Source organism: Heyndrickxia shackletonii, assembly GCF_001420715.1.
Lineage (GTDB): Bacteria > Bacillota > Bacilli > Bacillales > Bacillaceae_C > Margalitia > Margalitia shackletonii.
In genome coordinates this window covers 380,928-438,598 of the sequence record NZ_LJJC01000015.1, presented here as the reverse complement: position 1 = coordinate 438,598, position 57,671 = coordinate 380,928, and the positions used below count along the sequence as shown (strand labels likewise).

Below are 57,671 nucleotides of genomic sequence, written 5' to 3'. Positions count from 1 at the left end.
GTCCGGGAGTGTTTGATGTCGGAGGCTCCAGTTCCGGTTCTGGTGCTGCGATTGCAGCTAATTTTGCAGCAGCAGCGATCGGCACAGAGACTTCAGGGTCCATTTTAAATCCTGCAACCCAAAATTCATTAGTTGGGATAAAACCAACATTAGGGCTAATAAGCAGAAGCGGCATTATTCCAATCGCGCATAGTCAAGATACTGCTGGGCCAATGGCAAGAACCGTAATGGATGCAGCTATTCTGTTATCTGCTTTAACGAAGCATGATACAGAAGATCCGGCTACTTTAACCAATACAGAATTAAATATGGTAGATTTTACTGAATTTCTGCAAAAGGATGGTCTAAAAGGAGCCCGACTCGGTGTTGCGAGGGATGATTATTTTAACCATTTAAGTGAAGAACAATTAGCGATTGTCGAGAATGCGCTTAAACGAATAGAAGAGTGCGGAGCGATTTTATCTGATATTTCCATCCCATCTGCAAAAACTAATTGGAGCTATGCTGTATTAACCTATGAATTTAAAACAGATATAAATGCTTATTTGCGTCAAGTGGACTCAAGTCTTCCGGTTCATTCCTTAAAGGATCTAATTGAGTTTAATAAGAATAACCCAGAAAAAATGTTGAAATATGGACAGGCCGTATTAGAAAAATCAGAGGCAACTAGCGGGACATTGACAGAAATGGAATATATACAAGCCCTTGAACAGGATATCTATTTATCCACGGAACAAGGAATTGATTACGTGTTAAAGGAACATAAGGTCGAGGCAATCATTTTTCCGCAAGATTTTAGTGATAGTATCGGAGCCAAGGCGGGATATCCTTCCATAACGGTGCCAGCAGGCTATACAAAAGATGGGGAACCTGTCAGTATTACCTTTACAGGAACTGCATACAGTGAACCAACTTTAATAAAATTGGCATATGCGTTTGAGCAAGCAACCCAGGTTAGAAAAGCACCGGTTTTAAAATCGTTTGAGGAAACAAAATAAAACATGAAAAACCCTCTAAAACCAATTTATTAGAGGGTTTTTTGAGGTATATAATTGGTTTCATTTCCTTTTTATCTACCTCCTGAGGTGAGATGTTACTTGAACAACACGTTCTCCTAACGCTCTTCCCAGTGCCTGATCTTGCTCATTTAATAGGGTCGAGCTTTCAATCGGGCAAGATATTCCGACACCATAATAAGAACCGTAAAGAGCGTTTTCCGGTATATTACCTGGCAATCCTACAATAATCATGCCCTGATGAAGCATTGGGGTAATAAGGTTTAGTAATGTTGCCTCTAATCCTCCATGTGTTGTGGCTATTGTACAAAAAACAGCGCCAACTTTATCCACGAGCTTTCCGCGTGCCCATAGATAACCAAGCTTATCAATCCACTTTTTTAATCCTGAACTAACACTTCCAAAATGGCCGGGACATCCCCAAATGATCGCATCCATTTCCGGAAGCGTATGGACATCGGCTTCATCGACATGTTTTACATATACTGTTGCTATTCCCGTTTCTTCTGCTCCACGACCAATCGCTCTCGCTAAAGCTTCCGTATGCCCGCCTTCACTATCGTATACAATATATACTTTCATTTACTATCTCTCCATTACTTTAATGAGTTTCCATACCATTAATAGGGCGTAGATACAGTTTGTTTTTTAAGTCACACTTGTATCACTTATCTTTTTTATGTAAAGATCTTAATGCATTTCGGAACTCATCATCATTCATTTCACGATGTTCTTTTTTTAAATTACGAGCATCTTCTGGATTCCCTTTTGCTAAATTACTTAACGCTTGACGAAACATCTCATCTTTTTCCCCTTTAGCATGGTGCTTCTCTCTTTCATGGTCAGAAGATTTATGAGGAATTTCATTTTCCACTTCTACTTCAATCTTCTTTCCGCTTTCATCTACAACAGCTTCTTTATAATTTTTAGTTAGATTTATAAATGCAATAAGAATCGCCAATGTCAAAATAAAATAGATGGATAGTGCATATAATGCATTCCCCAGTCCTGCTTGCAATCTTCCGTCATAATAGAGTAATGCCCTTATGCCGTCTACAATATATCTCGTAGGTAAAATAAAACTGAACAATCGATGAACGATTGGTAATGTTGATAGAGGAAATGCTCCTCCGCTCGAAAATATCCCCATAAAATTTAATGGGAACATTACTAACATTCCCCATCCGCCTAAAAAAACCGCAATCGTTTTAAATAACAAAAACATGGTAGTAATACTGAAAAAAGTGAATAAAAATATCATCCAAATGCTCGAAGCATGTGCGCTCCCGAAAAGGCCAAATACACCGAGCTGTATCACAATAGAAACACAAAAAGTTAAAATCACACCAAATATTATTTCTGATTGGAGGACTTCAGATTCACTTAATGCAGAGCCCCTATTCTTCAAAGTCCCATTTCCTCGCAAAAGATATCCATGGATCATATTTGCTCCCAACATCCCAGTGATGGATGAAATAAGGGCCATAACAAACGGTGTCATTCCTTTATTAAGATTAACCGGCAGCCCAAGCACATTTTTTGAAATAACCTGTACAGGATTGTCTAATAGTGAAGCATTCTCCGGAGCTACTCTCATTCCTCTTTGTGCTAGTTCATTTTTTAGTTGACTGCTAATTCCTTTAGAAGCAGTTAAAGCGACGGTTTGAAGGGTATTACTCGCAATCATGGATGCCGTTTGCCCAATCCCTTCATTCAATAAAACTTCTAATTTTGCGGGTTTACTATTGCTAATACCTGATATTAGTGTGTCATGTACATTGCCTAGTCCTTTTGAATAGTTAGAAGGAATAATCAATGCGCCGTATGCTTTGTTATTTCTTAAATCCATCAATGCTTGTTTCCTGCTTTTATCGACAACCCATTTGAAGGAATTTCCATTTTGCTTCTCGATAAGATTTAATAATATAGCATCACCAACTTTTCCCTTATCTTCATTCACGATAATGAGAGGAACATCAGACATATTTTGTTTTGCGCCTTTGAAAATTGGCAGATACACACATACCATGACAAGCATTAATAATGATATTAACCAAATAGGAAACCAAGAGGAGCTTAATTTAAACAATTGCTTCACGATTCCATTCCCCTAACAACGGATATTTTTTCATTTTCATTATGTCCATATTAGTGTAGATTATGAGGACGAATAAAAGGATAATGAAAGTTAGGGGTTTGTCTTGTATTGGAACATTAGTGTATGATAAAGCATATCAAGTTTTTGAGACAAAAGGAGTCAGCATATTGAACGGAAATTCAAGTTTAGAATCATATCAATCTTTTATAAAAAAGAATTGGGAAAAAGCCGGCTTTAAGAATCCAACGGCGGTTCAAGCGGAAGCCATGCCGCACATTTTAGAAGGCAAGGATATTATTGCAAGCTCACCGACTGGATCAGGAAAAACGGTTGCTTATTTACTTCCATTGCTGCAACGAATCAACCAGGAAAATAAAGGAGTTCAAGCTGTTGTTCTTGCTCCTTCAAGAGAATTAGTGATGCAAATCCTTGAAGAAATTCAAAAATGGACCGAAGGAGCAGATATTTTAGCGGCTTCTTTCATTGGAGGAGCCAATTTAAAACGTCAGCTTGAAAAATTAAAAAAGAGACCGCAAATCGTTGTTGGCACACCAGGTCGTATTTATGAACTTATCACGCAGAAAAAGCTAAAAATGCATGAGGTAAAAACAATTGTATTGGATGAAGGCGATCAATTGTTGCTGCCTGAATATAAGCAGGCTATCTCTGGAATAGTGAAGTCCACATTAAGCGATCGGCAGCTCCTTTTATTTTCTGCTACCGTATCACCGGAAGCGATTGAAAAGGCAACGGCGATGATGAAGAGTCCAGAATTTATTAATATTACCGTAAAGGAATCCCCAAGTGTGGAATACCAGTATTTTTTAAGTGATGCACGGGAAAAAATCGATGTACTTCGTAAGCTAAGTGCAGCAGAAAGATTTCAAGCTCTTGTTTTCGTAAGGGATATTGGAAATCTTTCTGTATTAGCTGAAAAACTGCGGTTTAAAGCAATGTCAATTGGGGAACTGCATAGTGATTTGAAAAAGGAAGAGCGGGCAAAAGCGATAAAATTATTCCAGCAAGGTGACACACAATTTTTACTCGTTACTGAGGTGGCAGCTAGGGGATTGGACTTACCTGGATTGACTCACGTTATTCATTATGATTTTCCGGAAGAACTATCCCAATTTGTTCATCGCTCCGGACGTACCGGCAGACTTGGATCGACTGCAGGAACCGTAATATCCATTGTTACAGAGCGGGAGGAGAGAAAGCTTAAACAGTTCTGTCGTGAACTGAATGTGGAAGCTCACCAAAAGGCATTGGTTGGCGGCAAAATAGTGGACGCTAAAAGTGGAAGTGATCGCTTGAATCAAAGAAGCGGAAGGAAACCCGAGAATCGTAAACAACAAAGAGGAAAAAGGTAAGCAATGTCTCCAACACAAAAAATCAGCCATCTCCTGAGATGGCTGATTTTTTATATTATTTAAGAATTCACATCATTATTTAAACTAGCCTTTGCAAGACCTACGCTTTGTAATAACTTACCTAATGCGTCATCTGCTGAAGAAAACTTAGCGTTAGCAGCATCTAATGATGGTTGATCTTTTTTTAATTCATTTGCTTTTAATTGGTATGTAGCCTCTAAATCTTTTAAAATAGCTTCAAGATCTGATTTTTTGTCCTTTAATCCAGATGGAATCTTCAATTCTTTAATATTGGCTTCAACATTTGGTGCTACAGCCGCAGCTTTTTCTTTTAAACTTGCCAATTCATCGGCAGATGGCTTTGGATCTGCTGTTAATGCTGATTCATATGCATTGATGTCTTTGTCTGCAGAGTTAATTTTATCCACTAGATTCATATAAAATTGCATCATATCTGCTTTTGCATTTGCTGCTGTTTCCGTTTTATTGCTGGTAGTCTTTGAGTCTGATTTAGTAGAATCACTATTAGAACAAGCTGTTGTAAGCGCCACCACAAGTGCTAGCCCTAAAGCGATTAACCATTGCTTTTTCATATTGTGCTAAACCTCCTGTTGCATTGTAAATCAAATTTTGTCTCGCGATATGTATATTAGCATGCAAAAATTGCTAAGTAAAGGAAAATTACATCAATACTAAAATGTTATAATAATATGAATAAAAGTAAGATTTTGTTATTGTGAAAAATAAAAAAGCGGGTATATTTACCCGTAATCTCAAAATGGTTTTATCGTCATTAAGATGATTAAAATGATTGCTGCTCCATGTATAATCCAATTAAATGGACGTAAGCCACTGTTCAGCACTTGATAAGCCTCCGGAATGTCTTCTTTATTATGCTCGGCAAGAATTTGTTCCATTTGTTTTAGTCTTTTTGGAAGAATACCGGCAACAATCGGCTGTACAAGTATGTAAATAACAAGAGAGGCAATATACCAGCCATGTTTGAATAGATCGAGGTTGAGGAATCCAAGTATAAGTCCCGTTAGAAGAAGAACGATACTTCCATATTTAACCGGTTTCTCAATATGTTTGTTCAAAAGCAAGGCAAATTTAGCTTGTTCCACAGTTTTAGGATATTTAATCACCAATGGCATTGCAAAGCTTGCACCTAATCCGGCTACCGCAGCAATAATGTGAACGAGCAATATAAATCCATAAAATGTCATTTATACACCTCCTTTTTCCTGCTTCTCAGACTAATTATATAGAGCAGAATGAACAATTAGAATATTTCATTCATAAAAAAAGTTCCCCGTCAAAACAGGGAACACCATGATTAAAACACTTTAGTTGTCCATGATTCACAATTCCATACATCTGTAACTACATCTTGATAAAACTCAGGCTCATGGCAGATAAGCAGAATGCTTCCTTTGTAGTCCTGCAAAGCACGTTTTAACTCATCTTTCGCATCAACATCGAGATGATTGGTCGGCTCATCCAGTACTAAAATATTTGTTTCTTTATTAATAAGCTTACAAAGCCTTACTTTAGCCTTTTCACCGCCGCTTAGCACTTCGACTTTACTTTCGATATGCTTAGTGGTTAAGCCACACTTCGCTAATGCCGCACGAATTTCGTACTGTGTAAAGGAAGGAAAATCATTCCAAACATCTTCAATACAAGTGTGATAGTTTGCTTGTTTTATTTCCTGTTCAAAATATCCAGTATATAAATATTCCCCTAATTGAACAGAGCCGGAGATTGGATTAATTTCCCCTAAAATACTTCTTAATAAGGTTGTTTTTCCAATGCCATTTGCTCCGACAAGTGCAATTTTTTGCCCGCGTTCCATCCTCAAATTAAGTGGTTTAGAAAGTGCTTCATCATAGCCAATTACAAGGTCCGATGTTTCGAAAATCAACTTGCCGGAAGTTCTTGCTTCTTTAAAACGAAATTCCGGTTTTGGCTTTTCGGCGGCAAGCTCAATAATCTCCATTTTATCAAGCTTTTTCTGGCGGGACATTGCCATATTGCGGGTAGATACCCTTGCTTTATTGCGTGCAACAAAATCCTTAAGCTCGGAAATTTCTTGCTGTTGCTTTTTATACGCGGCTTCAAGCTGTTGTTTCTTCATTTCATGTACCTTAAGAAAATCATCATAATCACCAACATAGCGGTTTAATTCTTGATTTTCCATATGGTAAATAAGATTAATAACACTATTCAAAAACGGAATATCGTGGGAAATGAGAATAAACGCGTTCTCATATTCCTGCAGATAACGTTTTAACCACTCAATATGCTTTTCATCCAAATAGTTGGTCGGCTCGTCCAAAAGAAGTATATCAGGTTTTTCTAGAAGCAGCTTTGCCAACAGGATTTTTGTTCTTTGTCCGCCGCTTAATTCCTGAACATCACGTTCTAGGCCAATATCATCCAATCCAAGACCGCGGGCAACCTCTTCCACCTTTGCATCAATGACATAAAAATCATTATTTGTTAAGGTTTCTTGGATATTCCCGACGTCTTCAAGCAATGCTTCGAGTTCTTCTGGTGTTACTTCTGCCATTTTGTTATATATATCATTCATTTCCGCCTCAAGATCAAAAAGGTATTGAAAAGCCCCTTTTAAGCAATCGCGAATAGTCATTCCTTTTTGGAGAACTGCATGCTGATCAAGATAACCGACGCGTACCTTTTTCGCCCATTCCACTTTTCCTTCATCAGGCTGAAGCTTACCGGTCACTATATTCATAAACGTAGATTTTCCCTCTCCATTTGCACCTACTAGTCCGATATGCTCTCCTTTAAGCAGCCGGAAGGAAACATCATTAAATATCGCACGGTCGCCAAAGCCATGACTTAAATTCTTCACAGTTAAAATACTCATATTGTAAATACACCTTTTTCCGTTAATTTTTGCCGCATAAAAAAATTATATCTGAGAGATACATAGTATTGAAGTAAATTTTTTTTGAAATGAATGTAAATATTGGGCATGAATAAACCATTGCATCAGCCTTCTACGTCTTAAGTCTTATATAAAATTCCATCTGTTATCTCATGATAAAAAAACTTGTGGATGATAATGTAAATTTCGAAACAAAAACTGTAGGGTTTCTATTTTTTAATACGTTTATTATTACGAGCAGGAAACTAGAGTCGACAGTTAAACTTTTTCTAAACAAAAATTAAAGAAAACTTAAGAATCTTTTTTTTCTATTTTAAGTTTGATTCCATATAATGAATGGGAAAAGCGGAGACGCCTTGCTCATCGGTGTACGGATTAGTGAAATTTAAAATGCCAATTGCACCTTCGCAGTCATCAAAATGGATACCCGCATACGTTAGAAAGAGACAAATGTTTGTAAATAACTTAAAATGATTATAAATGAAACTTCCTTATTTTTAAAGATATGGATAATTTAGGAGAGAGTGAAAAAATGATTGCAGCAAATCGTAAACAAGATAATGTGATAGATTTAGAGGAATTTATTCAAACACACGGAAAAGCACTTCTGCATTATATATATTCTATTATGAAGCATTGGGAGATGTCTGAGGACATTTACCAGGAAACATTATTATCGGCTTTTATCCATTATAAATCCTTTGAAAAAAGAGCATCTTTGAAAAACTGGATATACAAAATTGCACAGAATAAGTGCAAGGACATGTGGAAAAAAGAGAATGTTAGGAAACGATATATTAATAATCAAACCATGGAACAAAACGAAGTTATCCTCCATGATGAAACGGAAAATACTGTAATGGAAAAATGTCTTCATGAAGAATTGATGAAAAAAATTAATGAGCTTCCAAATCGTTATAAAAACCCTATTTTACTTTATTATTTTCATGATTTCACGATTATGGATATTTCGAAAAATAGCGAGCTGCCTATGTCCACTGTGAAAACTCACTTAAGACGTGGAAAGGAAAAACTGAAAGGGAAGGTCGCTAGTATTAATTAAGGCTCTTTTCTTAAACTATGTTTTATTGGAAAAATATCCTTAATTCGGTTAAGAATGAATAACCTTTTTAAAGAAAAAGTCTTCATTAGGATTTATCATATATGAAAAGAAACAATCTAAACGGAAAATCAGTCTTCTATAAAAAATTTGACCTTTTGAAAGAGTCAGACAATAATAAGGGAGGAGGTGCAATCATGGAGAAATTAGTGAACGTCGGAATTGTCGGATTGGGTGCAGTAGGGGAGAGACTATTACATCAGTTTGTTAAACATCCGAAAACAATTGTTGCCGCAATCTGCGATACCAATACGTCGCGATTAAACGAGTTACAGGCAAAGATTGATAATGTGAATATATATACAAATTACAACGAATTAATTTCAGATCCTTCTATTAATCTTGTATATGTGGCAGTTCCGCCTAAGTTTCATCATCGGGTCGTAATGGAAGCTGCAAAGGCGGGTAAGCATATTTTATGTGAAAAGCCTTTAGCAAATTCATTAGCGGAAGCGGAAGAAATGGCTGGTGCAGTAGAAAATGCAAATATAGTAAACGCTATTAACTTTCCGTTACCATATAGCAATGCTGTTCAAACATTTAAAGCAAAATGGGAAGCAGGCGAAATTGGAAAATTAAAACGCGTAGAATTAAAAATGCATTTTCCCCAATGGCCGCGCGCGTGGCAGCAAAATCCTTGGATAGCCGGAAGGGAACAAGGCGGTTTTATTCGTGAAATAACGCCTCATTATATTCAAGTGATGGAAGATCTTTTTGGAGAAATTACATATGAACAATCTTTTATTGACTACCCGGATAATCCAGAACAATGTGAAACAGGTGTTATTGCAAAATTAAAGCTTCAAGATGGTATCCCTGTTATCATTGATGGTTTAAGCGGAATTGGAAGAAAAGAAGAAATATCCTTTAAATTATATGGTGACAAAGGAACATTGGCTCTAAAAAATTGGGGTCAGCTTGAAGGGGAAACAAACGAACAATCTGCCTTTCCAATTGAAGCGATTGAAAATAATGAGCACCAAGATCTTATTTCAGAAATAATCAAGGCGATGGAAAATAAGCAATCGAGACTAGTTTCCTTTAAAGATGGGTATAATGTACAAAAAGTATTAGAACAGATTTTGCAGCATGTTTAAAAGAAAGCTTGCAAAAAGTGTTCGAAAAAATTAAAATAATAATAATACAATGAAAGGTGGTGTATTGAGATGAATCAAGCTGTTTTTGTGCGCGGGCAATGGATGGAACACCTGTATATTTGCCGTGCAATTTTTCATGCTGTAGCTGCTAACGGGAGTAGTATGCCCATTTTTAGCAACTGCATATGGAAATGAAAACGGTGAGAAAATCTCTATAACCACTTTTGAATAGTTCGGTAAAAAGGGAGGGCTTCTTGCTCTCCCTTTTTTTGCACCTATTATGTTTATAAAATGGAAACATAATTTTTGAACTAAAGCCATGGGATTTTGCTTTCCTATGGCTTTTTTGTGTTTGAAGTACGGAAATAAAAATAGGTAAGTCCACATTCCAAACTAGGTTATAGAGATTGCTCAAGTGAAATATGTGCATATTTTTATGACAAAGGAGAGAATGCAAATGATTGTTTGCAGTATGAATGAAATTAGTAAATCCTATGGCGGGAGTATGATATTTGAACATTTATCCCTAGAAATAAATGAGAAAGATTGTATTGGCTTAGTCGGACGCAACGGAAGTGGAAAGACCACCTTGTTAAAAATTATGGCCGGCATAGAGATGCAAGATTCAGGGCAAGTTCATTGGAAAAAAGGCTTAAACATTGGCTATTTAGCCCAGATTCCAGATTACCCGGCCGATATGTCGGTTGAAAATGTTTTAAGGACGGCTTTTCAATCTCTTACAGATATTCAATCCAAAATGACAGAACTGGAGGTAAAAATGGGAGGTGAAAATGATCCTAATACATTGCAAAAGCATATGGATATGTATGGAGAATTGCAGGATCATTTCATTCGAAATGGAGGATATGAAATAGAGTCCAACATTGATCGAGTTGCGAATGGATTAAATATATCCAGTTTACTTTCTCAATCTTTTAATCAGTTGAGTGGAGGAGAAAAGACGAAAATTGGATTAGCCCTCAACTTATTAAAAAATCCTGATTTGTTATTGCTGGACGAACCAACCAATCATTTAGATCTTCAAGCAGTAGAATGGTTAGGGAGTTTTTTGCGTGATTATGGCGGCACTGTGGTTCTAATATCTCATGATCGATATTTTTTAGATGAGGTTGTAAACAAAATTGTTGATTTAGAAGAAGGGGAAATCCATATTTATCACACTAACTTTTCAGGGTTCGTGAAGGAAAAAGAGGAAAGACTGCTCATTGAATTCCAAGCATACCAGGAGCAGCAAAAAAAGATCAAAAAAATGAAGGAAGCGATCAAACGGTTAAAAGAATGGGCAAATCGTGCAAATCCGCCGAATGAGGGTCTTCATAAGCGAGCCCGAAATATGGAACGTGCCTTAGAAAGAATGGTTAAGCTGGAAAGACCAATTTTAAACCGAAAAAAAATAAATGTAGATTTCGATAGTGCAGATCGGAGTGGAAAAGATGTTATTTCGCTAAAGGAGGTAGCAAAATCCTATGGTGGAAGGAAGCTATTTGAACAAGTCAATATGCATATTCAATACACGGATAAGGTGGCAATTATTGGTGAGAATGGCGCAGGTAAATCCACCTTAATAAAAATGATGCTTCAAAAAGTGCAACCGGATAATGGTGAAATAAAGCTTGGCAGCAATCTCCACATCGGCTATTTATCCCAGCATGTATATGACAGCGGCCAAAATCATACGGTTATAGAGGAATTCCGCAACGAGATCCATGTTACAGAGGGAGAGGCACGCCATATATTAGCGAGATTTCTTTTCTACGGTCATTCTGTCTTTCGCAAAGTAAATCAGCTAAGTGGGGGAGAGCGCATAGGCTGCGCTTGGCACAATTAATGTACAAGGATATTAATCTTCTTATACTGGATGAACCAACGAATCATTTAGATATAGATTCCTGTGAAGTATTAGAGGAAGCATTAGAAGAATTTAATGGAACGATTATTGCCGTCTCCCATGATCGATATTTCTTAAATCGTTTATTTGAAAGAATATATTGGATTAAGGATCAGTCTGTACACCGCTTTGATGGAAATTATGATTGGGCAAAGGGGAAAATGGAGGAACTTCGTCACCGCCAAGAATGGAAGGTAAAACAATTGCCTAAAACAAATTCAAGGGAAAACGTTAAAAAGCCGAAGTGAAAATAGAAGAAAATATAACGTTTATCCTCGAAAAGGAAATAGAACAAATTGAGTCTTCCATTAGTGCTATTTTGAAGCAAATGGAAAAGGAGAGGGAGATACAATTATTACAGGAACTTCATCATGAAGCAAATAGGTTGGAATTAAGAAGGGATGAAATATACGAAAAATTGGAAAAAATAGAAGGAGATTAATGGATGCTGACGGGGAAACCTGTCAGCTTTTCATATGGATCTTTAACTATTATGATGGACATTCCGCCGGACAGTATACGTTGGCTATAAATTATGTCTAGCCTTACAGACAAAAAAAGCAGCACTGAAGCTACTTTTCTTTTAAATTATTAAATTCTTTTTGCTCCAATATATCTTGTTTTCCAATAAGTACAGTTCAAACAATCAATTTTTACTCCATTTGAAACCGAGTGAATAACTTTATTGTTACCTATGTATATCGCAACATGAGAGACTTTTTTTGAACCAGTATTAAAAAACACAAGATCCCCTGGTTTTAAATTTGTTTTACTAACCTTTTTACCTCTTTGAAACATAGCATCCGCTGAATGTGGTAAATTGACTCCAATTTTTTTATAAGAATAGGAGACAAATCCGGAACAATCGAAGCCCGTTGGCGACATTCCACCATATCTGTAAGGAGTTCCTAAGTATTTTTTTGCTACATTAATAACTTCCGTAGGGGAAGCTGCTGCAGCTTCATTTGCTGGTAGTAAAAATACGATTCCTAATAACAGTGTAAGCAGAAGGGATGCGATCCGTTTCATTTAGCAAGGTCACCTCATGTTTAATTTATGTTTAGCGCTAGCAGCTTATCCGCCAGTGGATGAGTTGTGTATAATAGACAAAAGAAATATATTTTCTAGCAATTTCGGCATAAAACTTATTTCCTATTTGATATTTTTAATATATCAGAAAATTGTCGAAACTTAGGTTACAGTTATTTTAAAAAGTATTACAAATGTATTACATTCCGTTACAAAAGATAGATGAGAGATTTTGAAAAGCAAAACTTTTTTCCTATATAATAGAGAAGAATGAGTATCCATATGTAAAAAAGCATGACAAATTGCTACAATATCTTCATCGATAGAAACAGGAGGACAGGTAAATGATTGTAAAAAATGATCAAGATTTAGAAGGGTTAAAAAAAATAGGCAAACTTGTCGCAAATATACGTGACGAACTGAAAAAACAGGCAAAGCCTGGAGTCACCACGAAGGAACTCGACGAAATTGCTGGGAAGCTCTTTGAAGAAAATGGAGCCATTTCTGGACCAAAAGGAGAATATGATTTTCCGGGTTATACTTGTATCAGTGTGAATGATGAAGTTGCACATGGGATTCCGAGCGATAGAATCTTGCAAGAAGGCGATTTAATAAATATAGATGTATCCGGCTCTTTGAATGGATATTACGCAGATACAGGCATTTCATTTGTGGTAGGAAATGGTGACCCAAAATTACAAGAACTTTGCGATTGTGCGGAAAGAGCTTTTCAGAAGGGACTAGCAAAAATTAAAGCTGGGACAAAGCAGAATCAAATTGGCAAGGCTGTGATGAATGAGGCCAAAAGAAGCGGTTTTACCGTTATCATGAATTTAACTGGACATGGGGTAGGAAGAGCTCTTCATGAAAAGCCTGATTACATTATGAACTACTTTGAGCCATGGGATAACGATTTATTAAGAAACGGGATGGTCATTGCATTTGAGCCGTTTATCTCTACTGGAGCAGAAGAAGTAGAAGAACAGGATGATGGGTGGACATATAAAACACCTGATGGAAGCTTTGTTGCACAGGTGGAGCATACTGTTATCGTTACGAAGGATAAGCCGATCATTTTAACTTTATAATAAAAAAGGAAGGAAAGCTCCTTCCTTTTTTACATATTAAGCACTTTTTTGTTGGTTTACTGTGTTAGATTTTTTCAGTTTCACCGTTTTATGAAGGCGATATGCCATAATTCCCGCGAAAATAGAAAGAATCATGTCTTTTGGCAGTGGTGGGAGCATCCATGCCCATGCCATTTTGTAAGTGAAACCATCTGGTGCTGCTGCCCAAAATTTATAAGCAAAATACATCCAGTTTGTCCCAAAAAGATAGTTAATAATCGTTCCGATTAGTGCTGCTCCAATATATACGGACAATTTTTCAGCGGACTTTTCTACGATTTTTCCTGCAATAAAAGCTAATAATATAAACGAAACGATAAAGCCGAAGGTAGGAGATAAGATAATGCTTGGTCCGCCTTTAAACCCGGCAAATACGGGAGCACCTACTAACCCCACAAAAGCATATACAGTCATGGAAATGGCACCTAGCCGACTACCTAATAATACCCCCGCCAATACCGCAAAAAAGGTTTGCAAAGTAATCGGGACACCTCCAATTACTAAAAATGGAACTAGTGATGTAAGGTTTGCACCAATCATTGTTAAAGCCACAAACATAGCAGCATAACAAAGATCAATTGCCCGTAATTTTTGCTTTCCCATTTAGATTCCCCTTTTCTATGTAGTAATAAAAGAATAATAGATTGTTATCTAATTTGTCAACTTAAAAAATATTAAGGTTAACAATGAAAGGTTATCTTTAAAATCAAATACACCATTTTTTTGTTGGAGAATACACTAAAGGGTAAATGCCTAATCATGAGGTGAAGCATTATGTATCGAATGTATCCAGTGTATCCAATATATCCGTATTATCCGATGAGGATGAGGTCTCCAAAAAAGCCAAGAAGATTTCCTCCGCAGCACCAGGATAAACAACCCGGTATAGAAGGTTTAATGAAACCGAGGCCGATTATTGAAAATGATCAATATAAACCAGGCGGAAAATTAAAAGGGAAAGTGGCGATTGTCACAGGCGGAGACAGCGGAATAGGAGCGGCAACTGCTATTGCCTTTGCAAAAGAAGGAGCGAACATTGTTATTCCCTACTATTATACTTATGAGGATGAAGATGCGCTTCGAACGAAAAGAAGAATTGAGGAGTTAGGGCAAAAGTGCTTGCTCGTAGTGGGTGATTTAACAGATGAAAATCACTGCAGAACGGTTGTAGAGAGAACCATTAAGAGATTTAAAAGGCTCGATATTCTTGTGAATAATCATGGCGTTCAATATCCTCAAAAAAGCCTTTTGGATATAACAACGGAACAATGGGATCATACCTTTAAAACAAATATTTATAGCTTCTTCTATATGGTCCGGGAAGCGCTTCCTTATATGAAAAAAGGCAGTACCATCATTAATACGACATCCGTTGTGGCATATGAAGGAGAAAAAACATTAATAGACTATTCCTCCACAAAGGGAGCTATTGTCTCTTTCACTCGTTCTCTTTCTCAAAATCTAGCAAAAAAGGGGATAAGGGTTAATGCTGTTGCACCAGGACCAATCTGGACACCACTCATTCCTTCCAGTTTTTCAGCAGAAAAAGTAGCAAAATTCGGTTCAGATGTTCCAATGAAACGGGCTGGCCAACCATATGAACTCGCTCCAGCTTATGTCTATCTTGCTTCTGATGATTCAAGCTATGTGACAGGACAGGTCATTCATGTTAATGGCGGCACCATGGTTAGTTCCTAACAGGTACAAAGGAGATTCCTTTGTGCTTTTTTCTTTAAATTGTGTATTAGGTCCTGCTTGACTAAGTCTGCGGAATTTTTTCTATTATAGTCCTGAGTCCCTCTGTTCAGTGGTGTTTTCGGTCCGTTTACCATCTATTTCGTGCCATTGGGGGAAATACCAAGCTAACTTTTCAGTGTAAACCATCATACTTTTTAAAAATGATAATATTATGTAAACTAGCTGGTTATAAAAATATATTTGAATATAAATCTATCAAAAAAATGTTATCAAATTGCTCGTTTTGCATCTATTTTTATCATAGAACGAATTAATAGTTTCAAAAAAAATAAATCTTTACATATATTCCGAGGACTTGTCTCATATCCTTTAATATGGCTTTTTTCAAGATTCTGTTTTTCTTAGGAAAATCCTAAAAGCAGTATGTTTGTGAGGAATCTTTTCTTTAAAAGTACCCATCATATTTGAAAGTTTTTAAGAAAAGATCCTTAATTGATAGCGTAACAAAAGGAGAGACAGTATGCGTTCTTTTTTTAAAGGAATATTTGTATTAGCGGTTGTGGCCTTTTTGGGAGAGTGTATTGAGTTTTTAGTTAATATGGTACTGGCAAAAGAGCTTGGCGGCGTCGGGATGGGATTATACATGTCCATTTTGCCGTTAGTCTTTTTTGTGGTGGTATTAGCCAGTATGGAGCTTACCGTTTCTATTTCAAAATATATTGCGGAAAAAGAGGAAAAATATCATGCTAGCATGCTGCGGCACGGAATCCGATTTTCCGCTTTTTTTACAATCGTTTTAACAATTGTCACCATTTGTGTGCTGCCTATTATTCCAGTCTTCAATCAATATCATCCCTATATACGGCTGCTAGTTATTATCTTGATACCGATTACCTCGTTTTCATCCATCGCTCGAGGCTATTTCATGGGTGTTCAGCATATGGGGAAAATTGCAGTTGCAAATTTCACACGAAAATTTGCTCAGCTGATATTGCTTGTTTTGATTTATCATTTATTCCAATTTGATCTTAACGTATCCATTTTAATTGCTTTATGTGCTTTGGTCGGAAGTGAGATCATTGTTCTTATTTACCTGTTGCAGCAATTTTATGTGCAAATGAAGTATATGAAAAAAAATAAGGGAAATATCCGATTAAGCGGAAAGAATGTTCGAAAAAGCTTGCTGTCTGTATCCTTACCGACAACAGGAATGAGAATTTCCCACTCCATTGCACATGCTATTCAACCATTTTTAATTAAGGCTGCATTGGTGAAAGCCGGGTTGACGGGAACGGTTGCATTGGAGCATTTTGGTATTGTAACGGGTGTAGCTTTCAGTATCGGATTTTTTCCTGCATTTATTGCACATTCATTTTCAACGGTACTTATTCCGACCGTCTCGGAGGCGTATGCCAAAAAGGATTTTGTAAGGCTGCAAAAACTTTTGCAACAAATAATGTTTATGACATTTCTCTATGGGGTGCCAGCGGTCATTATTTTTCACTACTTTGCAGAGCCCTTAACTCATTTGTTTTTTAAATCAGCATTGGCGCCCCTTTATTTACAGTTATTATGGCCCTATTTCCTCTTTCATTATTTTGTCATTCCTTTACAGGCTTTCTTAATTGGAATAGGGCTAATAACAGATTCTCTCATTCACTATATTTGGGCGACGATTGTTATGTTTGTCATCATGTATATCTTAGGATCCAATCCTCATTATCAAATGATTGGAATTATCCTTGCCATGAACACAAGCTCCTTATTGCTAATGCTTTTGCACTATATTACCATCTGCAGAAAAATTGGTGTAAGCATCATTTTACGAAAGCCCATCAAACAATCCTACTAAACTAGAGGAAAAATAGTCTATCTACGAGAATTATTAAGTTAAATCCAAATTGTACAGGTGATGAATATGTCCATTGATAAAGATGAGCTGCTATTATCTGCCCAGTCAGCATTAATCGGTTCAATACCAAAAAAATTAAGAGGCCTCACCGTCAGAAATGACTATAATTCCTTGCTTTGGGTTGCATATTTTGATGATCAACCAACTGAAAAAGAAAAGGGCATTTTAAGCAAGGCATTTCACGAGGTTGCTTCCAAATATCCAAGCATCCAAAGCACCAGGGAAGAATTTGTATTCATTCCAACATCGTTCCGCATTGATATGTTGGATTATTGGGTCTTTCTTAGATGGGAGGAGTAAACACGGGGACGTTTCTCTTGTTTCTTAAGAAACAAGAGAAACGTCCCTTTGTTTTAGTCATATATGAAACCTAGTTTCATATAATGAAATGACAGGAAAAGGAATGGAAAGGGGGAACGGGTAATGGCTTTTGTTTCGAAGCGTGTGCAGGGACTGCCGCCGTATTTATTCTCCGTCATTGATGAAAAGAAAAAGCGGCTTCATGAAAAAGGAATGGACATTATTGATTTAGGAATTGGGGCTCCAGATTTGCCGACACCCGATTTTATTGTGGAAAGACTTACAAAGGAGTTAGCCAATCCGCTTAATTTTAAGTACTCAGGATATGCAGGATGCCAAGAATTTCGCGAAGCAGTCGCCTTATTCTATAAAAATCACTATCAAGTCGATTTAGATCCCGATACCGAAATTTTAACTCTTATCGGTTCCAAGGAAGGCATCGCTCATATTGTTCCGGCAATGATTGACCCTGGAGATGTTGTCTTAATCCCTGATCCGGGCTATCCGGTGTATCATACGGCTGCCTATCTTTCCGGTGGGGAGTGTGTAGATCTTCCGCTAATTCCGGACCAAAACTATCGTCCCGACTACTCAAAGGTATCCAATCAACATAAAAAACAAGCAAAGCTCATGTTTTTAAACTACCCTGGCAATCCAACTGCAGCGACGGTGGAAATCAATGTCTTAGAAGAAGCTGTTCATTTTGCGAAGGAACATAAAATTGGTATCGTCCATGACTCTGCATACAATTTAGTAACCTTTGACGGATATAAAGCACCAAGCATTCTCCAGGTTCCCGGCGCAAAAGAAGTCGCAGTCGAATTTGGTTCCTTATCCAAAAGCTTCAATATGACAGGCTGGCGGATTGGGTACGTGGTTGGTAATCGAGATATTATCCGTGCTCTATCCATCGTAAAAAGTAACACGGATACAAGCCAATTTCTTCCGATTCAAAAAGCAGCGGCAGAAGCATTGAAAAGTGATTACACTACCGTTGAACAAAATAACCGCATCTATCACGAGCGCCGTGAAAAAGTGGTAGAAGCACTGCGAAACATTGGAATACAAGTAGAAAAACCAAGAGGCTCCTTTTTCATATGGGCACCCGTTCCGAAAGGATATTCCTCTCAAGAGTTTGCCGAAAAAGTCCTCGAAGAAACAGGTGTGATTATAACACCCGGAAATGCATTTGGGCGATCAGGAGAAGGATATTTTCGCATCGCCTTAACCGTCCCTTCCGCACGGTTAACAGAGGCAGTGGAGCGAATGAAAACTCTAAAACTAGAGGTGAAGGCAAATGTCTCAGATAGCTGAAACACAAGAAATGAACGGGGCACAAGCAATAACGGAATGTTTGAAAATTGAAGATGTCGTAAAAGTGTTTTGTGTTCCTGGTGAAAGCTATCTTCCATTGCTTGATGCTATTTACGATGAACCGTCCATTGAATTAATAACGGCTAGACATGAAGGCGGGGCGTCTTTTATGGCGGAAGGATATGCAAAGGCATCGAAAAAGCCCGGAGTGGTGATGGCAACACGTGGAGTTGGTGGGGCAAATTTAGCAATTGGAGTACATACTGCATATCAGGACTCCACCCCGATGGTCGTGTTTTTAGGACAGGTGCATAGTAAATTTCGCGGAAGAGAGGGATTCCAAGAGGTTGATCTCGATCAATTCTTCGGGCATATCGCTAAATGGACCGTCGAAATTAAAGATGTTGACCGGGTTCCAGAGCTGGTCCAAAGAGCTTTCCGAATAGCTCAATCAGGCAGGCCGGGTCCTGTTGTCATCTCATTACCAGAAGATTTACTCAAGGAAAAAAGCAAAATGACCTTTCACCCGAAGGTGCAGAAACCGAGGCCGTCCCCTAATCAAAATGAAATAGATGAAATGCAAATGATCCTGCAAAAAGCTAAACGTCCACTAATAATTGCTGGCGGGGGAGTCATTTCTTCGGAAGGGGAACAAGAGCTCCTTGAATTTGTGAAAAAGTTCCATATACCAGTGATGGCAGCTTTTCGTCGGCATGATGTGTTTCCAAATCATCATCCCTTGTACGCAGGACATTTGGGGCTTGGAACACCCAAAGATGTGTTAGCAACGACAAAAGAGGCAGATGTCATTTTAGCAATTGGAACAAGACTTTCAGAGGTCACCACACAAGATTATTCCATAATCAGCCGGGACCAAGCACTGATTCACATTGATATTAATGATCAAACATTAGGGAGGGTCTTCCAGCCTATGCTAGGCATCGTTTCAGATGCAAAGGAGGCCTTAATCTCCATGTTGTCCATAGATATTCAACCCGAATGGGAGGAATGGGCGGAGAAATGCAATCAAAGGTATCATCAAACTTCAGAAATAAAGAGAAAAGCAAACAGTGAAAAGCTAACAAATGAGGATGTCATCTATCTGCTGCAAAAACTGCTGCCAGAGGATGCAATCATTACGAACGATGCGGGCAATTTCGCTGGATGGCTCCATTTATACTATCCATTTAAACAAAAGAAAACCTATATAGGCCCAACCTCAGGTGCCATGGGATATGGTTTGCCGGCAGCCATCGGAGCGGCTATAGCCCTTCCTAATCGATTGGTAGTGTCTCTATCAGGCGACGGCGGGATGATGATGACGGTCCAAGAGCTAGAAACGGCTGCACGCTACAACATACCCGTGATTAGCCTTGTATTTAATAATCGCATGTATGGAACGATTCGGATGCATCAAGAAATGAATTATCCGGAAAAAGTGATTGGCACCGACTTAGGAAATATTGATTTCGCTGCGCTGGCTAAATCTCTAAATGCTAACGGAGTAAAAACTACTACGGCTGCTGAATTTGAAGAAGCAATACGCTGTGCGATGAAAGCTAATTTACCGACGGTCATTGAAATAGAAATGGATCCGGAACAAATATCCGTATCCAAAACAATTCAGCAAATCCGTTTGAAAAAATAGAATGGCTCTATTTTTGAGTTTGTAAATTGTTATAAATCCCAAAACAGATTTAGTTTCGGGCATCTATTCTTATAGAGGTTTATCATTTTTAATCTTATAAATGTTTCCGTGTACAAAAACAAACAGAGTTTACGACTCTTAAAACAAATGAAGTATTTCCAAATGTTTATAGAAAGGGGTCACAATACATGACTAGAAAAATAACAAATGGTATTACGGTGGATAATTTTATAGATGGTGAGTGGGTAGTATCAGAAAAGGAACAGTATGCTCCAATTAAAAATCCTGCGAATGGTGAAACACTTGGGGAAGTTTTATTATCAACGGCTGAAGATGTGGATAAGGCGGTTGTCGCTGCGAAAAGAGCCCAAAAGCAATGGGCACTAGTTCCAGCACCGCAAAGGGCGGAAGTTCTGTATCGTGTTGGGTTGCTGTTAAAAGAACGTAAGGAAAAACTGGCGCAGATTTTAACGATGGAAATGGGAAAGGTGATTGAGGAGGCTCGCGGAGAGGTACAAGAAGGAATCGATATGGCCTTCTATATGGCAGGCGAGGGAAGGCGATTGTTCGGAAATACGACTCCTTCCGAATTGAAGGATAAATTTGCGATGAGTATTCGTGTGCCAGTTGGAATTGTCGGTATTATTACACCGTGGAATTTCCCGATTGCGATAGCAACGTGGAAGTCGTTTCCTGCTATTGTGGCTGGGAATGCTGTGATTTGGAAGCCTGCAACGGAAACACCACTGATGGCTAGAGAATTGATTAATATTTTTGATGAAGCGGGATTGCCAAAAGGAGTTATCAATCTAGTTTGTGGATCTGGCTCCAAAGTAGGGACAGCGATGGTAGAGCACCCTGATATTGATGTTATTTCCTTTACAGGCTCTAATGAAGTTGGGCGGACTATTGCTGAGAAATGCGGAAAAACACTAAAAAGAGTTTCCCTCGAAATGGGTGGCAAAAACGCCATTATTGTAATGGATGATGCAGATTTAGATTTAGCGGTTGAAGGAATTTTGTGGAGTTCCTTTGGCACCAGCGGTCAGCGGTGTACAGCCTGCAGCAGGGTTATTGTTCATGAAAAGGTAAAAGAGGATCTGGAGGAAAAGCTTTTAGAACGGATGAGATATTTAAAGATAGGTGATGGCTTAGACGAAGGAGTAAAAATCGGTCCTGTTATTAATGGAAATGCTCTGCAAAAAATCCATGAATACGTTCAAATCGGCAGAGGAGAAGGAGCGGTTTTACTAGCAGGAGGATATATTTTAAACGATGAAGAGCTCGGGAATGGTTATTACTACGCACCAAGCGTTTTCACGGATGTGGAGCCGACAATGAGAATTGCTCAAGAAGAAATTTTTGGTCCCGTTGTGTCCATTATTCCGGTTAAAAGCTTTGAAGAGGCAATTGAAGTGAATAATAGTGTTACGTTCGGACTTTCTAGCTCTATTTTTACAAGAGATATAAATAAAGTTTTCGCTGCACAGCGTGATCTTGATACGGGAATCGTCTATGTGAATGCAGGTACAACAGGAGCGGAAATTCATTTGCCTTTTGGCGGAACAAAAGGTACTGGAAATGGCCACCGAGATTCGGGTGTCGCCGCATTAGATGTGTTCACAGAGTGGAAGAGTGTCTATATTGATTTCAGCGGCAAGCTGCAAAGGGCGCAAATTGATAATAACTAATCTTCATAAATTCTTGGGGTCGAGTGTGAATCCGGCCCCAGTAATCGAACTAAGAAAGGGGAATAATCATGAAAATAGCAGTCTTAGGCGCAGGTTTAATGGGAAAAGAAGCGGCACGGGATTTAGTTAATAGTCAAGGGGTCGAAACCGTTACCTTGGCGGATGTGGATATTAAAAGAGCTGAAGCGGTTTGCAGTCAACTGAAATCTGCCAAACTATCTCCGGCGTATTTAGATGCAACCGATTATGAACAATTAAAAAGCTTTATTGGAAACTATGATGTGATTATTAATGCACTATTTTATTCTTTCAATGTCAGCGTAGCAAAAGCAGCTATTGAAGCGGGAGTCCATTCAGTAGATTTAGGCGGCCATATTGGTCATGCAACAGATCGTGTACTTGAGATGCATTATCAAGCAAAGGCAGCTGGTGTAACGCTTATTCCTGATTTAGGTGTTGCTCCTGGGATGATTAATATTCTTTCCGGTTATGGGGCGAGCAAACTGGATGAGGTAAAATCTATCAAACTATACGTTGGCGGAATCCCGGTACGCCCTGAACCTCCGCTTGAGTATAATCATGTCTTCTCCATGGAAGGAGTTTGTGACCATTATACAGATCCGTCTTTAATCATTCGAAATGGTATTGTACAGGAAATTCCTTCTTTATCGGAAATTGAAACGGTATATTTTGAAAAATTCGGTCCTCTAGAAGCATTTCATACAGCAGGAGGGACATCTACATTATCTCTATCCTATCCGAATCTTGAAACACTTGAATATAAAACAATCCGTTATCCTGGCCATGCCGAGAAATTCAAGCTTTTAGTAGATTTAAATTTAACTAGAAATGATTATACAGTAGAGGTAAAAGGACAAGAAATTAAACCGCGCGATGTTCTGCTAAAAGTCTTGGAGCCGATTGTCGAATTAGGAGAAAAAGATGATGCTGTTCTTTTAAGGGTTATAGTTGAAGGAACGCAAAATGGCAAAAATGCCAAATATGAATACGAATTGACTACTTATAAGGATCGAGAACATCAAGTAACAGCAATGGCACGAGCGACTGCAAACACGATATCTGTCGTCGCACAAATGATAGGGAGCGGCATTATTACGCAAAAAGGTGTATATGCTCCGGAGAAAATCGTTCCTGGTGATGTGTACATCCAAGAAATGGCGAAGAGGGATGTTCATATAAAAGAATTAGAGACTATCGAAAAATAAAATTAATAATGACGCCTTGCTACAGCGCCTATCGGCTAGCGGATTTCTCCGTCTTCTCCCTACGATAAGTCAACATCATGTGAAATTTGAAGTGCCAATTTCACCAGCTTGTGAGCTACCTCAGCGCGGTTTCCTTTATCTGTAAGGTGAGCACTACGAAATCCGGACGCCGATGTGCAAGGCGCTTACGCATTTGATTTAAGGGGACGGTATAAATGAATCAAAGTATTATCAAAGCATTAAGTTTGCTTGACTTATTTTCTGATGGCAGGCAAGAACTGAGCTTAAAAGAAATTACAGAGGAAGCCAAACTGCCGAAGCCGACCGTATATCGTCTGTTAGCATCATTGGAATACAGTGGTTTTATTACGAAAACAAAAGAAACCGAGAATGATAGCCGTTATAAATTAGGGCTGAAATTGCTCGAGCTGGGGTCTCTTGTCTCCGAACAGCTGGAGCTGCGTAAAATAGCTTTGCCGCACATGAAAAAACTTGCCGGACAGCTAAATGAAGTGGTTCATTTAGTAATCTCCCATCAAAATGAGGCAGTCTATATCGAGAAGGTTGAAAGTACAAGGGCGTTAAGGCTCCACACACGAATCGGTAAAAGGTCTCCGCTCTATCTTGGATCGGGACCGAAATTATTATTAGCCTTCATGGAGGATAATCGGAAAAAGCTTGTGATGGAGGAGATTATCCAGTATAGAAAGATCGAAAAGCATTCGCTTTTAGAAGATTTACAGCAAATAAAACAAAGAGGATATGCCATTAGTTACGGGGAACAGGACGTAGGTACAGTCGGAATATCTTTTCCTATTTATGATTATCAGGGACATGTGGTCGCCTCTTTAGCGGTAAGTGGTCCAACAAGCCGTTTCGAAGGGCAAAATATGGACTATATTAAAGAAAAGACGGAAGTCACTGCGGGTAATATATCGCAGGAACTAGGGTATAAAAATGAAAGAAACAGGAACCTTCCGTTTTAAAGGAAAGGTTCCTGCTTTTGCATAAATATTCTTTTCGCATTGCTAATGAAAGTTTGCGTTCCGATAATTAGTAAAATATCAAATGAATCCTTTTTCACCAAATTTACCGCATCAGCTAACCACTCTGTTTCCTCTACATTACCATGAATTGTTTTTGCAAACGATAAAGCATCTGTAGGAAAGGTGAGATGACTGATGTCCGGCTTTGATATAAATATTTTTTTTGAAAAAGAGGCAACCGTTTCTATAACACCTTTATAATCCTTATCTTCTGGTACTCCAACAATCGAAATCACCTTGTTCTTCCCGAATGATTGAAGGACTTCCTTTACGTATTGAGCAGATTCCCTGTTTATGGCCCCATCCATAATAATGGTCGGTTTTTGTGAAACGATCTCACATCGCCCTGGCCATTCCAACTGCCGAAAACAATTTTTAATTAAATCCTCTTTTAATGGATGTCGGAGAATCTCCTCACAAGCATTCAAAGCTGTTGCAGCATTAAAGGCTTGAAATGAACCGAGCAGCGGCAAAGTTACTTTTGAGTAATTTGCTTTTGATGTTTTAACGATAAAGGAAGTTCCGCTTTTATCTAATTTGATTTTGTTAGCGGAAAAATCCTTATCGTACATTTGAAGATGACCTGCAAATCCCTGTAATTGCTGGTATATATCCTTTATTAAAAAAGGTTCCTGTCTCCCAATAATGACCGATTTCGTTTCTTCTTTTACAATTCCTAACTTGTGTTTTACAATGTCATAAATCGTTGGGCCCAGTTGACGTGTATGCTCTTCCATCACCGATGTGAGAACAGCCCATTCATTAGACAAAACAATAGTATCATCATATTTTCCGCCGCGTCCGCATTCGATAATATTAATATCTGTCTTATGTTCTTTAAAATACATAACCGCAATAGCGAGTGCCAGACCAACCGGGCCCTGGTATTCTGTCGGTGACAGATCTTTTTCTATCGCTGAAAAAGCAGGCAGCATTTTGGTGCTGAGCCTAATAAAATCCTCATTCGTTATTGGTTTTCCATTTAAACGGATACGTTCATTAAATCGGATTAAATGCGGCGATGTAAACAATCCGACTTTTAAACCATGATATTGAAGCAAAGAGGCAAGCATCATAGAGGTCGAGCCTTTGCCTTTGCTGCCAGTAACAAGCACATATTTTTCACCGCTGTCAGGATTCTTGAGCAAATCAAGTAGTTTTCGCGTGAGATATGGCTTTCGAACCTCTTCATCCTTTGTCTTCGTGATATGAGGGTGTGCCCGTAAATAAGACTGGTATATTAAGTTTTCTGCATCCTGCATCGTTAGGATCGTTGTCATTCTTTTCCCTCGTTAAGCACAAATTTCTTCACATAACCTACCAAGTATAAGGATCCAGTTACTAATACAATCTGGTTTTTTTGATTCAGTTCGAATGCTTTTTTTAAAGCACTTTTCATATCTGGATAATAGAAGTATTGGATATCCTTCACGGAAATCAAGGATTTTTCAATCTCTTCTTGCCTTATATTTCTCTCTCTAAAAGGATGTGGCGTGATGATATAGGAAGCTTGTTCAAAATGAATGGACTTCATCATTTTTTCCACATCTTTATTGGACGAAATAGATAGCATAACACTGGACACCTGCAATCCTAGTGAATCAATGCTTTCCTTTAATGTTTTCAGCTCTAAAGTATTGTGGGCGCCATCGAATAAAAAGGTCATACCGTTCTTTTCAAGCATTTCCATGCGGCAAGGCAAGGCTGCTTGATACAGGGCTTGGATAATGACGTCTTTTTCAAACGAATAGCCGCATTCTGATAATGCTTCTACCACTGCAATAGCATTGCTTGCATTTTGCACTTGATGGGTTCCGAGCATCTCGATTTGAATATTTTTAAGAAAATAATGAAGACCTTTAAAATAGAAGGTATTCCCAGTTGTATCACTTGATGTCGTTATAAAATCATAGTCACGATAGAGAAATCGAAAGACAGTTTCACAATGATGCTCAATTTTTAGCAGATAATTTCGGGCTTGAACATTATTCATCCCGCATATCGCATATTTAGTTGTTGGCTTTATAATACAAGATTTATCAAGGATAATATCCTCAATGGTAGACCCTAGTAAATGGGAATGATCCATCGTGATTTCCGTAAAGACGGCAATCATTGGATCAAAAATATTGGATGGATCTGTTTTACCGCCAACCCCGTTTTCAAATACCACCAGTTGGATTCCGTGTTTTTGAAAATAAGTAAGAGCAATCATGATCATTACATGCATATGCCCGACATCATCTTTTAGTGGATAATCCTCCAGTTTTTGCTGAATATCTAGGACAATGGAGGAAAATTCCTCACGATCAATGAGGGAACCGTTAATGGCAAATCTTTCTTCATAATCCGTTAGATGCGGACCGGTAAAAAGCCCGTGATCCATCGCATGGTGCGTTAAAATAGAAGAAATAAATTGCGCAGTGCTTCCCTTCCCACATGATCCCGTTATTTGAATAAAAGTAAATTCAGCCGGATCCACCTGTATTAATTGCAGTACCTCCACCATTATTTTATGGTGATACCCATGATCTCTCCGGGTTGTGCGTCCATTGTAACTGGAGAGAAAGGCGAGTGCCTTATCATATTCTGTATTTTTCATCCATGTATGCTCCCATAAATAATCATTCAAAATAGGCAATTTTTCTAAATAAAATATTACCACATCTAAAAGGAATGTTAGAAATAAGAAAACACCCTATCCCGGGTGTCATGTATAAAAGGAGTCTGTATGCGGCGGTACAGGGTCTATTGTTTTAGCATCCTCCGAATGCAATGCCAATTTTAAAGCAAAGACAAATATCCAACCTCCGAATCCAACAACAAAAAAAAGAACACCAATGGTAATGATCCATAACTCAGCCATATTTTTCATCTCCTTTTGATGCATTCAAAATGTGAACACTTTTTGAACAGCATGTTAATAAAAAATATGCTGAAAGGACGAAAAGCTTTCCAACTATTTTAGTTTCTGCGGGACAAATTTTGCTCCCATTCTTTCTTTAATAATCCGAATAAAAGCATATCGTATGTTTTTCCATCCCTGTCCAAAAACTCTCGATAAGATCCTTCATGTGTAAACCCCAGTTTTTTATAAAGCTGGATAGCTGACTGATTGTAACTAAACACGGTAAGTTGAACACGTCTGAGATTTAGTTCATGAAAAGCGAATTGCAGGGCAAGCTCGAAAGCTTCCTTTCCATAACCTTTCCCACGATTTTTTTCGTCACCAATGGCAATGGAAATCCCTGTAACTCGTTGATTCCAAAGGATTCCGTCTAATTCAATATAACCGATTAATTGATTGCTCTCGATTGTTCTGATAGCAAATACATATTGGTTAGTAGTAGTAGTAGTAAGTTCTGCAAACCAAGATTGGAGAGAGGCTATGCTGCGCGGCCCGGCAGGAATAGCATCAAACAACCGTAAAAAGACAGGATCCTGATACCACTCTAAAATAGTGTTTAGGTCATCTTCCGTTAAAGCATTCAACTTTACTTTTTCACCTTGTAAAATGGAAGAAATCATTTGTTTCACCTCTTTATATAAGTCCAGATGAAGATTACATTCCGCGTGAATTTTATTCGCTCATTTAATCCCATTGATAAAAATTTCTTCAAAACCTTCTTAAAAGTTCTAGATAGTCGTTTACGAATTTGATAATATTTGATTATTGATATGAGGAGGATTATTCAGCTATGAAAAAATTCTTACTAGGTGCCTTAATTACAATAATTGTATTAATGCTTATCTTCATTATCGTGATGGAAGTCTATCCTTTTTAGTAACATACCAACCAGAATGATTTACATATTAGCTCCTGCCTTCCCAATTCGACGGGAAATGCAATTATCCTTTATTTATAACCGAATTTTTCCACGAATGTTAAACAATAAGCCTTTTCAAAAAAGGCAGGATGCTATATAATATTTAATGCACATTAACATGGCTCCGTAGCTCAGCGGATAGAGCGTCGGTTTCCTAAACCGTGCGTCGGAGGTTCGAGTCCTCTCGGGGCCGTATCTGCAAAATCGATAAAGGCAAGGATTTCAGCGAATCTGAAATTCTTGCCTTTTTCTGTGAATTACAAATTGCAAACGTTATTCTACTAAACGGCATTTTGGGGGATGTCGTTCATTATTACAAGAATTATGAATAAGTTTATGAAGCAGTAATAAAAAATATCTGTATTAAACAAAACTCGGTGACAATAGTCCTATTCATTACTGGACTTGCCACCGAGAAAGCCTTTTAATAAATTTTAAGTCCAACTTTTGGGGGGCAGATCATATCAGGCTTTTTTATTTTTCTTTTTTTCTTGCATTTTGTCTACAAAATTAGCAATTAAACCGATTACAGCAAGGAACACCAATTGAGTCCTTTAATTTAACTAAATATGATGTGAAAAATGAGCCCAAGCCAAATGGAGATCAAAAGTATACAGTTGTAACGTCCGTGAATGCCTATGTTACAGCTGCTGATGCCAAAGCCGGTAAAAATATAAAAGGAACCGTTAAAGCTGGCACTTATTTCGTGTTTAACAAATCAGACGGTATGATTAATGTTACAACGAAACCTGGTGCTCCCGGCAGTTGGATTAATCCTAATGAAAATAAAGCGGCTGCACCTGTCTATCACTCGGTAGTAAAAGGGGATACAGTCTCAGAGCTAGCGGTGAAATATGGTGCTTCCCAAGCCGATATCAAAAAATGGAATAATCTTAATGATGACTACTTAATTAAAATTGGGGAGAGAATCCGGGTTAAGTAGGACAGCTTACCGAAGTTACCAAGCAAGGATTTCGTTAATAGAAATTCTTGCTTTTTTAATTCTTAAAACTCTATTTTCCGTTAAGTGACGTTTTTGATTTGTCTGTAATTACCGAAAAGGTAAACCAACTGTAACTATGAGGAAAGCTTCAGAATTAAATAGTAATTTTCACTAGTAGTATTATGGATAATTTTTTTGTTAGGTTCATTTCATCAACAGAAAAATCGGCCACCCTTTTATGACCGATTGATAAAAAGTTATTAAGTTTTAATAAACGTATGCAGCTTCGACAATAATTAAAAGAATGAAAAGAACAACAATTAAAGCAAAACCTGCTCCATATCCGTATCCAGCCGCAGCTTCAATCATAATTATCAATTCATTTAACGCAGTTAGAAAATTTGAAAAGCGGTAGAGGTGCTATTTAATGATAAACATCTAAACCATTGAAAGTGAGTGATTACATTTTATATGGATTGTATAAACATAGATTTCAAGTTTTTTAGGAAGACGGTTTTTTATTAAAAAACTTAAAAATTGAAGGAAAATATTTAAACGTTTGTATTCTCGGTTTAATATTTAGAGAATGTAAAATACACCACGATTTTAAGCATCAACTGTATGAATGAAACAATTAAAAGAAAAAGGGACCTCGACGAAATCCAAAGCGTGGACCAAAGCGCGGACCAAAACGTGGGCCAAATCGCGGACCAAAACGCGGGCCAAAACGTGGGCCAAATCCGAAACCTCCAAATGGTGGCATAAATATTCCCCTCCTTTTTATTGAGCGATAATACAGGTTATGCAATTAAATTTGCTGGTGAGAGGGCAAGCATGGAAAAAATAAAAAATAAAATACGCATTTCGATAAAGAAAATCCTTTTTACGTGCAATGAAGTTGTACCATTTCCGTTATTAATTGCAAATGGAATAAACATTTTAAGGATGGGACAGTAACTAAGGTTTTCATTCGTAAATAAGCCGATTTCCCTAGCAAACTTTTGGGTTTGCGAACCCTCCTGTTAGAACATACAAATCCAATAGTATAAAATAAATGTAAAAGTAACGAGAAAGGAAGTATAAAATGGATAACATGTACGTTGCAACCCAGGAAATTCAATTTTCTTATGCTGACACAGATATGATGGGAGTTATTTATCATGCGAACTATATCAAATGGTTGGAATTAGGCAGAACAAAGCTGATAGAAGATATCGGGTATGATTATATGGACATGGAGAAAGCAGGTTATTATGCACCAGTTTATAATCTGGAAATTACATATGAAAAGCCCGTAAAACTTGGGGACAGAGTATTTGTGAAGACATGGGTGGATGTAAACCAAGGGCTACGCACTGTTTATGGATTTCAAATTGTAAATGGCGAAGGGGAAGTATGTGCGAAAGGTACGACCACTCATATCGTAGTAAAAAAAGAAAATGATAAATTCAAACCAGTACAATTTAAAAAAGCCTTCCCAGATTGGTTTCAGAAGTACGAAGAAATAAAACGCAAATAAAAGGTGACCCCAATGGCCACCTTTTATAATAGAATTAGAAATCAAAATTATCAGGATCAGGACCTACACGATGATTTTGATTTAAAGCATCAATTGCCTTCATATCTTCGTTGGATAACGTAAAATCAAATACATTTGCGTTCTCAATAATTCGGTGTTCCTTAGTAGATTTAGGGATAACGACGATACCGTTTTGTAAGTCCCATCTTAAAATGATTTGGGCAATAGATTTATTGTATTTTTCAGCGATTACCTTGAGCTCAGGCAGATCCAGCAATTGCCCTTGCATTAATGGAGACCACGCTTCTAACTGGATGTCATTTTCTAAGCAATAGGATAGAAGTTCTTTTTGAGTAAGGCGTGGATGTAATTCCACTTGGTTTACCATTGGCTTTATTTCCGCATCTTTGAGTAAGTCCTCAAGATGATGGATTTGAAAATTACTAACCCCAATGGCTTTCACCTTCCCAGCTTTATATAGAGTTTCTAAAGCTCTCCATGCCTCTTTATATTTTCCTTCAACTGGCCAATGAATAAGATATAAATCTAGATATTCTAAGCCGAGTTTATCCAAGCTTGTTTCAAACGCTTTTAATGTTGAATCATATCCTAAATCATCGTTCCACACTTTGGATGTGATAAATAAGTCATCTCTTGAAATGCCTGCTTCTTTGATTCCTTCTAATATACCTTTGCCAACACCTGTTTCATTTCCATAAATAGCCGCTGTGTCCACGCTGCGGTATCCATGTTTAATTGCGTTTTTAACTGCTTGAACTAGCTCTTGTCCTTCTTCTACTTTAAAAACCCCTAGTCCAAACCATGGCATTTTCACACCGTTATGCAAAGTAGTTGTATCTTGTAAATTTTTTATCATGATCTATTCCTCCAATTTATTAATTAGTTGTTACCTTTTCTTCATTTTTTTCAAGCTTGCGGCTCCAGCCTGTCAAAAAGACGGCTAATAATACCATGAATGCTCCGATCCATGTTGTATGAATTAAACCTAAAGAATTTGTAATAACACCCCCTAAATAGGATCCGATTGCTATTCCGGCATTAAAGGCAGCAATATTTAAAGCAGATGCGACGTCTACTGAACTAGGTACAAATCGTTCTGCTAGCATCACAACATACACTTGGAGACCAGGTACATTCATGAAGGCCATTAATCCCATGAAGAAAATGGTGATTAAACCAGCAATTTTAAATGGTGCTGTGAACATTAGAATAAATAAAACAATTGCTTGGATAATGAACATATAAAATAATGACTGTAATGGTTTTCGGTTCGATAGTTTTCCGCCAATAATATTACCAATAGCAATAGCAAGACCATATACAAGCAGAATAATAGCGACGGTACTCGTTTTAAAGCCAGTAATGTCATGAAGCAACGGAGATAAATAAGTGAAAACCACAAATGTACCTCCATACCCGAGGGCTGTGATAATAAATACCATTAATATCCGGCCATTTCTGATAAGATTTAGCTGACTGAGAAAAGTCGTACGGGCAGGTTTTTTTAAATCAGACGGAACAAGAATACTGTTTGCAATGAAGGCGATTATACCAACAATTACAATTAATATAAATGCGAATCTCCATCCCAATTGCTGACCAATAAAAGTACCAAAGGGAACACCCGTAACAGTAGCCACAGTAAGCCCGGAAAACATGATGGATATCGCACTGGCTCTTCGATTTTCCGGAACGATATCGGCTGCAATAGTAGAGCCAATTGACATAAATACTCCATGTGAGAATGCAGAAATCACACGAGCTGCCAGTAGTATTCCAATACTAGTAGCACTGGCCGCAATACTGTTGCCAAGGATAAAAATAATCATTATCCAAAGTAAAAGGGACTTTCGTGACATTGCCGATGTTAAGGATGTTAAAATCGGTGCCCCGAACGTTACACCTAAAGCATATAAGGAAACCGTTAATCCCGCTGTTGTAACGGAAATTTTCAAATCATTCGCGATCAACGGCAATAATCCAACACTAATAAATTCAGTTGTACCGATAGCAAATGCACTTACAGCTAACGCTAGTAAGGCAAACGTACTTCGATTTTTATTTGCTGTCATTTGTATCCTCCTTAATAAATGTATATATAGAATGGTGTAATTGAAAAAATATATGAGTGAACTTCCCGTCGACAAATGCTATTATGGGATATATAAAACGTATTGAAAAGTACGTACTTTAAAGTGCTATAGGTACCTGAAGGTTTTATAGGTACTTTTTAGTTCCTATAGAGTAGGAGGAGCAATCATGCCAAAAAAGAAGTACAACATCGGAGTAGAAGCAACACTGGAAGTGATTGGAGGAAAATGGAAATGTGTTATTTTATGTCATTTAACACATGGAAAAAAACGGACTAGCGAATTAAAACGCCTTATGCCGCAAATTACCCAAAAGATGCTTACACAGCAATTAAGAGAACTGGAAGCGGATGGGGTTATTAAACGAATTATCTATAATCAAGTTCCGCCAAAAGTTGAATATGAATTGAGTGAGTATGGTTGGAGTTTAAAAGGTATTTTAGATTCTTTATGTGCATGGGGAGAATTTCATTTAGATAAAGTATACGGAGACAAATCTGAGGTATTAGAAGAAAGTATTTTAAATGAAAAATAAGGGTATTTTTCGAATACCCTTAATATCTTTTATACATTCCAACGGATTTTGGCTGTGTATAATCAAAACCAAACTTTTTATATAGTTGATCTGCAGGCAAATCTGCAATTAAACTTACATATGAATCTGCAGGTGCATTTTTATCCAAGTAATTTGTCAGCTCTGTCATAATCGTTTTTCCTAGTCCTTGTCCTTGATAGGCGGGATCAACTGCAATATCAACAATATGATAGAAGTTGCCACCATCTCCAATAATTCTTCCCATCCCGATTAATTTTTCTCCAAATCGAAGAGTTACAGCAAGAATGGAGTTTTTCAGGCCTGTTTTGGAAGCATTGAGATCTTTAGAGCTTAATCCTGCTTTGACCCGCAGTTCATTATATTCCTCCGGTGCAGGTGCTTCATAAAATATTTTATAATCTATCATGATTTATCCCCTTTTTTTTATTTCATTTTAACTCATAAAAAAATTTCCGGCTATAAAAGCCGGAAAAAGGATTAGGGTATTTAAATAAGGGGGTTACTTGATAATGGAGGGGACCATAATCAAGTAGGAAAATTACTAGCTTGTCCTATTAACAATTACATCATAATCTCTCAAACCTAAAAATTAATGAAAAATAAATTAGAATTAGATGAGAAACAAAATTGTCACAATTGAATCAAAAAATGCACCAAAAACGGTGCGGAAGTTAGAATATTCCCGGTCCTGGTGGAGGTGGCGGAGGGTTATTCCGCTGGTCAAAAGGATTTTTTTCAATATCTTTATTGATCTGTTTTGTCGTATTTGAAGTTACTCTAAAGAAAATGATGGGTAGGATAATGACAAATGCAAGAACAATATAAATCCACATATTAGTCACCACCTTTAAAGAGTGTATATTATCATTAGATGCCAATATTAAAGAAAGATGACAAAAATGGATAAGGTTTATTACCGCTAATTGAAAATGGACGTTTAATCGTGCTTTTTTATGAGGTCAGAGGGGGAATCCGGTAAAAGGAGAATCGTGCCTGAAAACAAGTCCGGACTGGGAAAACGGTAACAATTGGGGGAGAATTGTGCTCGAAGAAGAGGAAAGAACGGAAAAACGGTAACGATCAACGGTTGAATGTGCCCGAAGAAGAGGAAAGAACGGAAAAACGGTAACGATTAACGGTTGAATGTGCCCGAAGAAGAGGAAAGAACGGAAGAACGGTAACGATCAACGGTTGAATGTGCCCGAAGAGGAGAATAAAACGGAAAAATGGTAACAATGAACGGCTGAATATTCCCATGGAAGGTGCTAAAGCATGAAACAGGTAACAATAGATGATGAATAATTGTGCCACAATCAAATTCAGAACGCAAAAGCGGTAACAAAGCACGGAAATTCCCCACTCGTTACCCCTTACTAAACCAAAGAAAAGCAATCCTATTCCCTTTATATAACACTTTTAGTATAAGTAATAGTACTACGTTCAATCATGCCATTTTTCTTAAATTGGTCAATATGTGTCATCCAATAAATCCCGGTAAATAAACCTCCTAAAATAAATAGGATGGATATAAGAAAAAATATGATTTGCTTTTTTTTATTTTTCATATAAGTCTCCCTCCGCACAAATGCAATCTTTTAATAATATATGCCATAATAGTGGGTGGAAGCAACAACAATGATATAGAAGCAAAAAGGAGACAGGTGCAATGTATTCAATTCAAGAACGAATGGACGAAGGTTTAAAAATATACGAATTAAGAGATGGAGATTCATACATAAAAGTTGTACCGGAACGCGGTGGAATAATCACAGAATTCGGGATCAGCGGCACCGAAATTCTTTATTTAAATAGGGAAACTCTGTTAGATAGAGAAGCAAACATTAGAGGAGGAATTCCAATTTTATTCCCCATAAGCGGACAATTGCAAAAAGGTGAATACGAACTTCAAGGAAATACCTATAAAATGAAAAATCATGGTTTTGCGAGAAATATGCCTTGGGAAGTAGTAAAGACTTCTACAGAAGGGGAGTTATCGATTACTTTAAGATTAGAAAGTAATGAAGAAACAAGAAAATCTTATCCATTTGATTTTGAGGTTGTTTTTAAATATATCTTAAAAGAGAATACTCTTTATATAGAACAGGATTATAAAAATTTATCCGAATTAGAAATGCCATTTTATGCCGGATTCCATCCATATTTTAAAACGTCGAAAAAGGTATTAACCATAGAATCTGACGCCAAAACATATCTTGATTATAATGACAATCAAGAGAAAATATTTAAAGGGATCATCGACTTATCTGATAAAAAAGAATCGTTGATGTTACTGGACACTGTGAAAAACGAAGTCCAATTTAAACTTGAGGAAACAAATAAACTAGTTTCATTAGAATATGGCAAGGAATTTAACTATATTGTCTGTTGGACAGAACATGGGAAGGAATTTGTTTGTGTTGAACCATGGATGGCAAAAACATATGAAATGAATCAAAAAGAAGAATTGGTGTATTTAAAACCAAATGAGTCGTTAACGACCTTTTTTCAAATCAAGGTGGAATAAGACAAGGTGTCTCCTTGTCTTTAATTTTTTTCATCGCATAGCCTCAATAGATAGTTTCATCTAAGTGTCGAATTCTCTCTTTTTTTGCTGAAAAATGATTGATATAAGTAACCGAAAAATGATATGTTTAAAAGGTAAAAACAACGATAATAGCAAACCTTTTGAAAAATGGGGACGCAAAGCCACGGGTCTAAGGTTCGGAAGAATGATGATCGCCGGGTTACCGAAAGTTTATTGATAATAATATGAAAAAGATTTTGAAATCTTGTCTTATTAAGTATTCCTATTATGATTTCGGAATTCCTCCTTTATGCGGTCAACTCCCCACTGTCTGCTCGTCTTGTCCTGGATTTTTGTGAAGAAAACCACAAAGTCAAATTGTCTGACCAAGACATTTTTTCCATTTGTTTCTCTATCTTAGAGAAAATTGTTTAAAGAAAGAAGGATTTTATTAAAGATGGCAATAGACGTAAACCAGAAGTCAGATAGATATAGCTATAATCAAATAAAAGAGCATTTATATTCATATATTTTTCCGGCAAATAGTTTGACCTTTTTAGTAAACCAGAAGCTGGAAGTTGAGATGTCAGGGGATCAAATTGTCGATTATATTCTTACTAATTTACCGAGGAGACAAATTCTTGAACTTTTAGAGATGCTCGAAATTATTAAAAATCGCAATTCGAGTCCCATAAGTTATCTACAATATATTTTATATGGAATCGATCAATACAAAGAGCGAAAATAATATAATTGGTATACAGCCTTGTAAAAGTTATAGACCCTCTTGTTATTTCAAATACTTATAGACGATAACTTTCTCCGTTCCTGGAGTTGATATTGGTCTTATAAGTTATTTAATCTAAAAGGCAGTTCATTGTGAAAATCTTTATCCATTTACTGAACTCGTGATGATCATACTGCTTCTGCCATAACGCTGAAAAAAATGAAAGGAAGAATTTAGCTCTTATTTATAGCTAAGTTCTCCATAACCAACCATTGCTTTTCCATCTGGAGGAGCTTTTTTCATCTTGAACCTCATTCGTTCATTATATTAGTGGACTGGATCCCCCCATAACTAACTTAATAATCCATTTTTTCTCTGATAACATAAAATACACGAGTTCTTTTCAATCCTAATATGTGATTCGATTCGGGGCACTCTACTTAAAAAGATTAGGATGTTTTTCAAGTTTTCTTCTCAAAGGTACTATAGTATATGTAAAGAGCCTTTGATAAAATATAGGTGGCTAACTTAAATGACCAAAGAGGAATCGTTAATGATCAGAATCGTAAGTTACCATGAAAGAAAACCGTGTTAGGAATTCAATGCAATAAGTTATTGTAGCTTTCTATAAAAGCTATAAACCATATACTAATACATTTATTAAAATAAAAAAGGAAATTGTTTAATAAGGAGTGTACGGATTTTTAGTACAAGGAGGATATATAATATTGAAAGTTTCGAAAGGTTTTATTGAATCGGAAATAAGTAAGGCCATAACACAATGGGAAAAGGACTATCTTGGAAGAGGCTCTTTATCTGTTAAAACAGATATATTAAGGGATATGATCATTGTCAATTTACAAGGAATTTTAACTCCAGCAGAATATACTGTTTGTGAAACCAAAGATGGAATGTTGACTATAAAAAAAACACGATCTGAGTTAGTTGAATCTGGGATAGAGAATCTTAAGGAAATTATATTGACGATTACTGGGGAGGAAGTAAAGGGATTCCATACCGATATAAGCTCTCGTACTGGAGAACGACTGATGGTTTTCAAATTATTTAATGATCTTGAGAAAAAGATAAACAGCAATAATGGGCAGGATTAAGTCTAAATTGTTGACAAATGTGTGCAGTATGGAATATCCTAAAGTTAACTAAATATGGCGTTTTTAATCTTAATTATAACTTGAGCATTCATTTCAATATTTATATATTGACTGGATGAAAAAGTTTTTATTGTGACGTAAAAATCGGTACAGTCTATAATCTGATTGATAAGATGGAGATATACTGTTTTTTCATTCGAACGCATACATGTTGATAATAATTGGTAGCATTTCAAAAAACTTTATGGTTAGTTGAATTGAAACCGACAATTTACAAAATTCCAATGATTTTAATCATTCTTGGAATTTTGAAGTTGTCGGTTTTTTTATTTAAATGCGAGAAATGAATTTACAGATTAGTCATTGTCTAGCTTCTGCGTTTTTCTTTATAAGTATTATCTGGAATATATATCAACCTTTTTAAAAGGAATTATATAAGTAAGCGCCATTTAGATGGAGGACCGTTATATGTTATTTTCCCTTAGTTTGTCATCATTATTAAATATATTTTATTGTGTACTGGTGATTTCCGGTCTAAGTGGTCTGTTGTTTTTATATCCACGGATACCATTGCGTTACGTTAATATCCATATTGGAATTGTGTCTTTACCCCCATTGGTTGCTTTATTTGCTCTTATTAATACGAAGGCAAAAGGAATTTTTGGTCCTTGGCACCTAGACTCTATAGCGTGGTTATTGGCATTCTTTGTTCTTTTTCTTGGATTAATCATTCAACGTTTTTCCGTACGTTACTTAATGGGGGATCACTCTTATCGGAAATATTTTATTCTTTTTACATTCACTACCGGCGCAGCCTCGCTTGCATGGTTAAGTGATGATTTACGCTTAATGGCCATTTGTTGGGGAGTTACTCTTATTGGACTTATCTCACTTATACGGTTGAACCGTGGATGGAAAGTGGCTCATGAAGCAGCAACCATATCTGGTCGTTTATTTGCATTAAGTTGGATTGCTATTGTATTAGCAATTATTTGGCTTTCCCATGTTACAGGACAATGGCAGCTATCGTCAGCTTTAAAGGACGGGAGTTTAGCCCACCTTGATTCTTGGGAGAAAACAGGGATTAATCTGTTGCTCATACTAGGGGTAATGATTCCAGCAGCACAATGGCCGTTCCAACGGTGGTTGTTAGAGTCTGTTGTTGCTCCGACTCCTGTTTCGGCGATTATGCACGCTGGTTTAGTAAATGCAGGTGGTATTGTTCTAACTAGATTTTCACCGATATTTAATGGTGATATAGCGCAAATAATCTTACTAATTCTGGCAAGTATTTCGGTATTGATTGGAACTGGAATCAGTTTAGTCCAGGTGGACTATAAACGACAGTTAGTAGGATCAACCATTGCACAAATGGGATTTATGCTGATTCAGTGCGCATTAGGTGCCTATTCAGCAGCTATTTTTCACCTTGTATTTCATGGTTTGTTCAAAGCTACGCTATTTTTACAGGCAGGTTCGTTAGTGCCGCGTTTGGAAAAATCAACACATGGTCGGAAAAACATATCCTATTCATGGACCGTGGTTGGGTATATTTTAGCTATCCTTGTTGGTGCTTCTTTTTGGCTTAAGGACATGGGAAATGGATATCAATTGATAAGTGCGCTAATTATAGGGTGGTCTTTATCTGTTTCCTGGAAACAATTAGTAGCTTTTGGAGAGGGAAGCATTGATCGAATTGCTGGATTGTTATTTTTGGGTGGATTTACTATTTTGTACCTTATCATTCATAACTACCTCTATGGTTGGTTGCCTGTAAATGTTTATCATGGAAATCAACTTTCCATGGCTATACTTATCTTTATCATCTGTTTCTTGTTTGTTTGCAGTATTATAGGCAGGTGGGTTGTTCAGCATCGCTCTTCTGTTTACTTCACAGTAATTTATCTTTGGTTGGTACGTTTAGGTGAGGCACAACCAAAAGCAGTGGAAAGTCATCCAAACTACCTTAAGTTTTTATCTCAGGGAGGTAATAAATGATGAGTGTAACATCTGTCATAAATAAAGATGATGTAAAACAGAAAGACGATAATATAGATTTTCAAGAAAGTGACATTCGTGTTTTAGTTGAATCAGCCAGTCGAGTTATTGCACCACTTTGGCCGATTTCTACGTTTGCAGCACGCAGTCCATGGATGGGACTCGAAAAACTTTCTTTTGAACAGGTAGCACGGTGGCTAAAGAATACACGGGATGTTGATATATATCCTAGTGCTTCTATGATCCAATCTGCGAAAAGGAAAGGTGAGATTGATGAGGCTTTTGTAGAAATGGCACTGCAGCGTTGGCTAGATTCTCATTCTTTTCACATATCTCGGCAGGTAGCAGAACGATATTGTCGTGCAGCATTAACATTAGATAAGTTACCCTCTGAGCTTCTCTCATCATCTGAGCTGGAAAAATTGGATGCGGATCTAAAGGAATGGAATACAGAGAGTTCCGAAAAGGCTTTTTTGCAACCATTAAGTATGAATGTAAAACAACAGAGTGGAGAAAAACTGGCAGATATTCTTGATTATTACATGATCAAGTGGTGTAAGTTATATCTTGATGAATCCCAGGCAACTTGGACAATGCCGAATCGTGAGGACGGGTTCTATCCAGCATGGCGACAGCTTATTCCGTATGATCCTGCCATCAGTAAAAGTCTGCGCAAAAGTCTAAAGGATTGGCCAAAAGATGCAAATACTGCTTTAGAAGTAGCGCTGTCCGCGCTAGAAATCCCAAAACAAGAGATTCAACATTATCTTGAAGGTCATTTACTTTCGTTACCTGGCTGGGCAGGAATGCTAATGTGGCGTTCACAACAATCAAGTCAGGAACATGCACTCTTAATAGAATATTTAGCTATCCGAATCTCAATGGAGTGGGCTCTCCTACAACCTTATGTACCTTTGTCCAATCAACAATCAAAGAAAAAGGTTTCGAATGTTTCCCTTATAGCATCTTGGATTCACTGGGGACAGCTTTCTATAGATGAATGGTCACAGATGTCTTTAAAGGATCAGGACGAATATTTAACATTTGCCTATCAGTTTGATGATATGGTTCGTAGGAAAATATGGCTTGAGGCATGGGAACAAACATACAAAGATCAATTAAGTGAGAAGATCCTCTCAACCCATGCTAATCATAAAAAAACTGCATTAGCTCAGCTCGCATTCTGTATAGATGTTCGTTCAGAACGTTTTCGTCGCCATCTTGAAAAAGAAGGTCCGTTTGAAACAATTGGAATTGCTGGCTTTTTTGGGTTACCGATCGCAACTAGTGAACTTGGCAGTAAACATAGCCATCCTTCCCTGCCGGTCATATCTAAGCCGGAACATGCCATAAAAGAGTTGCAAGATGCAAATGAACTCAATCGATACCAACAACGTAAGAATGCGGTAAATTCATTAGGTCATACATTCAAAACAATGAAGCATCATTTACTTGCAAACTTGATTTTACCCGAGGTAAGTGGACCCTTGCTTAGTTTGCAAATGGTAACACGAAGTTTTGTTCCACGAACAGCAGATCGATTTATACGGAACCTCCGTGAAAATTGGGTACGGAAACCCGAAACAAAACTCTCCATTAACCATGTTCATGAAAAAGAAGCGGGGTTACCTGTTGGATTTACGGAAGAAGAAAAGGTAAAATATGCACGTCATGCTCTGAAACTGATGGGATTAACAAACAACCTTTCACCATTAGTTGTTTTTTGCGGGCACGGTAGTCAAAGTATCAATAATCCGTATGCATCCTCTCTTGATTGTGGTGCCTGTGGTGGCGCATCAAGCGGATTCAATGCAAGGGTATTGGCAGAGTTATGCAACCTTCCGGAAGTCCGAGCAGCTCTTTTAGAAGAAGGAATGGAAATCCCTGAAGATACGGTTTTCGTAGCAGCTGAGCATAACACGGCGGTGGAGGAATTGCATTGGATTTATGTACCGGAACTTACAACATCCGCTCAAGTTGCGTTTGATCGATTGGAAGCTATTTTAACGAAAGTAAGCGACAATGCAAATGCGGAACGTTTAACACAATTACCTAATTTCCATTCAAAACATAAAAATCCAACAGATGAGGCACATCGATTTGCTCAGGATTGGAGTGAGATACGTCCGGAATGGGGATTAGCTCGTAATGCCGCTTTAATTATCGGAAAACGTGAACTTACTCAGAACGCTGAATTAGAAGGCAGAGCCTTCCTTCATAATTATGATTGGAAGGAAGATGAAAATGGTGATCTGTTAGCTGGTATTATTGCCGGGGCTGGTACAGTTGCTCAATGGATTAATCTGCAATATTACGCTTCTACCGTAGCTCCTCACTATTACGGCAGTGGAAATAAAACAACCCAAACAATTACAGCTGGTCTCGGCGTCATGCAAGGGAATGCAAGCGATTTGTTAGCCGGATTACCTTGGCAATCCGTCATGCAATCAGATAATGAGTATTTTCATTCTCCGCTTCGTTTGCTGATCGTTATTCAAGCACCTACGGAATATATAAAACGGTTATTAAATAATAACACCGCATTTCAAGAAAAAGTTCAAAATGGATGGGTTAGACTTGCCAGTGTTGATCCAAAAGGTCTGTGGGAAAATTGGTAAAGACTAATTAACTTAGATAACTCAAAAACACCCTGATAATGGTATTGGGGTGTTTTTATTTTGCCAATTATTCAAGATTGCTCTTTTGAGAAAATCATGCTAAAGTTAATTCTGAGTTATTTTATAGGAAATGAGGGAATTGAGATGGGTAGAGAGTTCAATGAGCTTTTTGATGAATGGTCCCATTCTTATGATGAAACTGTTACCGGACATGACCCTGAATATGAAGAAGTTTTTATAGATTATGACAAGATACTTTCAACTGTAGCCGAAAAATCCACAGGTACCGTACTTGAATTTGGAGTAGGTACTGGGAATTTAACAGCAAGGTTAAATAATAAAGGATTAAATGTTTTTGGAATTGAACCATCTGAAGGGATGAGGGCAATTGCAAAACAAAAATTAAAAAACATTACTATTTTAGATGGGGATTTCTTAGAGTTTCCGCAAATAGATGCTAAAATCGATACCATTGTCAGCACCTATGCGTTCCATCATTTAACAGATGAAGAAAAAGATAAGGCAATTCGAAAATATAGTAATTTATTAAATGAAGGCGGCCGCATTCTTTTTGCGGATACCGTTTTCCCGACAGAGGAAGCCAAACAAGAAAAAATCCGGGAATCTTTAAAAAGGAATTTTCATAGACTTGCAGAAGATTTACAGCGGGAATATTATACAACCATTCCTGTTTTGCAACATATATTTGATAAATACGGATTTGAAGTTTCATTTACACGATTAAATCCATTTGTTTGGTTAATGGATGCCAAAAAAGAGAGGAGAAATGATTCATGACAACACAAAAGAAAATGAATGTAGAAAGCTTTAATTTAGATCATACAAAGGTAAAAGCACCATTTGTACGGTTGGCTGGAGTGAAAGAAGGTGTGAACGGTGATGTTATTCATAAATATGACATCCGTTTCTGCCAACCAAATAAAGAACATATGGAAATGCCTGCATTACATTCCTTAGAGCATATGATGGCAGAATTTAGCCGCAATCATACAGATAAAATTGTGGATATCAGCCCTATGGGGTGCCAAACAGGCTTTTATTTATCCGTAATCAATCATGATGATTACGAAGCAGTTCTGGAAATACTTGAAAAAACGTTAAATGATGTTCTAACAGCAACTGAAGTACCTGCATGTAATGAAGTACAGTGCGGATGGGCTGCTAGCCATAGCTTAGAAGGTGCACAAGAGATTGCTAGAAAAATGCTGTCTAAGAGAAACGAATGGAAAGAAATCTTTGCATAAAAAAGAGGTTTTAAAGATGAAATACGCGCGAAATGTGCATGAATTAATAGGCAATACACCATTGGTGGAGATTACAAACTTTACATTGCCAGAGGGTGTACGTTTATTTGCGAAACTTGAATATTTTAATCCTGGTGGTAGTGTAAAGGATCGTTTAGGGCAGTATTTGTTGAAAATAGCCTTTGCGGAAGGAAAGCTGAAAAAAGGCGGAACCATTATTGAGCCGACAGCCGGAAACACGGGAATTGGTCTAGCACTTGCGGCTATTCAATTTGGTGTTCAAGCTATATTTGTGGTACCGGAAAAATTCAGCCTTGAGAAACAAACATTAATGAGGGCGCTTGGGGCAAAAGTCGTAAATACTCCAACTGAACTGGGGATGGAAGGTGCGATTGCCAAAGCGAAGGAATTATTAGAAACGATTCCGGGTGCGTTTTATCCAGGTCAGTTCCAAAACTATGCTAATCCGGATACGTATTATGCAAGTCTTGGACCTGAAATTTATGAAGCACTTGATGGGAATGTTCATATTTTTGTTGCTGGAGCTGGCTCCGGTGGGACATTTATGGGGACCTCTAGATATTTGAAAGAAAAACTCCCAAATGTGAAGACGGTTATAGTAGAGCCTGAAGGGTCGATTTTAAATGGCGGCGAGTCGGGATCGCATCGAACAGAGGGAATTGGGATGGAATTTCTGCCGCCTTTTATGGACCGGAATTATTTTGATGCAATCCATACCATTCCGGATGAAGCGGCATTCACTCGTTTGGCTGAATTGGCAAAACTAGAGGGTCTTTTAGTAGGCAGCTCTTCGGGAGCAGCGTTGGAAGCGTGTCTTCGTGAGGCAGCAATAGCAAAACCTGGAACAAATATAGTAACCATTTTTCCGGATAGCAGCGAACGTTACATTAGTAGCAAAATATATGAAGGCTGATTTCGTATAAATTGTTGTTTTTCGTAAATGTTATAAAATCTTAAACTTATCTCCGGGGCAACTTTTCTTAAAAAGAGTATTCATTCTTAACCCAAATAAGGATTTCTATAAGGTTTTCGTTTACAAAAGCAACATAGTTTAAGAAAGAAGCCTTAGAAAGTAGGAATGAACATGAGGAAAAAAACGAAATTTATTCATGGTGGAATTAGTCGTGATCCTTATACTGGCGCTGTTTCCACACCAATTTATCAAGTAAGTACGTATAAACAAGATGGTGTTGGTAATTTTATATATGAATATTCAAGAACGGGAAACCCTACGCGTGAATCATTGGAAAAGCTAATTGCAGATATTGAAGGCGGTAAGCGGGGATTTGCATTTGGTTCAGGTATGGCAGCCATCACGGCAGTTATCCAATTATTTTCTGCAGGGGACCATATTATTGCGACGGATGATGTGTACGGCGGAACATTCCGTGTTATGACCAAGGTTCTAAACCGCTTTAATCTCGAAGTAACATTCGTTGACACCAGCGATTTAGACACAGTGAAAAATGCGGTAAAACCAAATACAAAAGCGATTTATGTAGAAACCCCAACAAATCCGCTTTTAAAAATTACCGATATTCAGGCTGTAAGTGAAATCGCCAAAGAAAATAACCTTAAACTGATTGTTGACAATACCTTCAGTACTCCGTATTGGCAAAATCCGCTTGAACTTGGAGCAGATATTGTCCTTCACAGTGCAACAAAATATCTTGGCGGTCATAGCGATGTAGTAGCAGGTCTTGTAGTTGTGAATGATGACAAGTTAGCCGAAGATGTTCATTTTATTCAAAATTCAACAGGTGGTATTTTAGGTCCGCAAGATAGCTGGCTATTAATTCGTGGAATTAAGACATTAGGCGTTCGTATGGAAGAGATTGAAGAAAATACGAAAAAGGTTGTTAATTTTCTTCAAGATAATAAACATGTTCAAAAAGTTTATTATCCCGGCTTAGCTAATCATCCGGGCCACGATATCCACAGCAAACAAGCAGATGGTTTTGGAGGGATGATCTCCTTTACAGTGGAATCAGAAGCAAAAGCACTGGATGTATTGAAGAAGGTAAAATACTTTACACTTGCAGAAAGCTTAGGTGCAGTGGAGAGCTTAATTTCTATTCCAGCTTTAATGACACATGCCTCCATTCCAAAAGAACGCCGTCATGAGCTAGGAATAGAGGATGGACTTATCCGCATTTCCGTTGGGATAGAGGATATTGAGGATCTTCTTGAAGATCTTGAGAATGCATTACAAGATGAATAATAAAATTTCTAGTTGACGGACTGTAAAGAATTTAATATTCTATTTATGTTCAATTAAATACCCGAACATGACGGGAGAGGTTCATAGCACAAAACCCTCTATAAAAAACTATGGATACATGACAATTATAGCCATGTCCATAATGGGCATGGCTTTTCTTTTATCCATTTTAATATGTTTGCTATGGAAAATTCCCTCTCTAAAATGTCAAGGTACATCTTAAGGAGGCTTTTTTTATGTCAGGAAGAAAACAGGAAGAAGGGTTAAAGGATTTAACCTTGTTAGGGAATCAAGGTACCAAGTACAAATTTGAGTATTCTCCCGAAATTTTAGAATCCGTAGATAATTTACATTCGAATCGGGATTATTTTGTAAAGTTTAACTGTCCGGAGTTCACATCACTATGTCCCATTACAAGCCAGCCAGACTATGCAACCATGTATATCAGCTACATACCAGATAAAAAGATTGTCGAGAGTAAATCTCTGAAGCTTTATCTATTTAGTTTTAGAAATCATGGAGATTTCCACGAGGATTGTGTGAACATTATTATGAATGATCTTATTAAACTTTTAGATCCGCGTTATATTGAGGTATGGGGGAAATTTACGCCTCGTGGCGGTATTTCTATTGATCCTTATTGCAATTATGGTAGACCGGGAACGAAGTATGAGGAAATGGCCAATTTCCGCTTAATGAATCATGATTTATATCCAGAGAAAGTGGATAACCGATAAGATGTTATTATATTTAAATGGATTATTTGTCGGTTTATTAATTCTGGCAAATATTGTAGCGGTGAAGCTGTTTAGCATTGGCCACCTGGCAGTTTTACCTGCAGCAGTTGTCATCTATATTTTTACCTATCCGATTGTGGATGTCATTGTTGAGGTGTATGGAAAGGAAACAGGGAGAAAAACGGTTCAAGCTGGCCTAATCACACAAGTACTTGCTTTAATCTTTATTTTTATTACAATTCAATTGCCGGCTGCCCCCGTTTTCGGACATCAATCAGAGTTTAAAACCATTTTAGGCGGGAGCTTCAGAGTGATTGTAGCAAGCCTAGCATCGTATGCAGTCAGTCAAAACTTAGATGTTTTTGTTTTTAACAAATTGAAGAAAAAGCATGGTACGAAGAAGCTATGGCTAAGGAACAATGCTTCAACTATGTTAAGTCAGCTAGTGGATACAACTATTTTTATAGCGATTGCATTCATGGGAACAATGCCATTAGCTGTACTCGTAACACTTATTTTTACACAATATGTATTTAAATTCCTTGCTTCCATTGTGGCAACACCAATTGTTTATTTATTGGTGAGTGTGACTCGGAAGCAAGAATCAAAAAATAATGCTCAAGGAAGCTCTGCAGTATCTTAAGTATGGGGATTTCCCTAAATGAACAATCTTAAGCGGACAGAGAATCCGTTATTTTTATAAAATGACCTTAATTTAAGAGTCTAGCGGACACAGGGTACGTTATTTATGAAAAAACACATAGAAATCACTGTTTTTATGCTAAATAACGGATCCTATGTCCGCAAACATTAGAAATACCCCCTTTTTGTCACAGATAACGGATCTGGTGTCCGTACTAAACCACCCAAATATTTCATTATGAATATTTTCTCTTCACAGCGAATACCCATGTATTGATACAATTATACAAGATGGGGAGGGACTTCATATGCAATACTATCAAGGCTACCCATACTATCCTTATCCTCCTGCAATGAGACAGCAACAACCTGTAGGTGGTGAGGATCTTAAGTTTAAACAAACAGGAGTCTATCCACAAAGGCAAATTCTCTCTTTTAATCCTCCAATTGAAGAAAATCCAAATGCAGAATATCCAAAGATTAGTGTTAACGCTGTGGTGGGACCAAATTCGTATATATTCGGAGATGTCCGAGTTGAAGATGATTGTTTTATTGGCTGGAACAATTTGATTCGTGCTGATTCTTCAACGCCTTACTTTATTGGTAAAAAAACAAATATTCAAGATTTTGTCGTTATACATTGTCATCCAAACCAGCACGTAGATGTGAAAGGGAAAAAATATGGTGTGTATATTGGGGATGAGGTGAGTATTTTGCATCATGCCCAGCCGCATGGTCCACTGTATATAGGGAGAAATACCTTCATCGGGGAAGGGGTATCCATTTACGGTGCGACGATTGGAAAGAACTGCGTGATTATGCATGGGGCAACGGTAACAAATGATGTCAAAATATCAGATGGACGTTTCATAGAACCAGGTAAAGCAGTATGGAAACAGGAACAAGCAGACGCATTGCCACCTGTGCCGGAAAAATTTAAAGGACTAAATCAGGAGATTGTTGACCATTATTATCGATTGGGCAAATCGTATCGAAAAAATACACCATTTTTTATATAGACTGCCTAGCCATTAGGCAGAATTTTTTATGGAAGAAGGGAAAAAATGTGTCCCTTGTACTACCGAGATAAATTTAGAGGTAATGGTTAAAAATTTTAAAAATAATATGAAACCAAAGTTCTGGATGCCCCGTAAATATTAGTAGGAAAATAGAGAAAGGAGAAAGACATAAAAATGATGTAAAAGTTCAATCTGAAGGAATGATGAGAATGACGATATTCGGAACACCAATCGAGACCATTTACTTAGTTTTATTAATTGTATCAGGTGTCTTAACCATTCTTTATATTTTTTTCGGTGACGTGCTGCATGGTTTAGGAGAAGGGCTAAACTTTTTACACCCGACTTTAGTGCTATCATTCATCACATTTTTTTCCGCAAGCGGATATATATTAGAGCTTGCAACTTCTATTTCAAGTGCACTTATAATTGCCATATCTGCCATTATCGCACTCGTCTTGGACACATTACTAAACATGTTTGTGCTCATTCCACTATCCTCAGCGGAAGAATCCCTTGCTTACACGGAGGATTCTTTAAAAGGGAGAATCGGAAAGACGATTATTTCCATCCCTGAAGATGGATTTGGCGAAGTTGTGATTGAAAGCAAAAGTGGAACGATTGCCAAACCAGCCGCCAGCGTAAAAAATGCTCCAATAGAAGAAGGCACTCAGGTCCTGGTGATTGAAGTGAAAAATGGTGTACTATATGTAGTTTCATATGAAAATAATCAATTGCATTATGAAGAATAAGAGATAGGGGGAGAAGGTATGTTTGAATCAGGTATGATCGGAATTTGGATTGTTATTGCCATTGTTGTATTCTTATTAATTGCTTTAATTGGTGTATTTATTTCCAAGTATCGCACTGCGAGTCCAGATGAGGCATTAATTGTTACAGGAAGCTATCTTGGCGGAAAAAATGTCCATGTGGATGAAGCAGGAAATAAAATTAAAATTATTCGCGGCGGCGGTACTTTCGTGCTACCCGTTTTCCAACAGTCACAGCCACTAAGCTTATTATCCAGTAAATTAGAGGTTACTACACCTGAAGTGTATACAGAACAAGGTGTGCCGGTCATGGCTGATGGAACAGCGATTATTAAAATTGGAGGCTCCATTGGGGAAATTGCTACTGCAGCAGAACAATTTTTAGGAAAAACAAAACAGGATCGCGAAAACGAAGCGAAGGAAGTACTGGAGGGACATCTCCGTTCCATCCTTGGATCGATGACTGTAGAAGAAATTTATAAAAATAGAGATAAATTCTCTCAAGAGGTTCAACGAGTTGCTTCCCAGGATTTAGCGAAAATGGGGTTAGTAATAGTATCCTTTACCATTAAAGAAGTAAGAGATAAAAATGGATACTTGGAATCTCTAGGTAAACCGCGAATTGCCCAAGTAAAGAGGGATGCAGATATTGCAACAGCCGAAGCGGAAAAAGAAACAAGAATTAAGCGTGCAGAAGCTGCAAAAGACGCACAAAAAGCGGAATTAGAAAGATCGACGGAAATTGCGGAAGCAGAAAAAATGAATCAATTAAAAATTGCAGAGTTCCGCCGTGAACAGGATATTGCAAGAGCGCGAGCAGACCAAGCATATGATTTGGAAACAGCACGTTCCAAACAAGAAGTAACGGAACAGGAAATGCAAATTAAAATCATTGAACGTCAAAAGCAAATTGAACTTGAGGAGAAAGAAATCTTACGTCGTGAGCGTCAATATGATTCGGAAGTGAAGAAAAAAGCGGATGCAGACCGCTATGCTGTTGAGCAGGCTGCAGTGGCTGATAAGGCACGACAAATGGCAGAAGCAGATGCGAACAAATATCGAATTGAATCCATGGCAAAGGCGGAAGCAGAAAAAGTCCGTATCGATGGTTTGGCACATGCAGAAGCCCAAAGAGCACAAGGGGAAACGGAAGCCGAAATCATTCGTTTAAAGGGTCTTGCCGAAGCGGAAGCAAAGAGAAAGATCGCAGAAGCTTTCGAACAATTTGGTCAGGCAGCTGTTATGGACATGATTTTAAAAATGCTTCCTGAATATGCAAAACAAGTTGCTAGCCCGCTTAGCAATATTGATAAGATTACTGTTGTGGATACTGGAGGCGGCAGCGGTGAAGGCGGAGCCAATAAAGTAACTGGCTATGCCACAAGCTTAATGTCAAGCCTGCAAGAATCGCTGAAAGCATCTTCAGGTATCGATGTGAAAGAGCTGCTAGAAAACTTATCCGGAAAATATAATGTTCGTGGAAGTATTGAACATTTGACAGACACCATTTCAGATTCGAATAAAGGAAAAGCAGTAGAACAATAAGTAAAAAGGGAGCGCTTGTGCTGCTCCCTTTTGTCATGCCTGTTGCTCGTATATTTTTAGATACATCCAAAAATAATATCGAAACTCATCAAATAACAAGCGATCATAGCCTTGGAAATCAAAGGTATCAAAGAAGTTTTCCAATGTATACCGGTCAACATGATCCAACAGACCGGAAATTTCGATAGCTGTTTTCATGTTTTTGTAATAACGCTGATATCCATACACATCAAAAGTATCCTCAATTTCATGACTTAACATGTGGTTCACCTGACTTAAGATTATATAGATATCAGTTTTCTCTAACGTACGAAAAATAATTCATTCATATCAAAGAAATCTAGATAACGCTCAGTCAACAGCCCGGAACTGCAGGGGAATGGCCCGAAAATGACATCGAATAGTTCCAAATAGTGCTAAACACCTACAAAAACTTATCTGCTAACACTAAAAAAAGAGCTATCATTAGCTCTTTTTTTAATGTCCTTTATTTCGCCATAGGCTGTAAACGATTAATAAATTTCAATGATTTCCCGGTACCAATTACAACAGATTCCAACGGATTTGATGCTAAATGTACCGGTACAATGATACTTTTAGACAGCCAATCCTGCATACCATTTAGTAGTGCGCCGCCACCTGTTAATATAACCCCACGGTCCACAATATCCCCGCTCAATTCTGCAGGGCAATTTTCTAGTGTCGCACGAATGGATTCTAAAATTTTCAATAAAGATTCTCGCATGGAGTTTTGAATTTCTGTTGATTTTAATGTAACTGTTTTTGGTAATCCGGATACTAGGTCACGTCCGCGAACTTCCATGGAAATTTCATCGTGATCAACTAACGCGTACCCAATTTCCATTTTAATTTGTTCTGCGGTGCGCTCCCCAATTAAGAGATTATAAGTTTTTCTAACATGTTGAATAATATCCTCGTCCATTTTATCGCCGCCGACGCGAATCGTGTTGCTTGTTACAACCCCGCCATAGGAAATGATAGCAACCTCGGTTGTTCCGCCGCCAATGTCCACAATTACATTCGCTACAGGCTCATCTACCGGCAAGTCTGCCCCAATGGCTGCTGCAACAGGCTCTTCAATTAAATGAACATTCTTGGCACCGCTATTTTTTACTGCATCCTGGATTGCTCTTCTTTCTACGGAAGTTGCACCTGAAGGAGTACATACAATTACGTTTGGCTTTCTGACAGACATTCCAAGCTGTTTTCCGATTTTTTTCATAATATGTCTAAGCATCTCTGTAGTGATGTCGAAATCAGCAATTACCCCATCTTTTAAAGGTCGGATAGCTGCAATTTTTTCAGGTGTCTTTCCGATCATACTTTTAGCCTCTAGTCCAACGGCCACGATTTTTTTCGTTTCCGTATTAATGGCAACGACAGATGGCTCATTTAAAATAACACCTTTACTTTTACTAAAAACAAGGGTATTTGCAGTACCTAAATCAATTCCAATATCAGCGTTTGAGAACATAACCTAATATCACCTTTTCCTTTTAAAAATATAATGTGCATGATTGCTTTCTAGTTAACTATAAAATTTAGACCCGTGGATAACCCTTTAAAAATATTGTCTACGTTTAGTGCAACAGCTTCGGTTAGCCGATTTCTACGGGCATCAGGTGAAAATGGAAGTGCCAATTTCACTAGCTTGTGAGCTACCTCAGTACGGTTTCCGTTGGTCCTGCCTGCTACTTCGAAGCTGAGGAGCTTACGCATTTGTTTTAAAGTCATTGTAGAACAGTGACGAAAGTCTTCGATTTTTGTCATTACATATAATTCTTAGATTAGTATAGATGATTTATGAGGGTAATGCGGCATACAATTTATGCCATGAAATAAATATTACAAATATGAATATGGTGAAAAGAGTTCTTCAGCGCCGTAACCAAAAAGGATTGGGCTATAAGAGAGGATCTCTTTGAGCTTTTGCGTGTCATCTAATCTTAAATGTTTTGTAAAAATGTAATAGGGTATACATGATAGTTGTATACCCTATATTTAAAATATATTAAGTTCTGCTAGAATTTAATCCACTTTTTTGTCCAGTATCAGAGCTTATCGACTAGCCGAATTTTCGGAGGCTCTTTTCTATGATAAGCGGGCATCAGGTAAGGTTACATTTCAAATTTTACTCGGTGAAATCTAAAGTGCCAATTTCACTAGCTCCTGAACTACCTCCCTATGTCAAAGCCCCTCTAATTGAAATTTGCACTTCAATTTCAAGAGTCCGTAGGTCGATGAGCAATTCACCTTCCCTTTTTCTAATTTAATAGTTCCGGTAAACATATTGGTCTTTCGGAACTGGAATTTGCTTCACCTTTTCCACTTTTAACACTGGAATAGTCTTTTTAAATGGCTGATAGTATTCGGAGGTTAATGTTCCAGTAACTTGCAGCCAATCATCATTATGATAGTGAACACCCTTAGGGAATTCAACCAGCATACCGAATACACCGGAGTCAGCTACACAATGGATGATACCGAATCGGAAAATAAACAATTGATTTGCTGCTAGATTTTTTTCATTATAAGCAAATCCTCGGAAACTAACGGTCTTACCCATGAAATCTCCAGGGAATCGATAGATGGTCTCCATTCCTTGCAGCCAATTCTCATCACTTAATGCGACATTGTTGCCTAATTTGCTGAACTTTTTCTTGGATTTCCCCATCAATTCATCATAGCCGTCTGTACCATAATAAACGCTCGAGTCAGGCTGTAGAAACTCATGGATTGCAGATGTGTCTTTGTCATTATACACATTAAAGTTAAATCCCTTTGCTTTTACAATATTGGAGTCAAGCGTTGCCACCGGTAAACACAATACCGAAAAGATTGGAAATATGAGAACCGGCAGCATCACATAATCCTTCCAGGTTTTCTTATGATGATGATGGTGGTCACATCCACAATCACAGCCATCTTCTGTTTCTTTATCGCCTTTAATATAAAAATATAACTGGACAATAGTTAGGAAAAAGAGCACAAAGATGGTGATAAAAGAAATATAAGAGTATTTCATATTAATGTATTTACTAATGGACCCGGTCGCATGCAAATGTAAAAAGAGAAAAGAGAAACCAAGTAAAATAAAAAATCTTATCATGCTTCACATTTTCCTTTCTAAAAAGTAATCACTATGAAATTTGTGCAATAAACATCGATCCTAAAAATACGAATAACGCAACGTATACAAATAAGTAAAAAATAAACTTAGGCTTAAATGCTTGGAACATCATTAATGTATTCTTAATATCAAACATTGCTCCAAAGACAAGGAACGCAACGATCGAGCTGAGCGAGAATGTACTTTGGAAGGATGACGCAACAAAAGCATCTGCTTCTGAACAAATCGATAACACATATCCAAGACCCATCATCACAAGATGAGAAGAAAATGGTCCATGTCCAATTGCTGTTAAGGTGGATGTTTTTACATAGGTTTGCATAGCAGCTGCGATCAGAGCACCTACTATTAAAAATTTCCCAACAGAGAAGAATTCATCAATTGTATGCTGAATGGTTCCCTTTATTTTCCCCTTCAAACCATTTCCATGGTGATGATGATGATCATGGGAAGCGGATTCTCTTAGCTGTGATGTTTTAAATTGATAGGAAATAATAAATCCCACAATCACCGAAACAACAAAGGAAAGTCCGGCGCGGTAAAGCACCATTCTCCAGCTGTTTCCAAAAGCAATATAAGTTGAGAACAATACGATTGGATTGATGATTGGCCCAGTTAACATGAAGCTGATAGCAGCATGGAGCGGAACCCCTTTTGCCATCAAACGTCTAGATATCGGAACAATTCCACATTCACAGGCTGGGAAGAGTGCCCCCATCACTGTTGCAACTAGAACTGCCAAGAAGCGATTTTTCGGCAAAATCTTGGATATCATTTCTTCTGTAACAAACATTTGAATGATTCCCGAAACCAAAACACCCAATAACACAAATGGCAATGATTCTATTAGAATACTGATAAAAATCGTATTCATTTGTAAAAAGGATTGACTCGTCATTACTTTGTCTCCTTTTCTAGAATTATAAAACTAAATTAGTTTGTTATTATATAACTTATTTAATAGATCTAGCAATTCGTTGTTCGGTTCAGCGCCTATCGACTAGCGGATTTCCGAGTCTCCTAGCGGCATAAGGACATCAAGTAGAATTTGAAGTGCCATTTCCCTAGCCTATGAACTGCCTCGCTGTATTTCCTGAATCCTGTGTCGAAGCCGTCTATTACGTACGTTGATAAGTAAGGCGCATCCACTTTTCTCATAAAATGCTATCCTGTATTATAGACCACATTGAATCCTTTGCCAAACGAAATACCTAAAATAAGGAAATGGAAGTTACTTGATTAAATAGCAGATATACTCATAAAAAAATAAAACACTCCACACGAAAAATGTGGGGTGTTATTCTTTAGCGTTTAATGGATTACTTTTTTAAAAAATGGTTTAACGGATTTTTCTGCGGGTAAGGCATTAGCTCGTAATGTTTCCGTTGGTTGCGATGCGTACCAATAGTTTCTTATTTACCTTTTGTGAAATAACGTGCTAAATCTTCACTTTCTTTTTTTCTTACTTTCCGGTGTTCTGCTCTCTTGATAGCTGTTTCATTCAACCATTTTTCCTCGTCTGTTTCAGGGATAACGGCCGGTATTCTAGTAGGTTTTCCATTTTCATCTAGGGCAACAAAGGTTAAAAACGAAAGAGCTGCAATGGACTTTGTCCTTGTTAAAAGATCTTCCGATGTAATTTTTATAAAAATCTCCATAGAACTTCTGCCTGTCCAAGAAACCATCGCTTCAATATCGACAACATCTCCAACACGAATAGGCTTAATAAAATCGACAGAATCCGTAGAGGCAGTCACAACTGGGCCTCTTGCTAATTTTGTCGCAGCAATGGCTGCAGTCTCATCAATATATGCCATTAATTTACCGCCAAATAAAGTTCCATGATGATTCGTATCCGGAGGAAACACTTGTCTTGATTGAACCGTTAATGTCTCCCGCATAGCCATTGTTTGTTGTTCATTCATTTTACGTCACTCCAATAGTTTAATTAACCTTTAGTATGTGCAAAGGAAGATACATTATTTAGAATCTCCCCTTTCCTATACTAACACAGTAATATAATATCTTGTTAAAATATGGAACATTTTTAATTGACAAACTACTTAGCGAAATCGTATTCTGTTATTAGGAAATGATAATTTTTATCATGAAAAGGTGAGTACGTATGAGAATACACTTCCGTTTAAAAAAAGAAGTAATAAAAGGCTTGATCACAAACTAACAAATTGTGATCAAGCCTTTTTTCTTTAGCGTGCTACTATATCAAACATAAAGAGGAGATGCAATAAAATGGAACTTACAGGAAATACATTAACACTTAAATCAGTCAATGAGGTTTTATACAATAATGAATTTGTGAGTGTCTCCAGTGAGAGCATGGAACGAGTACAAAAAAGCCATGAAGCAGTAAAGAAAATTGTTGAGGAAAAAAGAGTGGTATATGGAATCACAACAGGTTTTGGAAAATTCAGCGACGTATACATTGATTCAGAGAATGTGGAAGAGCTTCAACTAAACTTAATCCACTCCCATGCGTGCGGTGTTGGTGAACCTTTTCCAGAGGTTGTCTCTAGAGCGATGCTTTTATTACGGGCAAATGCCTTAGTAAAAGGCTTCTCCGGAGTACGCCCAGTAGTTATCAACCGTCTATTAGATTTACTGAATGCACATATTCATCCTGTTATTCCTCAGCAAGGTTCATTAGGAGCGAGTGGAGATTTAGCACCGCTTTCCCATTTAGCGTTAACTTTAATGGGAGAAGGGGAGGTTTATTATAAGGGAGAACGCACAAATACATGGACAGCATTAGAAAAAGAAGGTATTCTCCCGATTACCCTACAAGCAAAAGAAGGATTAGCGTTAATAAATGGGACCCAAGCAATGACAGCGATGGGAGTGGTAGCATTTTTAGAAGCGGAAAAATTAGCAAAACAAAGTGAGCTGATTGCTTCTGTTACCATCGAGGCATTACAAGGGATCATCGATGCATTTGATGAAGATGTTCATGTAGCCCGCGGTTATTATCAACAAGTAGATGTGGCTAGAAGAATTCGTGAATATTTAGCGGATAGCCAGCTTACAACAAGACAAGGGGAGATTAGGGTTCAAGATGCCTATTCTTTACGCTGTATCCCGCAAGTTCATGGAGCTTCATGGCAAGCGTTAGATTACGTAAGAGAGAAGCTTGAAATTGAAATGAATGCAGCTACCGATAATCCGCTTATCTTTAATGATGGGGAAAAGGTTATTTCAGGCGGAAACTTCCATGGGCAGCCGATTGCTCTTGCCATGGACTTTATGAAAATTGCCATCGCAGAATTGGCTAATATATCGGAAAGACGTATTGAAAGATTGGTAAATCCGCAATTAAATGATTTGCCTGGGTTCTTGAGTCCTGAACCTGGTTTGCAATCTGGAGCGATGATTATGCAATACGCAGCTGCATCATTAGTTTCTGAGAACAAAACACTTGCACATCCTGCCAGTGTTGATTCCATCCCTTCATCAGCAAATCAGGAAGATCATGTAAGTATGGGAACGATTGCTGCAAGACATGCTTATCAAATTCTGCAAAATACAAGAAGGGTATTGGCAATTGAAATGATCTGCGCGATGCAAGGGGCTGAATACCGCGGTGTTGAAAAAATGGCACATGCTACTAAAGGCTTTTATGATAAAGGACGCAAAATTGTCCCAAGTATAATAAAGGATCGTATCTTCTCTAAAGATATTGAAGCGATGTCAGCTTGGTTAAAAGAATCGGATGAATCCTCCTTGGTTGATACAAGACAAGGTTCTAAAGTGCAATAATGTAAAAACAGGTGCCGTATAGGGCACCTGTTTTGAATTAGTTTGGGATACGAAATCCGTACGCCGATGAGCAAGGCGC

General features: G+C 37.7%; 55 protein-coding genes, 1 tRNA gene, 1 pseudogene and 2 riboswitches (1 of these 59 only partly in view). Of the genes and pseudogenes, 35 read left to right on the top strand and 22 right to left on the bottom strand.

Going from position 1 to position 57,671, the window contains the following annotated elements; all coding sequences use genetic code 11:
* A protein-coding gene (locus AN964_RS23895) for an amidase family protein (RefSeq protein ID WP_055742282.1) crosses the window boundary here: on the top strand, nt 1–998 show its 3' portion. It extends 493 nt beyond the left edge of the window; the window shows 998 of its 1,491 coding nt (coding positions 494–1,491); its start codon lies off the left edge, out of view; its stop codon occupies nt 996–998.
* A gap of 75 nt (nt 999–1,073) precedes the next feature.
* Here the strand turns inward: AN964_RS23895 and AN964_RS23890 are convergent, their stop codons facing one another.
* Nucleotides 1,074–1,598, bottom strand: coding sequence for an NAD(P)H-dependent oxidoreductase (locus AN964_RS23890; protein ID WP_055742281.1), 525 nt, complete (start codon nt 1,596–1,598; stop codon nt 1,074–1,076).
* A gap of 82 nt (nt 1,599–1,680) precedes the next feature.
* Complete coding sequence (locus AN964_RS23885) at nt 1,681–3,114, bottom strand: ABC transporter permease (protein WP_055742280.1); 1,434 nt, start codon at nt 3,112–3,114, stop codon at nt 1,681–1,683.
* Between the two features lie 164 nt (nt 3,115–3,278).
* Here AN964_RS23885 and AN964_RS23880 point away from each other — a divergent pair, with 164 nt between their 5' ends.
* Nucleotides 3,279–4,484, top strand: coding sequence for a DEAD/DEAH box helicase (locus tag AN964_RS23880; RefSeq protein ID WP_055742514.1), 1,206 nt, complete (start codon nt 3,279–3,281; stop codon nt 4,482–4,484).
* A gap of 59 nt (nt 4,485–4,543) precedes the next feature.
* On the opposite strand, the gene AN964_RS23875 is transcribed toward AN964_RS23880, so the two are convergent.
* From AN964_RS23875 to AN964_RS23865, 3 genes are all read right to left on the bottom strand, one after another.
* Nucleotides 4,544–5,077: a hypothetical protein gene (locus AN964_RS23875; RefSeq protein WP_055742279.1), complete on the bottom strand. Its 534-nt coding sequence runs from the start codon at nt 5,075–5,077 to the stop codon at nt 4,544–4,546.
* Between the two features lie 180 nt (nt 5,078–5,257).
* Nucleotides 5,258–5,710 (bottom strand): DUF2269 family protein, encoded by a 453-nt coding sequence (locus tag AN964_RS23870; protein WP_055742278.1) that lies wholly within the window; start codon nt 5,708–5,710, stop codon nt 5,258–5,260.
* 110 nt (nt 5,711–5,820) lie between these two features.
* Nucleotides 5,821–7,377, bottom strand: coding sequence for an ABC-F family ATP-binding cassette domain-containing protein (locus tag AN964_RS23865; protein ID WP_055742277.1), 1,557 nt, complete (start codon nt 7,375–7,377; stop codon nt 5,821–5,823).
* Between the two features lie 553 nt (nt 7,378–7,930).
* On the opposite strand from AN964_RS23865, the gene AN964_RS23860 reads away from it, so the two are divergent.
* The 4 genes and pseudogenes from AN964_RS23860 (at nt 7,931) to abc-f (ending at nt 11,966) form a co-directional block, all read left to right on the top strand.
* Nucleotides 7,931–8,461 (top strand): RNA polymerase sigma factor, encoded by a 531-nt coding sequence (locus AN964_RS23860; protein WP_055742276.1) that lies wholly within the window; start codon nt 7,931–7,933, stop codon nt 8,459–8,461.
* Between the two features lie 194 nt (nt 8,462–8,655).
* A complete protein-coding gene (locus AN964_RS23855) occupies nt 8,656–9,615 on the top strand; it encodes a Gfo/Idh/MocA family protein (RefSeq protein ID WP_055742275.1) in 960 nt (319 codons plus the stop codon).
* Between the two features lie 69 nt (nt 9,616–9,684).
* Nucleotides 9,685–9,810, top strand: a complete 126-nt coding sequence (locus tag AN964_RS27400; protein ID WP_280513094.1) for an RAxF-45 family protein — start codon at nt 9,685–9,687, stop codon at nt 9,808–9,810.
* 262 nt (nt 9,811–10,072) lie between these two features.
* Nucleotides 10,073–11,966, top strand: a pseudogene (gene abc-f, locus AN964_RS23850) (ribosomal protection-like ABC-F family protein).
* A gap of 149 nt (nt 11,967–12,115) precedes the next feature.
* Here abc-f and AN964_RS23845 read toward each other — a convergent pair.
* Entirely contained in the window at nt 12,116–12,553 is a 438-nt protein-coding gene (locus tag AN964_RS23845; protein WP_055742274.1) for a C40 family peptidase, read from the bottom strand.
* A 344-nt stretch (nt 12,554–12,897) separates the two neighbouring features.
* Between AN964_RS23845 and map the strand changes: the two genes are divergently transcribed.
* Nucleotides 12,898–13,641, top strand: a complete 744-nt coding sequence (gene map, locus AN964_RS23840; protein WP_055742273.1) for a type I methionyl aminopeptidase — start codon at nt 12,898–12,900, stop codon at nt 13,639–13,641.
* 36 nt (nt 13,642–13,677) lie between these two features.
* Here map and AN964_RS23835 read toward each other — a convergent pair whose 3' ends face one another.
* Nucleotides 13,678–14,283 carry a biotin transporter BioY gene (locus AN964_RS23835; protein ID WP_055742272.1) on the bottom strand — a complete coding sequence of 202 codons (606 nt, stop codon included), beginning with the start codon at nt 14,281–14,283 and terminating at the stop codon, nt 13,678–13,680.
* Between the two features lie 216 nt (nt 14,284–14,499).
* On the opposite strand from AN964_RS23835, the gene AN964_RS23830 reads away from it, so the two are divergent.
* The 8 genes from AN964_RS23830 to AN964_RS23795 all read left to right on the top strand — a co-directional run bounded on the left by AN964_RS23830 (nt 14,500) and on the right by AN964_RS23795 (nt 24,455).
* Nucleotides 14,500–15,378: an SDR family oxidoreductase gene (locus tag AN964_RS23830; protein WP_055742513.1), complete on the top strand. Its 879-nt coding sequence runs from the start codon at nt 14,500–14,502 to the stop codon at nt 15,376–15,378.
* 520 nt (nt 15,379–15,898) lie between these two features.
* Nucleotides 15,899–17,230 carry a polysaccharide biosynthesis protein gene (locus AN964_RS23825; RefSeq protein WP_055742271.1) on the top strand — a complete coding sequence of 444 codons (1,332 nt, stop codon included), beginning with the start codon at nt 15,899–15,901 and terminating at the stop codon, nt 17,228–17,230.
* Nucleotides 17,231–17,296: 66 nt separating this feature from the next.
* Entirely contained in the window at nt 17,297–17,590 is a 294-nt protein-coding gene (locus tag AN964_RS23820; protein ID WP_055742270.1) for a MafI2 family immunity protein, read from the top strand.
* A gap of 123 nt (nt 17,591–17,713) precedes the next feature.
* Nucleotides 17,714–18,904: an LL-diaminopimelate aminotransferase gene (locus tag AN964_RS23815; RefSeq protein ID WP_055742269.1), complete on the top strand. Its 1,191-nt coding sequence runs from the start codon at nt 17,714–17,716 to the stop codon at nt 18,902–18,904.
* Entirely contained in the window at nt 18,888–20,552 is a 1,665-nt protein-coding gene (locus tag AN964_RS23810) for a thiamine pyrophosphate-binding protein (protein WP_055742268.1), read from the top strand. Before AN964_RS23815 ends, AN964_RS23810 begins: the two co-directional genes overlap by 17 nt.
* Before the next feature lie 188 nt (nt 20,553–20,740).
* Nucleotides 20,741–22,243: an aldehyde dehydrogenase family protein gene (locus AN964_RS23805; protein WP_205603359.1), complete on the top strand. Its 1,503-nt coding sequence runs from the start codon at nt 20,741–20,743 to the stop codon at nt 22,241–22,243.
* A 68-nt stretch (nt 22,244–22,311) separates the two neighbouring features.
* The gene (locus AN964_RS23800; protein WP_055742267.1) at nt 22,312–23,469 is read left to right on the top strand and encodes a saccharopine dehydrogenase family protein; all 1,158 of its coding nucleotides are present in this window, start codon (nt 22,312–22,314) and stop codon (nt 23,467–23,469) included.
* Between the two features lie 215 nt (nt 23,470–23,684).
* Nucleotides 23,685–24,455: an IclR family transcriptional regulator gene (locus AN964_RS23795; RefSeq protein WP_055742266.1), complete on the top strand. Its 771-nt coding sequence runs from the start codon at nt 23,685–23,687 to the stop codon at nt 24,453–24,455.
* Here the strand turns inward: AN964_RS23795 and AN964_RS23790 are convergent.
* The 4 genes from AN964_RS23790 to AN964_RS23780 form a co-directional block, all read right to left on the bottom strand.
* A complete protein-coding gene (locus AN964_RS23790; RefSeq protein ID WP_055742265.1) occupies nt 24,452–25,795 on the bottom strand; it encodes a bifunctional folylpolyglutamate synthase/dihydrofolate synthase in 1,344 nt (447 codons plus the stop codon). The two genes, AN964_RS23795 and AN964_RS23790, sit on opposite strands and share 4 nt — an antisense overlap.
* On the bottom strand, nt 25,792–27,117 hold the full coding sequence (locus AN964_RS23785; RefSeq protein WP_055742264.1) for a bifunctional folylpolyglutamate synthase/dihydrofolate synthase: 1,326 nt from the start codon (nt 27,115–27,117) through the stop codon (nt 25,792–25,794). Before AN964_RS23785 ends, AN964_RS23790 begins: the two co-directional genes overlap by 4 nt.
* Before the next feature lie 108 nt (nt 27,118–27,225).
* Complete coding sequence (locus AN964_RS26555; RefSeq protein WP_161809315.1) at nt 27,226–27,381, bottom strand: hypothetical protein; 156 nt, start codon at nt 27,379–27,381, stop codon at nt 27,226–27,228.
* 98 nt (nt 27,382–27,479) lie between these two features.
* The gene (locus tag AN964_RS23780; RefSeq protein ID WP_055742263.1) at nt 27,480–28,043 is read right to left on the bottom strand and encodes a GNAT family N-acetyltransferase; all 564 of its coding nucleotides are present in this window, start codon (nt 28,041–28,043) and stop codon (nt 27,480–27,482) included.
* A gap of 419 nt (nt 28,044–28,462) precedes the next feature.
* Between AN964_RS23780 and AN964_RS23775 the strand changes: the two genes are divergently transcribed.
* Both AN964_RS23775 and AN964_RS27215 read left to right on the top strand, forming a co-directional pair.
* A tRNA-Arg gene (locus tag AN964_RS23775) sits at nt 28,463–28,535 on the top strand.
* Nucleotides 28,536–28,916: 381 nt separating this feature from the next.
* Nucleotides 28,917–29,285, top strand: a complete 369-nt coding sequence (locus AN964_RS27215) for a LysM peptidoglycan-binding domain-containing protein (protein ID WP_055742262.1) — start codon at nt 28,917–28,919, stop codon at nt 29,283–29,285.
* Nucleotides 29,286–29,552: 267 nt separating this feature from the next.
* On the opposite strand, the gene AN964_RS25845 is transcribed toward AN964_RS27215, so the two are convergent.
* Nucleotides 29,553–29,654: a YjcZ family sporulation protein gene (locus AN964_RS25845; protein ID WP_083489532.1), complete on the bottom strand. Its 102-nt coding sequence runs from the start codon at nt 29,652–29,654 to the stop codon at nt 29,553–29,555.
* A 465-nt stretch (nt 29,655–30,119) separates the two neighbouring features.
* Between AN964_RS25845 and AN964_RS27395 the strand changes: the two genes are divergently transcribed.
* Both AN964_RS27395 and AN964_RS23765 read left to right on the top strand, forming a co-directional pair.
* Entirely contained in the window at nt 30,120–30,242 is a 123-nt protein-coding gene (locus AN964_RS27395) for a hypothetical protein (RefSeq protein ID WP_280513093.1), read from the top strand.
* A gap of 136 nt (nt 30,243–30,378) precedes the next feature.
* Nucleotides 30,379–30,804: an acyl-CoA thioesterase gene (locus AN964_RS23765; RefSeq protein WP_055742511.1), complete on the top strand. Its 426-nt coding sequence runs from the start codon at nt 30,379–30,381 to the stop codon at nt 30,802–30,804.
* A 34-nt stretch (nt 30,805–30,838) separates the two neighbouring features.
* Here the strand turns inward: AN964_RS23765 and pgoN are convergent, their stop codons facing one another.
* The gene (gene pgoN / locus AN964_RS23760; protein ID WP_055742261.1) at nt 30,839–31,681 is read right to left on the bottom strand and encodes a glyoxal/methylglyoxal reductase; all 843 of its coding nucleotides are present in this window, start codon (nt 31,679–31,681) and stop codon (nt 30,839–30,841) included.
* A gap of 19 nt (nt 31,682–31,700) precedes the next feature.
* On the bottom strand, nt 31,701–32,897 hold the full coding sequence (locus AN964_RS23755) for an MFS transporter (RefSeq protein ID WP_055742260.1): 1,197 nt from the start codon (nt 32,895–32,897) through the stop codon (nt 31,701–31,703).
* 187 nt (nt 32,898–33,084) lie between these two features.
* Between AN964_RS23755 and AN964_RS23750 the strand changes: the two genes are divergently transcribed.
* Nucleotides 33,085–33,450: a winged helix-turn-helix transcriptional regulator gene (locus AN964_RS23750; protein ID WP_055742259.1), complete on the top strand. Its 366-nt coding sequence runs from the start codon at nt 33,085–33,087 to the stop codon at nt 33,448–33,450.
* Nucleotides 33,451–33,469: 19 nt separating this feature from the next.
* On the opposite strand, the gene AN964_RS23745 is transcribed toward AN964_RS23750, so the two are convergent.
* The 3 genes from AN964_RS23745 to AN964_RS26550 all read right to left on the bottom strand — a co-directional run bounded on the left by AN964_RS23745 (nt 33,470) and on the right by AN964_RS26550 (nt 35,036).
* On the bottom strand, nt 33,470–33,877 hold the full coding sequence (locus AN964_RS23745; RefSeq protein WP_055742258.1) for a GNAT family N-acetyltransferase: 408 nt from the start codon (nt 33,875–33,877) through the stop codon (nt 33,470–33,472).
* A gap of 726 nt (nt 33,878–34,603) precedes the next feature.
* Nucleotides 34,604–34,831 (bottom strand): hypothetical protein, encoded by a 228-nt coding sequence (locus tag AN964_RS26185; protein ID WP_152982456.1) that lies wholly within the window; start codon nt 34,829–34,831, stop codon nt 34,604–34,606.
* Nucleotides 34,832–34,874: 43 nt separating this feature from the next.
* Nucleotides 34,875–35,036 carry a hypothetical protein gene (locus AN964_RS26550; protein WP_161809314.1) on the bottom strand — a complete coding sequence of 54 codons (162 nt, stop codon included), beginning with the start codon at nt 35,034–35,036 and terminating at the stop codon, nt 34,875–34,877.
* Between the two features lie 101 nt (nt 35,037–35,137).
* Between AN964_RS26550 and AN964_RS23740 the strand changes: the two genes are divergently transcribed.
* From AN964_RS23740 to floT, 14 genes are all read left to right on the top strand, one after another.
* Nucleotides 35,138–35,995 (top strand): aldose epimerase family protein, encoded by an 858-nt coding sequence (locus AN964_RS23740; protein ID WP_055742257.1) that lies wholly within the window; start codon nt 35,138–35,140, stop codon nt 35,993–35,995.
* Nucleotides 35,996–36,136: 141 nt separating this feature from the next.
* Nucleotides 36,137–36,223: riboswitch (cyclic di-GMP riboswitch) on the top strand.
* A gap of 229 nt (nt 36,224–36,452) precedes the next feature.
* Nucleotides 36,453–36,743, top strand: a complete 291-nt coding sequence (locus AN964_RS23735; protein WP_055742256.1) for a hypothetical protein — start codon at nt 36,453–36,455, stop codon at nt 36,741–36,743.
* Nucleotides 36,744–37,450: 707 nt separating this feature from the next.
* On the top strand, nt 37,451–37,834 hold the full coding sequence (locus AN964_RS23730) for a Na-translocating system protein MpsC family protein (protein ID WP_055742255.1): 384 nt from the start codon (nt 37,451–37,453) through the stop codon (nt 37,832–37,834).
* Between the two features lie 468 nt (nt 37,835–38,302).
* Nucleotides 38,303–39,832 carry an NADH dehydrogenase subunit 5 gene (locus AN964_RS23725; protein WP_055742254.1) on the top strand — a complete coding sequence of 510 codons (1,530 nt, stop codon included), beginning with the start codon at nt 38,303–38,305 and terminating at the stop codon, nt 39,830–39,832.
* The gene (locus AN964_RS23720; protein WP_055742510.1) at nt 39,832–42,450 is read left to right on the top strand and encodes a DUF2309 domain-containing protein; all 2,619 of its coding nucleotides are present in this window, start codon (nt 39,832–39,834) and stop codon (nt 42,448–42,450) included. The genes AN964_RS23725 and AN964_RS23720 overlap by 1 nt, the downstream gene beginning before the upstream one ends.
* A gap of 144 nt (nt 42,451–42,594) precedes the next feature.
* Nucleotides 42,595–43,248, top strand: a complete 654-nt coding sequence (locus tag AN964_RS23715; protein ID WP_055742509.1) for a class I SAM-dependent DNA methyltransferase — start codon at nt 42,595–42,597, stop codon at nt 43,246–43,248.
* Nucleotides 43,245–43,715, top strand: a complete 471-nt coding sequence (locus AN964_RS23710; protein ID WP_055742253.1) for an S-ribosylhomocysteine lyase — start codon at nt 43,245–43,247, stop codon at nt 43,713–43,715. Before AN964_RS23715 ends, AN964_RS23710 begins: the two co-directional genes overlap by 4 nt.
* 16 nt (nt 43,716–43,731) lie before the next feature.
* Complete coding sequence (locus AN964_RS23705) at nt 43,732–44,649, top strand: PLP-dependent cysteine synthase family protein (protein ID WP_055742252.1); 918 nt, start codon at nt 43,732–43,734, stop codon at nt 44,647–44,649.
* Nucleotides 44,650–44,820: 171 nt separating this feature from the next.
* Entirely contained in the window at nt 44,821–45,957 is a 1,137-nt protein-coding gene (locus AN964_RS23700) for a bifunctional cystathionine gamma-lyase/homocysteine desulfhydrase (RefSeq protein WP_055742251.1), read from the top strand.
* 70 nt (nt 45,958–46,027) lie between these two features.
* Nucleotides 46,028–46,075, top strand: a riboswitch (PreQ1 riboswitch).
* Nucleotides 46,076–46,193: 118 nt separating this feature from the next.
* Complete coding sequence (gene queF, locus AN964_RS23695; RefSeq protein WP_055742250.1) at nt 46,194–46,694, top strand: preQ(1) synthase; 501 nt, start codon at nt 46,194–46,196, stop codon at nt 46,692–46,694.
* A 1-nt stretch (nt 46,695) separates the two neighbouring features.
* Entirely contained in the window at nt 46,696–47,337 is a 642-nt protein-coding gene (locus AN964_RS23690) for a queuosine precursor transporter (RefSeq protein ID WP_055742249.1), read from the top strand.
* Nucleotides 47,338–47,644: 307 nt separating this feature from the next.
* Nucleotides 47,645–48,355, top strand: coding sequence for a DapH/DapD/GlmU-related protein (locus AN964_RS23685; protein ID WP_055742248.1), 711 nt, complete (start codon nt 47,645–47,647; stop codon nt 48,353–48,355).
* Between the two features lie 209 nt (nt 48,356–48,564).
* A complete protein-coding gene (locus AN964_RS23680; RefSeq protein ID WP_055742247.1) occupies nt 48,565–49,107 on the top strand; it encodes an NfeD family membrane protein in 543 nt (180 codons plus the stop codon).
* An 18-nt stretch (nt 49,108–49,125) separates the two neighbouring features.
* Nucleotides 49,126–50,670, top strand: a complete 1,545-nt coding sequence (floT, locus tag AN964_RS23675; RefSeq protein WP_055742246.1) for a flotillin lipid rafts scaffold protein FloT — start codon at nt 49,126–49,128, stop codon at nt 50,668–50,670.
* A gap of 33 nt (nt 50,671–50,703) precedes the next feature.
* Here floT and AN964_RS23670 read toward each other — a convergent pair whose 3' ends face one another.
* From AN964_RS23670 to AN964_RS23645, 5 genes are all read right to left on the bottom strand, one after another.
* Nucleotides 50,704–50,931: a hypothetical protein gene (locus tag AN964_RS23670; protein ID WP_055742245.1), complete on the bottom strand. Its 228-nt coding sequence runs from the start codon at nt 50,929–50,931 to the stop codon at nt 50,704–50,706.
* Between the two features lie 226 nt (nt 50,932–51,157).
* Nucleotides 51,158–52,165: a rod-share determining protein MreBH gene (gene mreBH / locus AN964_RS23665; protein WP_055742244.1), complete on the bottom strand. Its 1,008-nt coding sequence runs from the start codon at nt 52,163–52,165 to the stop codon at nt 51,158–51,160.
* Between the two features lie 795 nt (nt 52,166–52,960).
* A complete protein-coding gene (locus AN964_RS23655) occupies nt 52,961–53,800 on the bottom strand; it encodes a TIGR03943 family putative permease subunit (protein WP_055742242.1) in 840 nt (279 codons plus the stop codon).
* A gap of 31 nt (nt 53,801–53,831) precedes the next feature.
* On the bottom strand, nt 53,832–54,719 hold the full coding sequence (locus AN964_RS23650; protein ID WP_055742241.1) for a permease: 888 nt from the start codon (nt 54,717–54,719) through the stop codon (nt 53,832–53,834).
* A gap of 514 nt (nt 54,720–55,233) precedes the next feature.
* Nucleotides 55,234–55,746 carry an acyl-CoA thioesterase gene (locus AN964_RS23645; protein ID WP_055742240.1) on the bottom strand — a complete coding sequence of 171 codons (513 nt, stop codon included), beginning with the start codon at nt 55,744–55,746 and terminating at the stop codon, nt 55,234–55,236.
* A gap of 325 nt (nt 55,747–56,071) precedes the next feature.
* Here AN964_RS23645 and hutH point away from each other — a divergent pair, with 325 nt between their 5' ends.
* The gene (gene hutH, locus AN964_RS23640; RefSeq protein ID WP_055742239.1) at nt 56,072–57,592 is read left to right on the top strand and encodes a histidine ammonia-lyase; all 1,521 of its coding nucleotides are present in this window, start codon (nt 56,072–56,074) and stop codon (nt 57,590–57,592) included.
* Nucleotides 57,593–57,671 lie beyond the last annotated feature (79 nt).

Excerpts from the sequence above, each read along its gene's own strand:
- queF (WP_055742250.1), top strand. The coding sequence starts at position 46,194 with ATGTCAGGAAGAAAACAGGAAGAAGGGTTAAAGGATTTAACCTTGTTA.
- AN964_RS23780 (WP_055742263.1), bottom strand. The coding sequence starts at position 28,043 with ATGATTTCTTCCATTTTACAAGGTGAAAAAGTAAAGTTGAATGCTTTA.
- AN964_RS23835 (WP_055742272.1), bottom strand. The coding sequence starts at position 14,283 with ATGGGAAAGCAAAAATTACGGGCAATTGATCTTTGTTATGCTGCTATG.
- AN964_RS23690 (WP_055742249.1), top strand. The coding sequence starts at position 46,696 with ATGTTATTATATTTAAATGGATTATTTGTCGGTTTATTAATTCTGGCA.
- AN964_RS23800 (WP_055742267.1), top strand. The coding sequence starts at position 22,312 with ATGAAAATAGCAGTCTTAGGCGCAGGTTTAATGGGAAAAGAAGCGGCA.
- AN964_RS23865 (WP_055742277.1), bottom strand. The coding sequence starts at position 7,377 with ATGAGTATTTTAACTGTGAAGAATTTAAGTCATGGCTTTGGCGACCGT.
- AN964_RS23755 (WP_055742260.1), bottom strand. The coding sequence starts at position 32,897 with ATGACAGCAAATAAAAATCGAAGTACGTTTGCCTTACTAGCGTTAGCT.
- AN964_RS23875 (WP_055742279.1), bottom strand. The coding sequence starts at position 5,077 with ATGAAAAAGCAATGGTTAATCGCTTTAGGGCTAGCACTTGTGGTGGCG.
- AN964_RS23680 (WP_055742247.1), top strand. The coding sequence starts at position 48,565 with ATGACGATATTCGGAACACCAATCGAGACCATTTACTTAGTTTTATTA.
- AN964_RS23820 (WP_055742270.1), top strand. The coding sequence starts at position 17,297 with ATGTCCATTGATAAAGATGAGCTGCTATTATCTGCCCAGTCAGCATTA.
- AN964_RS23785 (WP_055742264.1), bottom strand. The coding sequence starts at position 27,117 with ATGAAAAATACAGAATATGATAAGGCACTCGCCTTTCTCTCCAGTTAC.
- map (WP_055742273.1), top strand. The coding sequence starts at position 12,898 with ATGATTGTAAAAAATGATCAAGATTTAGAAGGGTTAAAAAAAATAGGC.
- mreBH (WP_055742244.1), bottom strand. The coding sequence starts at position 52,165 with ATGTTCTCAAACGCTGATATTGGAATTGATTTAGGTACTGCAAATACC.
- AN964_RS23805 (WP_205603359.1), top strand. The coding sequence starts at position 20,741 with ATGACTAGAAAAATAACAAATGGTATTACGGTGGATAATTTTATAGAT.
- AN964_RS26550 (WP_161809314.1), bottom strand. The coding sequence starts at position 35,036 with ATGAAAAATAAAAAAAAGCAAATCATATTTTTTCTTATATCCATCCTA.
- AN964_RS23715 (WP_055742509.1), top strand. The coding sequence starts at position 42,595 with ATGGGTAGAGAGTTCAATGAGCTTTTTGATGAATGGTCCCATTCTTAT.
- AN964_RS23735 (WP_055742256.1), top strand. The coding sequence starts at position 36,453 with ATGGCAATAGACGTAAACCAGAAGTCAGATAGATATAGCTATAATCAA.
- AN964_RS23740 (WP_055742257.1), top strand. The coding sequence starts at position 35,138 with ATGTATTCAATTCAAGAACGAATGGACGAAGGTTTAAAAATATACGAA.
- AN964_RS23870 (WP_055742278.1), bottom strand. The coding sequence starts at position 5,710 with ATGACATTTTATGGATTTATATTGCTCGTTCACATTATTGCTGCGGTA.
- AN964_RS23845 (WP_055742274.1), bottom strand. The coding sequence starts at position 12,553 with ATGAAACGGATCGCATCCCTTCTGCTTACACTGTTATTAGGAATCGTA.
- AN964_RS23670 (WP_055742245.1), bottom strand. The coding sequence starts at position 50,931 with ATGTTAAGTCATGAAATTGAGGATACTTTTGATGTGTATGGATATCAG.
- pgoN (WP_055742261.1), bottom strand. The coding sequence starts at position 31,681 with ATGATAAAAAATTTACAAGATACAACTACTTTGCATAACGGTGTGAAA.
- AN964_RS23745 (WP_055742258.1), bottom strand. The coding sequence starts at position 33,877 with ATGATAGATTATAAAATATTTTATGAAGCACCTGCACCGGAGGAATAT.
- AN964_RS25845 (WP_083489532.1), bottom strand. The coding sequence starts at position 29,654 with ATGATTGAAGCTGCGGCTGGATACGGATATGGAGCAGGTTTTGCTTTA.
- AN964_RS23650 (WP_055742241.1), bottom strand. The coding sequence starts at position 54,719 with ATGACGAGTCAATCCTTTTTACAAATGAATACGATTTTTATCAGTATT.
- AN964_RS23810 (WP_055742268.1), top strand. The coding sequence starts at position 18,888 with ATGTCTCAGATAGCTGAAACACAAGAAATGAACGGGGCACAAGCAATA.
- hutH (WP_055742239.1), top strand. The coding sequence starts at position 56,072 with ATGGAACTTACAGGAAATACATTAACACTTAAATCAGTCAATGAGGTT.
- AN964_RS23815 (WP_055742269.1), top strand. The coding sequence starts at position 17,714 with ATGGCTTTTGTTTCGAAGCGTGTGCAGGGACTGCCGCCGTATTTATTC.
- AN964_RS23750 (WP_055742259.1), top strand. The coding sequence starts at position 33,085 with ATGCCAAAAAAGAAGTACAACATCGGAGTAGAAGCAACACTGGAAGTG.
- AN964_RS23860 (WP_055742276.1), top strand. The coding sequence starts at position 7,931 with ATGATTGCAGCAAATCGTAAACAAGATAATGTGATAGATTTAGAGGAA.
- AN964_RS23830 (WP_055742513.1), top strand. The coding sequence starts at position 14,500 with ATGAGGATGAGGTCTCCAAAAAAGCCAAGAAGATTTCCTCCGCAGCAC.
- AN964_RS23765 (WP_055742511.1), top strand. The coding sequence starts at position 30,379 with ATGTACGTTGCAACCCAGGAAATTCAATTTTCTTATGCTGACACAGAT.
- AN964_RS23655 (WP_055742242.1), bottom strand. The coding sequence starts at position 53,800 with ATGATAAGATTTTTTATTTTACTTGGTTTCTCTTTTCTCTTTTTACAT.
- AN964_RS27395 (WP_280513093.1), top strand. The coding sequence starts at position 30,120 with ATGGAAAAAATAAAAAATAAAATACGCATTTCGATAAAGAAAATCCTT.
- AN964_RS23685 (WP_055742248.1), top strand. The coding sequence starts at position 47,645 with ATGCAATACTATCAAGGCTACCCATACTATCCTTATCCTCCTGCAATG.
- floT (WP_055742246.1), top strand. The coding sequence starts at position 49,126 with ATGTTTGAATCAGGTATGATCGGAATTTGGATTGTTATTGCCATTGTT.
- AN964_RS23725 (WP_055742254.1), top strand. The coding sequence starts at position 38,303 with ATGTTATTTTCCCTTAGTTTGTCATCATTATTAAATATATTTTATTGT.
- AN964_RS27400 (WP_280513094.1), top strand. The coding sequence starts at position 9,685 with ATGAATCAAGCTGTTTTTGTGCGCGGGCAATGGATGGAACACCTGTAT.
- AN964_RS26555 (WP_161809315.1), bottom strand. The coding sequence starts at position 27,381 with ATGGCTGAGTTATGGATCATTACCATTGGTGTTCTTTTTTTTGTTGTT.
- AN964_RS23700 (WP_055742251.1), top strand. The coding sequence starts at position 44,821 with ATGAGGAAAAAAACGAAATTTATTCATGGTGGAATTAGTCGTGATCCT.
- AN964_RS23855 (WP_055742275.1), top strand. The coding sequence starts at position 8,656 with ATGGAGAAATTAGTGAACGTCGGAATTGTCGGATTGGGTGCAGTAGGG.
- AN964_RS23705 (WP_055742252.1), top strand. The coding sequence starts at position 43,732 with ATGAAATACGCGCGAAATGTGCATGAATTAATAGGCAATACACCATTG.
- AN964_RS23795 (WP_055742266.1), top strand. The coding sequence starts at position 23,685 with ATGAATCAAAGTATTATCAAAGCATTAAGTTTGCTTGACTTATTTTCT.
- AN964_RS23825 (WP_055742271.1), top strand. The coding sequence starts at position 15,899 with ATGCGTTCTTTTTTTAAAGGAATATTTGTATTAGCGGTTGTGGCCTTT.
- AN964_RS23645 (WP_055742240.1), bottom strand. The coding sequence starts at position 55,746 with ATGAATGAACAACAAACAATGGCTATGCGGGAGACATTAACGGTTCAA.
- AN964_RS23710 (WP_055742253.1), top strand. The coding sequence starts at position 43,245 with ATGACAACACAAAAGAAAATGAATGTAGAAAGCTTTAATTTAGATCAT.
- AN964_RS23720 (WP_055742510.1), top strand. The coding sequence starts at position 39,832 with ATGAGTGTAACATCTGTCATAAATAAAGATGATGTAAAACAGAAAGAC.
- AN964_RS23790 (WP_055742265.1), bottom strand. The coding sequence starts at position 25,795 with ATGACAACGATCCTAACGATGCAGGATGCAGAAAACTTAATATACCAG.
- AN964_RS23890 (WP_055742281.1), bottom strand. The coding sequence starts at position 1,598 with ATGAAAGTATATATTGTATACGATAGTGAAGGCGGGCATACGGAAGCT.